We start from the raw sequence: 56,688 nt of genomic DNA, 5'->3' as shown, positions 1-56,688 counted from the left end.
TCGGTGAACGCCTGGAGCCAGCCCGGCATCGACGCGGTCGGCGCGAAGATCGAGGAGCCGAACTGCAGCGGCATCAGCACCAGGAAGCCCATCGCCTGCACCGACTGGGCGCTCTTCATGATGACGCCGAGGGTCAGGAACACCCACATCAGCGCCGAGCCGAACACCGCGGACAGCGCCACGGAGGCCAGCAGACCGCTCCAGCTGTGCACGTCGTAGCCGACGAGCAGGGCGACCACCAGCAGCACGACGGTCGCGAACAGCATCCGCAGCAGTTCCACCGAGATCTTCGCGAAGAGCACGGAGCCGCGCCCGATGGGCAGCGAGCGGAAGCGGTCCATCACACCGGAGTTGAAGTCCATGTTGAACCCGGTGCCCACGCCCTGGGCCATGTTCATGCCCATCATGGCGAGCAGGCCGGGGATCACGTACTGGACGTACCGGTCCTGGCCGCCGCCCAGCGACTGCCCGATGGAGCCGCCGAACACGTACACGAACAGCAGGGTGAAGACGACCGGGAACAGGACGGCGTCGAACATCGACTCCGGGTCCTGCCGGATCCACAGCAGGTTGCGGCGGATCAGCGCGCCGGTGTGCCGCAGGTGGGCCCGGAGCGGGATCGGCGTGTCGGCCTTCCCCGCGGACGGGGACAGGGTGGCGGAACTCATACGGCGACCTCCTGGCGGTCGTCGGCGGGCACGGCGTCCTGCGGGGCACTGGCACGGTGGCCGGTGAGGGACAGGAACACCTCGTCCAGGCTGGGCAGTTCGGTGGTGATGGAGGAGATCGTGATACCGCGCGCGGTGACCGCGCCGACCACGGCGGTCAGCTGCTCGTCGCTCAGGATCGGCACCAGCAGGGCCCCGGCCTCGGCGTCCACGGTGGTGGCCGCGAGCCCGGTGATGCCCAGCTCGTCCAGCATCCCGGCGAGCGGGCGCAGCTCCAGCGGGTCGACCGGCCGCACCCGCAGGGTGCGCCCTCCGACGCGGGCCTTCAGCTCCTCGATGCCGCCGCGGGCGATGACCTTGCCGCGGTCCACCACGGTCAGCTCGGAGGCGAGCTGCTCGGCCTCCTCCATGTACTGGGTGGTGAGCAGCACGGTGACACCGTCGCCGACCATGGCCTTCACCTCGTCCCACACCTCGTTGCGGGTGCGGGGGTCGAGGCCGGTGGTCGGCTCGTCCAGGTACAGCACGGCCGGCCGGCCGATCATGGAGGCGGCCAGGTCCAGCCGGCGCCGCATGCCGCCGGAGTAGGTGCTCGCCGGGCGCCGGGCGGCCTCCGTCAGCGAGAACCGCTCCAGCAGCTCGTCGGCGCGGGACCGGGCGTCCTTGCGGGACAGGTCCAGCAGGCGGCCGATCAGGTACAGGTTCTCCCAGCCCGGGAGCTTCTCGTCCACCGACGCGTACTGGCCGGTGAGTCCGATGACCCGGCGCAGCTGCCGGGGCTGCCGCACGACGTCGTAGCCGGCGACGGTGGCCCGGCCCGCGTCCGGGGTGATCAGGGTGGACAGGATGCGCACGAGGGTCGTCTTGCCGGCGCCGTTCGGACCGAGCACACCCATCACGGTGCCCTCGCGTACGTCCAGGTCGACACCGTCCAGCGCCTTGGTCTCGCCGTAGTGCTTGACCAGCCCCCGTACGGTCACGGCGGAGCGTCCGCCGGCGGGGATGTCGTCGATGCTTGTCATGGAGGAGACAGTGCCAGGCCCCACCGACAAACGGCCGACAGGACCCCGACATCCGCCGGCACGCCCCCGACGGCGGAGAAGCGGCGGCCCCCGACGGCGGAAAGGCGGCAGCCCCGCCGACGGGGGAAGATCAGCGGGGCTGCCGGGTGGTGCCGGGGGTGGTCTAGTGGACGGAGTGCTCCTCCAGCGGGAAGGTCCCGCCGACGACGTCCTGCGCGAACTCCCTGGCCGCGCCGCCCATGACCGCACGCAGGTCGGCGTACTTCTTGACGAACTTCGGCACCCGGCCCGACGTCAGCCCGAGCATGTCGGTCCACACCAGCACCTGCGCGTCCGTCTCCGGTCCGGCGCCGATGCCGACGGTCGGGATGTGCAGCACGCGCGTGACCTCGGCCGCCAGCTCCGCCGGCACCAGTTCCAGCACCACCGCGAAGGCGCCCGCGTCCTGCACGGCCTTGGCGTCGCGCAGCAGCTGCTGAGCGGCCTCCTCGCCACGGCCCTGCACGCGGTAGCCCATCGCGTTGACGGACTGGGGGGTCAGGCCGATGTGGGCCATGACCGGGATGCCGGACTCCACCAGCAGCCGGATCTGCTCGTGCGAGCGCTCGCCGCCCTCCAGCTTGACCGCGCCGACCCCGGCCTCCTTGACCAGGCGGGTCGCCGAGCGCAGCGCCTGCACCGGGCCTTCCTGGTAGGAGCCGAAGGGCAGGTCGCCGACTATCAGGGCGCGCTTGGTGCCGCGTACGACGGCGGCCGAGAGCATGGTCATCTCGTCGAGGGTGACGGGCACGGTGGTCTCGTACCCGAGGTGACAGTTGCCCGCCGAGTCGCCGACGAGGAGTACGGGGATCCCGGCCTCGTCGAAGACGGACGCGGTCATCGCGTCGTAGGCGGTGAGCATGGGCCACTTCTCGCCCCGCTCCTTGGCGAGGGTGATGTCGCGGACGGTGATGCGACGGGTGCCCTTCCCTCCGTACAGCGCCTTGCTGCCGTCGGAAGGCTTGTCGTGGGCAGCCGAAAGCTGCGTCATGGCAACGGCTCCTTCAGTCATCTCGAGGCGCCCTGACGGCGTCCCCGGATCGTCTCCATGGTGGCACTTCGTGCCGGGCAGGGCCAGAGGGCCCCCTGTGATCCCCGCCCCCGGCCCTGCCCGGCGCCGGGACCGCGACCGAACCGCGTAAGACCTTGGTAAAAAGAATAAGATACGAGACGGTACCGTATCGAAAAGATCGTAGGCTCGGACGCATGACAAGTCCCGTCCCTGCCTCCCGAATACCCGAAGCGGTCCACCGGCGCCGGTGGGCGATCCTCGGTGTCCTGATGCTGAGCCTGCTCATCGTGGTGCTCGACAACTCGATCCTGAACGTCGCCATCAAGACCATCGCGACCCCGGCGCCCACCGGCCTCGGCGCCACCCAGAGCCAGATCGAGTGGGCGATCAACGCCTACACCCTCGTCTTCGCCGGCCTGCTGTTCACCGCCGGACTCGTCGGCGACCGGCTCGGCCGCAAGAAGGTGCTGCTCGGCGGGATCGCGGTGTTCGGCGTCGGCTCGGCACTCGCCGCCGAGTCCGGCTCGCCGGGCCAGCTGATCGCCTTCCGCGCGCTGATGGCCCTCGGTGCCGCCTTCGTGATGCCCGCCACCCTCGCCGTCCTCATGAACGTCTTCGAGCGCGAGGAGCAGCCGAAGGCCATCGGCATCTGGGCCGGCGGCGTCGGCCTCGCCATCGCCATCGGCCCGATCACCGGCGGCGCGCTCCTCGACCACTTCTGGTGGGGCTCGGTCTTCCTCATCAACGTGCCGATCGTCGTCGTCGCGCTCGTGCTGATGGCCTGGCTGGTGCCCGACTCCCGCGACCCGCGGCCCGGCCGCCTCGACCCCGTCGGCGTGGTGCTGTCCGTCGTCGGCCTCGTCCTGCTGGTCTACGGCATCATCAAGGGCGGCGAGCTGGCCGACTTCACCGACGCCAAGGTGCTCGGGACGATCATCGCCGGTCTCGTCGTCCTGGCCGGCTTCGTCGTCTTCGAGAAGCGCAGCGACCACCCGTCGCTCGACGTCAGCTACTTCAGGAACAAGGTCTTCTCGGCCGCCATGAGCGCCATCGCGCTGGTCTTCTTCGCGCTGATGGGCGTCACGTTCTTCGGTGTCTTCTACACCCAGAGCGTGCGCGGCTACTCGCCGCTGGAGTCCGGCGTGCTGATGCTGCCGCTGGCCGCCGCCCAGCTGATCTTCGCGCCGCGCGCCCGGCTGCTGGTCGACCGGTTCGGCAACCGGGCCACCACCACCGCCGGCCTGCTGCTGATCGCCGCCACGCTGGCCGCCTTCGCCACCTTCGAGGCCGACACGCCGATCTGGCTGCTGGAAGTCGTCTTCTTCCTCATGGGCACCGGCATGGCGCACATCATGACGCCGACCTCCGTCGTGATCATGCAGGCGCTGCCGCGCGAGAAGGCGGGCTCCGCGTCCGCGCTCAGCAACACCTTCCGGCAGGTCGGCGGCGCCCTCGGCATCGCCGTCCTCGGCTCGGTCCTCGCCGCCTCCTACCGCAACGGCATCGAGGGCAGGCTCGGCATGCTGCCGCCCGGCCTGCGGGACACCGCGGCCGAGTCCATCGAGGCCACGCTCGGCGTCGCCGAGAAGCTCGGCCCGCAGGGCAAGGCCCTGATCACCCCCGCCGACGACGCCTTCCTGCACGCCATGCACGTCACCGCCCTGTGCGGTACGGGCGTCGCGCTGGTCGGCGCTCTGGTCACCGTGCTGTTCCTGCCGGGCAGGCCGCCCGCCGGCCAGGGCGGCGAGCGGGAACCGGAGTTGGTCGCCGCGGGGGAGTGAGCCGCCGGGCACGGGGCCCCCGGAGCGGTTCCGGGGGCAGGGAGGGGGTGCGGGGACTGCGGGACAATCCCCGCAGGACAGCGAGAGGACGGAACGACGTGAGCCTTGCCGACAGCCGACCGCGGCCGGACACACCCGCGCGGGGACGACCGCGCAGCGAAGCCGTGGAACGCGCCATCCTGGAGGGCGTGATGAAGCTCCTGGAGGAGGGCGTGCCCCTCGCCGAGCTGTCCATCGAGCGCATCGCCCGCACCGTCGGCGTCGGCAAGGCCACCATCTACCGCCGCTGGAGCGGCAAGGAGGAACTGTTCGTCGAGGTGGTCCGCGCGGCCGAGCCGCCCGAGCCCGAACTCCCGGGCACCTCCATGCGCGACGACCTCGTCGTGCTGCTGGAGAACCTGCGCCGGCGCGGACTGGCCAGCCGTTCCTCGGCGCTCCTGCACAACGTGTACGCCCAGATGAAGACCAACCCCAGGATCTGGAGCACGTACCACGAGAACGTCATAGTGCCCCGGCGCGTCCTCGTCCTCGACGTGCTGCGCCGCGGCCGGCTGAACGGCGAACTCCGGCCCGACGTCGACCTGGAACTGGCCAACGACCTGTTCGTCGGTCCGGTCCTCGTCCGCTCCCTGCTGCGCCCCGACGCGGACCTCCCCGAGGGGCTGGCCGAGGACATCGTCGACACCGTCCTGGCCGGTCTACGGCCCGTCAGCTCCACGGCTGCGCAGCACTAATGTGCGCGTTTCGTCACAGACACCGTCCGTCCCGGGGGTAAGCGGAACTTCCCGCCCCGCCCCGCTCGTCCTGGTCTTCCGTACGGCCGTCATGGGACGGCGGGAACGGAGCCGATCATCCCCTAGGGTCGGAAGTGAACGGGGGACGAACGGTGTGCACGGCAGGCAGTGAGGCAGACGGTATGGCGCAGCAGGCGTACACGACGGAGACGGCGGACGACGGCTCGGGGCCCGAGCGACCGGGGTCCCGGCTCCGGCGTCTCGCGCACCGCGTGTCCGCCGGCTGGCGGGGCGACCCGCGCATCTGGCGCCGCGGCCTCGTCCTGACCGTGCTGGCCCTGCTGCTCGCCCTGGTGATGCTGGTCCACTCCCACATCCCGAACCGGGTGGGCAACCTCGGTAGTCTCACCGAGACGTTTCTGCCCTGGCTGGGACTGGCCATCCCGGTGCTGCTGGTCCTCGGCCTGGTCCGGAAGTCGGCGACCGCGCTGATCGCCGTGCTGCTCCCGGCGATCGTGTGGCTGAACCTCTTCGGCGGGCTGCTGACCGACAAGTCGGGCAGCGGCGGCGACCTCATGGTGGCCACCCACAACGTCAACGCCGACAACCCGGACCCGGCCGGGACCGCCACGGACGTGGCCGGTTCGGGGGCCGACGTGCTGGCACTGGAGGAGCTGCCAGCCTCCTCCGTCCCCGTCTACGAGAAGGCGCTCGGACCGACGTACAAGTACCACGCGGTGGTCGGCACGGTCGGTCTGTGGAGCAAGTACCCGATGACCGACGTGCGCGCCGTGGACATCAAGCTGGGCTGGAAGCGGGCGATGCGCGCCACCGTGACGACCCCGCGGGGCCCGGTCGCGGTCTACGTCGCGCACATGCCCTCGGTGCGGGTGAAGATGCAGGCCGGGTTCACCGCCCGGCAGCGGGACAAGAGCGCCGACGCGCTCGGCGAGGCGATCGCCGACGAGTCCCTGGGGCGTGTCGTCCTGCTCGGCGACCTCAACGGCACGATGAACGACCGCTCGCTCAACGCCGTCACCTCGCAGCTGCGCTCCACGCAGGGCGCGGCGGGCAGCGGCTTCGGCTTCAGCTGGCCGGCGTCGTTCCCGATGGCGCGGATCGACCAGATCATGGTCAAGGGCGTCGAGCCGGAGAAGTCCTGGACGCTGCCGCGCACGGGCAGCGACCACCTCCCGGTGGCGGCCAGTGTGAAGCTCGACACGGGCTCGTAACCTGCTGGAATACCGGACCCGCGAGCATTTGTTCCGTACGGGAACTTACTGCGAGACTCGAACCCGTACGGCACTCCGCTCTGAAAGGTCCTTCATGCCCCTGGCCCTGCTCGCCCTAGCCGTGGGCGCCTTCGGCATCGGTACCACCGAGTTCGTGATGATGGGCCTGCTGCCCGACGTCGCGGACGACCTGCACATATCCATCCCCAGCGCCGGGCATCTGGTCTCGGCGTACGCGCTGGGCGTCGTCATCGGCGCCCCGCTGCTGGCCGCCGTGACCGCGCGCATGTCCCGCCGCACGGTCCTGATGGCCCTCATGGCCCTGTTCGTGGTGGGCAACGCGCTCTCCGCGTTCGCCCCCGGCAACGGCTCCCTGCTGGCCGCCCGCTTCCTCAGCGGCCTGCCGCACGGCGCCTTCTTCGGCGTGGGCGCGGTCGTGGCCACGTCGATGGTCCCGCCGCAGCGCAAGGCCCGCTCGGTGTCCCTGATGTTCCTCGGCCTGACCGTCGCCAACGTCGCCGGCGTGCCCGCCGCCACGCTCATGGGGCAGCACTTCGGCTGGCGGGCCACGTTCCTCGCCGTGAGCGCGATCGGCCTGGCCGCGATCGCCTCGCTCGCCCTGCTCATCCCGCGGGACCGGGGGCACGCGGCGTCGGCGACGGGCCTGCGCGGTGAACTGGCCGCCCTGACGTCCCTGCCGGTCTGGCTGGCCCTCGGCACCACGGTGGCCGGCTTCGGCGCGCTCTTCGCCGCGTACAGCTACGTCACGCCGATGCTCACGGACACGGCGGGCTTCGCCCAGGCCGACGTGACCCTGCTCCTCGCCCTCTTCGGCGTGGGCGCCACCGCCGGGAACCTGCTGGGCGGCCGCCTCGCGGACCGCTCCCTGCGCGGCACCCTCTTCGGCGGCCTGGCCGCCCTGGCGGTGGTGCTCGTGCTGTTCCCGCTGCTGATGCGTGCGGAGTGGGGCGCCTCGCTGGCGGTGACCCTCCTCGGCATGGCGGCGTTCGTCACCGGCTCGCCGCTCCAGCTGATGGTGATGGAGAAGGCCGCGGCGGCCCCCTCCCTCGCCTCCTCGGCCAATCAGGCGGCCTTCAACCTGGCCAACGCCGGTGGCGCCTGGATCGGCGGACTGACCCTCGCGGCGGGCTTCGGCACGACGTCCCCGGCTCTCGCGGGCGCGGCCCTGGCGGTCCTGGGCCTGGGTGTGGCGAGCGTGGCCCACGCGGTCGACCGGCGCCGGGCGGCCCCGGTGCCGGGACGGGTGATCACCGCCCACCTCCCGGAGGAGTCGGGGGCCCTGCACCGCTGAGGCGACGGGTGCCGGAGGGGCCGGCCGCCCTCGTTCCCGGGGGGGGCGGCGCCGGCCGGGGCGACGGGTGCCGACGGGACCGGTCGCCCGCGCACCGGGCGCGGCGCCGACGAGGTGACCTGGTGGAACGTCCGGGTGTGGTCCAGTGCGCCGCCGGGTGCCCTGTACAGGCACAGGGCACCCGGCGGCGCTGAATTGGTCTAGTCCCTTCTTGGTCCAGACCATTGACCCGCGCCGGTGGCGGGCGCTATTCCATTGGTCGGCAACACCCGCCCCGCGCAAGGACATTTGGCCACCCCTCCTCACACCGGGACTGACATGAGACTCGTGCGTTCCATCCGCGCGGCCCTCACCGCAGCCGCCACCACGGCGGCCGCGGTGGGCCTCGCCCTCACGGGAACCGGCACCGCTCAGGCCGCGACACCCCTGCCGAACCACGTCTTCGCCCCCTACTTCGAGGCATGGACCGGCGAGAGCCCCGCCGCCCTGTCCGCCCAGTCGGGTGCCAAGCACCTGACGATGGCGTTCCTGCAGACCGCGTCCAAGGGCTCCTGCACGCCGTACTGGAACGGCGACACCGGCATGCCGGTCGCCGCGTCGACCTTCGGCGCCGACATCAAGACGATCCAGGGCAACGGCGGTGACGTCATCCCCTCGTTCGGTGGCTACACGGCCGACACCACCGGCACCGAGATCGCCGACAGCTGCACCGACGTCCAGCAGATCGCCGCCGCGTACGAGAAGGTCATCACCACCTACGACATCTCGCGGCTCGACATGGACGTCGAGGTCGACTCGCTCGACAACACCGCCGGCATCGACCGCCGCAACAAGGCCATCAAGCTGGTCGAGGACTGGGCCGCGGCCAACGGGCGCAAGGTGGAGATCTCCTACACCCTGCCGACCACCACGCACGGCCTCGGGGACACCGGCGAGGCGCTGCTGCGCAACGCGGTGAGCAACGGCACCCGGGTCGACGTCGTGAACCTCATGACGTTCGACTACTACGACAACCAGGCCCACGACATGGCGAAGGACACCCAGACCGCCGCCCAGGGCCTGTACGACCTGCTCGCCGAGCTGTACCCGGGCAAGACCGCCGCCCAGCTGTGGAACATGGTCGGCGTCACCGAGATGCCCGGCGTCGACGACTTCGGCCCGGCGGAGACCTTCAGCCTGGCCAACGCCCGGACCGTGTACGACTGGGCCGTCTCCAAGGGCATCAACACCCTGTCCTTCTGGGCGCTCCAGCGGGACAACGGCGGCTGCCCGGGCGGTGCCGCCGCGGACAACTGCTCGGGCATCGCGCAGAACACCTGGGACTTCAGCCACATCTTCGCGCCGTTCACCGGGGGCGGCACCCCCACGCCGTCCAACGACTTCTCGGTGGCGCTCACCCCGGCCTCCGGGACCGTGACGGCCGGCCAGTCCGCCACGGCCACCGTGAAGACGGCCGTGACCAAGGGCGACGCCCAGAGTCTGAAGCTCAGCGTCAGCGGGGCCCCGGCGGGTGTCACCGCCTCCCTCAGCCCGGCGTCGGTCACCGCGGGCGGCACCTCCACGCTCACCCTGGCCACCACCCCGGCCGCGGCCTCGGGCACCTACACGGTCACCGTGACCGGTGCGGGCGCCTCCGGCAGCCACGCGGCGTCGTACTCCCTGACCGTCACCGGCGGCACCGGCAGCCAGTGCACCGCCGCGCCGTGGGCCAAGGACAAGGTCTACACCGGCGGTCAGCAGGTCTCGTACAAGTCGCACACCTGGAAGGCCAAGTGGTGGACGACGGGCGAGGAGCCCGGCACCACCGGTGAGTGGGGCGTCTGGCAGGACCTCGGCGCCTGCTGAACCGCGCCGCGACCAGGCCGGGTGACCGCCCCCACCGCCGCCCGGCCGCCGAGCGGCCCGGAACCCACCCCACGGGGTGCGGCTCCGGGCCGCTCACCTCAGCTTCTCAGCTCGCACCACACCGTCTTGCCGTCCGCCCGCTGTGTCACGCCCCACCGCTCGGCGAGGGCGTCGACCAGCGCGAGCCCCCGGCCCGACTCCTGCTCCCCGGTGACGGACAGCAGGACGGGCAGCGCGCGCGGATCGGGGTCGGTCACCTCCACCCGGGTCCGCCCGTGCCGCGAGGCGGTAGCGACGACCCGCACGGTCACCGCAGTGCCCTCGCCGACGTGGGCGATGACATTGGTCAGCAGCTCCGTCGCGCACAGCCGCACGTCGAAGCCGTGGTCGCGGAGCCGGTGGCGCAGGTCCGGTGCGGCCCCGGGCGTCGCGGACAGCCGGAACTCCAGCAGCGTCAGCACTCGGTCCCCGCCTTCCGCAGTACGGCGGCCAGGGCGCGCGCGGTGGTCACGTTGCAGTTCCCGAGCGTCACGAGCCCGGCGGGCGGCGCGTACGTCCCGGCGAACCCCGCGAGGTCCACCCGGAGGGACGGCAGGGTGATCCCGTGCAGGGCGAGCGCGGACCGGAGGTCCTCTACGCAGAGAGTGACGTCGTAGGTGGTGGGGGAGCGGTCTGGCATCGGGGAGACAGCCTTCTGTGCGGTGTGTGACGAATCCCTCACAGGCTGTCGCCCGGCTCGCTACGGTGAAAGGGGTTTCGCGTTCGCGACCGGGGCAGCGGAGGACGGTGAACAGTGGCACGGGGCAAGGACATCGACGGCTCGATGAGCGTTCCGACCTTCTACGGCAAGGAGTTGCGGTGGAAGAGGGAGGCGGCGGGGCTGTCGCTGGAGACGTTCCTGGAGGGCAGCTTCTACGGGAAGACGTACCTCAGCGACATCGAACGCGGTGAGCGGAGGATGCCACTCGACCTTGCCCGGCACGCGGACCGGGTGCTGGGGACGGACGGCTTCTTCGAGCGGTGCTGTGAGGATGTGCGCAGGGCGAGGCGGGCCGGGCATGCCGCGTACTTCGAGAAGGTGCTGGAGGCGGAGAAACACGCTTTGGCCATCGAGGAGTGGAGCCCCACGCTGCTTCCGGGGCTTCTTCAGACTCCGGAGTACGCACGGGCCGTCATTCTCGCCGGGCTTCCGCTGTCCTCGGACGCTGAGGTCCAGGAGAAGGTCGACGGCCGAATGGCGCGGGCCGGGCTCTTCGAGGCGGACCGCTGCCGGCCCGAATACTGGGTGATCCTGCATGAGTCGCTGCTCACCGAACCGCTCCTGGCGGACGACGGTATGGCGGAGCAACTGGAGCGGATCGCCCGACTCGCGGACCGGCGTCGAATCACTCCGCAAATCGTTCCGCGGACGCGGGGCGCGCACCCGTTGATGGCAGCGTCCATCATGAGTATGACTTTCGCCGAGGCCCCGCCGCTGATCTATCTGGAGGCCTCCTACAGCGGTGACACCGTCGATGATCCAGCGCTCGTGAAGGAGTACCGCAAGGCATACGATCGGCTCAGGGCTGTCGCGCTGTCACCAGACGCATCCCTCGCCATGATCAAGGCCGCAGCGAAGGACTATCGAAATGGCAAGCAAACGGATCGACTTGAGTGATGCTCACTGGTGCAAGAGCAGCCACAGCAACGAGAGCGGCGGCAACTGCGTCGAAGTAGCCGACAACATCCCCGGCCTCGTCCCCGTACGTGACTCCAAGGCCCCCCATGGCCCCGCGCTCCTCGTCTCTGCCGCCGCCTGGTCTCCCTTCGTCAGCGCGCTCAAGTCCCCCTGACGCGCGAAGGGGCGTGGGGTCGCCAGGACCCCACGCCCCCTGTCGCTCAGCGGAGCGTCAGCGCGTCAGCGCGTCAGTGCTTCTTCGGCGCGAAAGACGACACGTAGCCGCCCGCCGGGGAGCCCACGCCCGTGACGTCGTCGTAGCCCTTCACGGCCGACAGCGAGCTGTCCTTGCCGAGGCTGCGGACCGAGGTCAGCAGGCCGTCCTTGGCGTTGAGGCCGTTGGCGAAGTCCACGCGGACGACCGCCAGGCCGGAGCCGGTCGGGTTGTCCGTGACGTCGTGGTAGACGCCCGCCTTGCCGTACTTGGCGTAGATCGACGGGTTGGCGAAGCCGAGCGCCTTGCCGCCGCGCGCCTCCTGGGCCAGGGCCTGGACCGCCGCGATGACCGGAGCGGCCAGCGAGGTGCCGCCGATGCGGTACTCGCTGTACTTCTCCGAGCCGTCCGGGAAGGTCTGGGTCTGGCCGACCAGGAAGCCGGTGTTCGGGTCGGCGATGGCCGCGATGTCCGGGACGACGCGGTTGCCGGCGGCGTTGTTGGCCGTGGCCAGCGCCTTCGGGACGACGTTCTTCTGGTAGTACGGCTGCGGCACCGTCTTGCTGGTGCCGCCGCCCGCGCCCGAGGTGAAGGCGCCGGGGAAGGCGTCCCAGCTCTTGCCGTCGGCCGACAGGGTCGCCTTCTCGGTGCCCCAGCCGGTCTCCCACTGGTACTTGTCGCCCTTGCCGACGGCCAGCGAGGTGCCGCCGACCGCGGTCACCCACGCCGAGTTGGCCGGGGTGTCGACCTGCTTCACACCGGAGGCCGCGACCTGGTCGCCGTCGTCACCGGAGGAGAAGTAGAAGCCGATGCCCTGCACCGCGCCCAGCTGGAAGACCTGGTCGTAGGCGGCCGCGAGGTCCGGCGTCTGGTTGGCCTCGACGTCGCCCCAGGAGTTGGAGACGATGTCGGCCAGGTGGTTGTCGACGACCTTGCTCAGGGAGTCCAGCAGGTCGTCGTCGTAGCAGGAGGCGGCACCCACGTAGGTGACGTCCGCGGCCGGCGCGACCGCGTGCACGGCCTCGACGTCGAGGGTCTCCTCGCCGTACCAGCCGGCCGCCCCGCACTCCTCGGTCCTGGTGTACTGGGCCGGCAGCACCTGGTGCAGCTGGCTGGTCTTCCAGGCCGCGTCACCGTTCTTCTGGGCGTACTTGGCCGCGTCGAAGGCGATGGTCGGCGAGGCGTACGCGTCCGTGATCGCGATCCGGACCTTCTTGCCGGTGTACTTGCCGGCGCCGTAGGCGGCGCGCAGCTGCTTGCCGGTGTATCCCTTGACCGCGTACGGGATCTTGTGGCCGTACGCGTCCGGCAGCGTGCTCGCGACGTTCGAGCCGTAGTACGACGAGAACGGCCCCGCGTTCTTGAACACGGCGTCCGGCGGCGGCAGCTGGTCGTCGTGGTTCGCCTTGTGCGGGGCGTTGTCCAGGCCGGTGACGGTCAGGACGGCGCCCTGCAGCGCGGCCGGCACGGACGCCGTCTGCGCGGGGGCGCGGTAGGTCTTCGCGCCCTTGGCGTAGTTGTGCAGCTGGGTGCCGAACGCCTTCTCGGCGGCGGCCACGTCACCGGAGACGGCGACGTAGTGCGAGGTGACCTCGGTGACGGTCAGACCGGCCGACTTCAGCCAGGACTTGACCGCGGCCACCTGGGCCTTGGTGGCGCCGAAGCGGGCCTGCGCCTTGCCGGCGCTCAGGTACTTGCCGTACTGCGGCGAGCTCGGGTCGGACACGGCCCTGGCGTAGGCGGCGAGTCCGGCCGCGTCCTTGCCGGCCAGGTAGACGCGGGCCTTGACCTGGGCGCTGTCGGACGTCGCGCCCTTGTCGGACTTGGCCGTGGCCCAGAGCGGCTTGCTGCCCTTGAGTACGTCACGGGCGGGGCTGTCCGCGGCGTGCGCCGCGGGTATGCCCAGCGCCAGCGCGCCGGCGATCATGGGCAGTGTCGCTGCCATGCTCACACCTGCGCGTATGGTGGCGCGGTTGGATCTCATAGAACCCCCTGCGATGCGGTTCGCATGCATGTAGTGGCTGGTACGTCATGCGATCTGCGCGCAGGCCCGCGGCGGTTCGGCCGACGAATGGATCACACGACGGGGCCACTCTTTCGATGAACCGTTCATGCCAGGGGAACGTGGAAGTCAAGAGAAGCTCAAGGACCGGTCATGAGGGGGGATTTGGGTCCTTTGCGTTGACGGCGACGTCACGGACGCGGTCGCGCGCCTCGCTCCTTCAGCATCCCGGCCATCAGCTCGATCTCCGACCGCTGGGCGTCGACCATGCCCTGCGCGAGCCGCTTCTCCACGTCGACGGTGCACTTGGCGGCACAGCCCTCGGCCATGTGCACGCCCCCCTGGTGATGGGCCGTCATGAGCTGGAGGTAGAGGATCTCCGCCGGCTTGCCGCTCAGCGACCGGAGCCTGTCCAGCTCGGTGTCGGTCGCCATGCCCGGCATCAGCGCGCCGTCCCCGGCGGAGGGCATGCCGCGCATGCCCATCCAGGTCATCGGCGGATCGGCGGACACCTTCGGCAGCCCCCACAGGTCCAGCCAGCCCAGCATCATGCCGCGCTGGTTGGCCTGGGTCTGCGCGATGTCGTAGGCGAGCCGCCGCACCTCCTCGTTCTTCGTGCGGTCCCGCACGATGTACGACATCTCGACGGCCTGCTGGTGGTGGACGGACATGTCGCGCGCGAAGCCGGCGTCGGCCGACTCCGCCCCCGGCGTCCTCGTGCCCGGTCCGCCGCTGTCCTCGGCGACCGCGTAGGTGACCGCGCCGGCGGCGACGAGCACCGCCGCCGCCGCACCGGCGACCCAGCCGGCGTACCGACGGTTCACTTCATGACCCCGCCGGTGCACGAGGCGCCCGGTTCGGGCGTCTGCTGACCCTGTACGTAGGTGGCGAAGAACTTGTCCACCTCCGGGTCCTTCGCGCTCTTCACCGCCACCTGGTGGCCCCACGCCGACAGGATCAGCGGGGCCGCCTGGTTCTCGTACGGGCTCATCAGCGAGTACGGCGTCCTCTTCACCTTCGCCGCCAGCGCGTCGACGTCCGCCTTCTGCGCCTTGCCGGTGTACGTCACCCAGACCGCGCCGTGCTCCAGGGCGTGCACGGCGTTCTCGTCCTGCACCGCCTCGGTGTAGACGTCACCGTTGCAGTTCAGCCAGACCGGGTTGTGGTCGCCGCCGACCGGCGGGTGCATCGGATACGACACCTTGGTCGTCACGTGCGTCCGCGACAGCTTGCCGGACCAGGTCCTCACCCCGTCCTTGCCCGTCGTGAAGCCCCCGGAGTCCCCGGAGTCCCTGCCGCCCCCGGAGCCCTTGCCGTCGGCGCTCGCGGTGGTGTCCTTCGTGTCCGGCCGCGAGTTCACCAGGACCACGCCGCCGACGGCGAGACCGGCCACGACCACCACGCAGGCGGTGATGACCAGGATCCGGTTGCGGCGTTCCCTGGCGCGCTCGGCGCGCCGCATCTCCTCTATGCGCGCCGTGCGCGCCGCGGTGCTGGTGCTCTGGCCGGAACCCATGAGGTGTCCTTCTGGGGAAAGGGACGCGGATGTGGAAGGTGGGGCCAGCTGATCGTAATGGGGGAGGGCGGTGCTTCCGTAGGGGGCGCGGAAACCTGTGGGATTTCGCCCGGCCCGGCGCCGCGGGGGCGGCCGGCCCCGGCGGCGCGCGGAAGACCGAGGTCACCCGTATGCACGTTCGAATCGGGTGGGGCGGGGAACCCGGCCGGCCCGCCCATGACGGATGCCCGTGCGAGCAGGCAAGATGGGGCGAGAGCGCAGTACACCTGCCGTACGAGAGGCGTTCAGGACGTGGACGCTCGGGCGATCAAGGTCCGCAACGCGCGTGAAACGCTGTTGTGGTGGGATGCTCAGGTGCCCGACCGCCACCCGTGGTGCCCGGGACAGGCGGCCTGACCAGCAAGGATGGGGAAGCGGAAGATGGACAAGCAGCAGGAGTTCGTGCTCCGGACCTTGGAGGAGCGTGACATCCGGTTCGTACGGCTGTGGTTCACGGACGTGCTGGGCTTCCTCAAGTCCGTCGCCGTGGCCCCCGCCGAACTGGAGCAGGCCTTCGACGAGGGCATCGGCTTCGACGGTTCCGCCATCGAGGGCTTCGCCCGGGTCTACGAGTCCGACATGATCGCCAAGCCGGATCCGTCCACCTTCCAGGTCCTGCCGTGGCGCGCCGAGACCCCCGGCACCGCCCGCATGTTCTGCGACATCCTCATGCCGGACGGCTCCCCCTCCTTCGCCGACCCGCGCTACGTCCTCAAGCGGGCCCTGGCCCGCACCTCCGACCTGGGCTTCACCTTCTACACCCACCCGGAGATCGAGTTCTTCCTGCTGAAGGACCGCCCGCTGGACGGCACCCGCCCGACCCCCGCCGACAACTCGGGCTACTTCGACCACACCCCCACCAACGTCGGCATGGACTTCCGCCGGCAGGCGATCACCATGCTGGAGTCGATGGGCATCTCGGTGGAGTTCTCCCACCACGAGGGCGCCCCCGGCCAGCAGGAGATCGACCTCAGGTACGCCGACGCGCTCTCCACGGCCGACAACATCATGACCTTCCGCCTGGTCATGAAGCAGGTGGCGCTGGAGCAGGGGGTCCAGGCGACGTTCATGCCGAAGCCTTTCTCCGAGCACCCCGGCTCCGGCATGCACACCCACCTGTCCCTCTTCGAGGGCGACCGCAACGCGTTCTACGAGTCCGGCGCCGAGTACCAGCTCTCCAAGGTCGGCCGCTCCTTCATCGCGGGCCTGCTCAAGCACGCCGCGGAGATCTCCGCGGTCACCAACCAGTGGGTGAACTCCTACAAGCGCATCTGGGGCGGTTCCGAGCGCACGGCGGGCGCGGGCGGCGAGGCCCCCTCGTACATCTGCTGGGGCCACAACAACCGCAGCGCCCTGGTCCGCGTCCCGATGTACAAGCCCGGCAAGACGGGCTCCGCACGGGTGGAGGTCCGCTCCCTGGACTCCGGCGCCAACCCGTACCTGGCCTACGCCCTCCTGCTGGCCGCCGGCCTCAAGGGCATCGAGGAGGGGTACGAACTCCCGCCGGGCGCCGAGGACGACGTCTGGGCCCTCTCCGACGCCGAGCGCCGCGCGATGGGCATCGAGCCCCTCCCGCAGAACCTCGGCGAGGCCCTGTCCCTCATGGAACGCAGCGACCTGGTCGCCGAGACCCTCGGCGAACACGTCTTCGACTTCTTCCTGCGCAACAAGCGCTCGGAGTGGGAGGAGTACCGCAGCGAGGTCACCGCGTTCGAGCTGCGGAAGAACCTGCCGGTGCTGTAGGAGCAGGTCAGGACGGGTTTCCAGTCGATTCAGCAGGTGGGGCCGACGGTCGTGGACGGTCGGCCCCATGCCCTTTCACTGGCCCTGGGCCGTCTCGGGGCCGTCTGCCGCCGGATCGGTGCCCTCGTACAGGCCGTCCACAGCCTTCCGGGCCCGTGCGTCGCTGCTCGGCATGAGGTGCGTGTAGACCCGGAGCGTGAATCCCGGATCGTTGTGTCCAAGGTAGTGACTCAGTGCCTTGATGTTCTCGCCGGCGTCCAGCAGGACCGAGGCGTAGAAGTGCCTGAGAGCGTGCATGCCGTGTTCGCGGGCAGCTTGGTGACGCTCTCCCGGTTTCGGCGCGGGGATCACCCCAGCAGCTACGAGAGCAGGCTTCCATGCGCGGTCGTTGAAGTCGGTGCGCCGAACCGCGCCCGCGCCGTCGAGGCGGGTGAACAGCAGCTGCTTGGTGACAGGCGGACCGTCCACCCGGAGCCACGGCAGGGTGATCTCCACCGGGGGGAACGCCTCCATGTGCTGCTTGAGAACGTGCGCTACGCGGTCCGGCAGGGGAACGTCGCGGATCTTGTTGCGCTTCGGCGGGCCGAACACGAGACCGTCTTTCGTCACCTTCACCTGGTTCGCGATATGCAGCCATCCGGAGTCGAAGCCGATTGCATCGACGGGCAAACCGAAGATCTCCCCTTGCCGAAGTCCGCATCCGCCTCCGAGGTCAACCGTCGCGCGGTATCGCTTCGGGAGCGCCGCTCGTACGGCGAAGACGCGCTCTACCGCCCACGGCACAACGCGACCAGTACCCGCAGCAGGCGGACGCACCGATTGCGCGTGGCACGGGTTCTTCGACAGGTGCCCGTCGTCCACGGCCGCATTGAGGACCGTGGATACGTTGTTGTAGATCACGCGCCGGTACGACGACGCAGGGACAGCCTGTTCCAGTTCGCTGAGCCAGTCCCGGATGTGTTCCGGTTTGAACGAGCCGAGCGGTCGCGGTCCCAGGTAGGGGATTGCATGGCCCCGAATCGCGGACCCCACCGACTCTCGCGTGGTCATGTCGGTGGTCTGGGTGCTCAGCCACTTCTCGGCGTACTGCCGAAACGTCACTCGGCTCGCGGCGGGGTCCACGTACTGGCCCCGAGACATGTCCGCCTCAATGTGGGCGAGCCACTGATCGGCCAGTCGCTTCTGTCCGTCGGTGAATGACTTGCTCTTCTCGGTCCCGTCCGGGCCGATATAGCGGGCGCGGTAGCGCAACCCGGTGCCGTAGCGGTCCGTGCGTACACGGCGGGGCTTGCCGGCGGCGTCGGTTTCAGTTTTGTACCACCGGTCTTGGATGTGGCCTGCCATCAGGCAGTAGTCCTCTCTCGACACACAGCAGGGAGAGCCGCGTGGGCGGCTCTCCCTGCTGTGTGGGTGGGGTGTGTTGCTTATGCGGCGGCGTCCGCGGCCTTGCGTTGGATGACGTAGGCGCGCACGTCGGCGGGGTCGTAGCGGAGGTGCTTGCCGATGCGGAAGCCGGGCGGACCGGTGCGCTTCTTGCGCCACTGGTAGACCGTTTCCTTGGGCACCTCGAAGATCTCGGCGATGTCGTCGGGGATGAGGTAGCGATCGGGTAGACCGCCGCGGAGGATGGCGCGGGGGTCTGGCCGATCAAGTGCGGTGTCGATGAGACGCCTCCGTACGCGATGTGTCGGGAGTCCGCGTGTGTCCGAGGTGCGGATTTCTGCGTCATCGCGTCAGGCTCGTCATTTGCGGTTCTGACCTGCGGTTATGCGGTGACGCGGGCAGCTCGGGGCGTGTCACAGGGCGGGGCGGGGTTCTGTCACCCGTGACGGGGGTGACGCCGGATGACGCAGGTTTGGCCGTCTGCGTCACCGCTGTAGCCGCTGGTCAGGGACCGCTTTCGGGTGGCTAGTGACGTGGGTGACGCAGGGTCTCTTCTCTTAGGAAAAAGAGAAGGGGGTGGTGTCTGTGGTGGTGCGGCGCGGCTCAGATCGTGAAGAAGGAGCCGCTTCGCGGCGCGTCCTCTGGCGGCGGCAAGCCGCCGGAACAGCAAGAGGAGCACCGCCCCGCCGGGGGGTGCTCCTCTTGCTTGTTCAGTGTGGCTCCGTGGTGGCGCGGGTCAGAACGCCGCTTCCTGCTCGTGCGGGAGCGTGAGCGGGGTGCTGTGGGTCATTTCGATGTAGCGGGCGGAGCTGGTGCGGCCCCAGTCGATGAGGACGCCGCGTGCGGCGAGGGTCGGCTGGAGGCGCTTGAGCCGGTCGGAGAGGACTTTGCCGGTGGTGGGCCAGCCTTTGGGCAGGGGACGGCACTCTTCGCCGCTGTAGAGGCCGGTGAGGCAGTGCAGCCACTCCGATGACGTCATACGGACTTCGGCGCCCGCGTCGAGTCCGGCCGCGTGCTTGAGAACCGTCTGCGCCAGTAGGTCACCTTCGATGACGTCGTCGTTGAGGTCATCGAGGCTAGCCCGGTAAGCGGTGAGCGAGCCGAAGCCGGTGGCCGCATCGAGCTGCGCGCACAGGTGGGCGAAGTCCGCCATCCGCAGATCGGTGGGAGTCTCCGCCTGTGCCGCCCGCACCTTGACCGTCAGGTCCAGCAGGGAGCCGAGAACGACCGGCAGGATTTCCGCGTACTCCGCCCACAGCTCTGCCTCGGTCCGTCGCACCCGGGGCCGTACGAGACGCAGTGGGAGGAGGCGTTCGGCGAGGTCGGGCCGGATGACGCCGACGTCGATGCCGGTGAGGAGCATGGGGCGCCGGTAGCGGGAGCGGACGACGTCCCCGTCGGTGAACAGCGCGCGCTTGATGCTCTCGGCGCCGGTCACGATGCAGCACATGAGGTCGGACAGGTCCGGGGGCAGGTGGGAGAGGTTGTCCAGGGCGGTGACCCAGCCGGCGGCGACGGCCGTGATCATGTTCTCCTCGTCCTTCGGCGCCCGACGCAGGTCACCGCTCATGCCCTCGATGATCCGTACCAGCATCCGGCCGCCGGTGGACTTGCCCGCCCCTTGGGGGCCGGTGAGGAACGGTGCGGGGACGGGCACGGACGGTTCCAGGCAGCCGATCAGCCAGGCGATGGCCAGGCATTCGGATTCGGCGCTGGCGAAGTTGCACAGGCGCAGCAGGAGATCGATGCCCTTGCCGTTGGTGTCCTGTGCCGGGAGGGGGAGTTCGCCGGTGAGCTGGGTGCGCCGCCAGCAGACTTCCTGCGGGTCGGGGGTGAGGATGTCCCAGCCGGTGGGGTGGATGCGGACGGACTTGCCGTCGGTGCGGCCCAGGTCGAGCCAGGTCGCCCCGTCGAATCCGGGCGCCACGCGGATGTGGGTGGGCTGTACGTCCTCGGTCAGGGCGAGTGCTTCGATCAAGTCCAACGCCTCCTTGAGCGCGGTGCCGTTGAACACGCCGATGCCGTCCCTGTACAGACCGACCATAAGTTCCTGCCGGTGGCTGCCGGTCGTGCCCTGGGAGCGGATCGGGCGGGCAACAGGGTGGCCGTTGCGCTGCGCGTATACGGTGCCGTCGATGGTGCGGAAGTACCGGAAGTGCTCTTGGGCGTAGTCGGTGATGATCTGCCGGGCCGGAGTCTTCTCGTCCTCGGACATGACTCACATCCCCAAAGCGGTGCGGGCGTTGGTCCACGCGTCAGCACAGTGCCGAGCCGATTCGCCCTTGGCCTGGGCAGCGCTGAACAGTCGCGCCATGTGGGCCTCGGTGAGGCAGCTGCACCGGCCGTGCGTGGACAGCACCGCCAGGAACGTCCGGTACACGGTGGCGTGCACCGCGCTGGAGGCGTCGGTGATGCGCTGCTCCGCCATGGCGATACCGCGTTCCAGGTAGGCGGGGGTGCGGTGCCGGCAGTCCCCGCCCCCGAACCGCGCGGGCACGCTTACGCCGTGCGGCGCGGGCCGGGCGGCGGCGGGTTCCCTCATGGCCAGCGTTCGGACGACGTCCGGCAGCGCGGTCATGGTGCCGGTGCCGGGACCGAGCCATCGGGCGTAGGACATGGACGATTTGATGTCGACGCCGGGGCGGACCGCGTTGTGCGAGGGCATGGCGCCGCGGTAGATCCAGTGCTGACCGCGTGTCGTCTCTACGGTCCGGGTGGCGGGTAGGGTCTCGCGGGCCCATGTGACGGCCGCGGCGTCGTCCAGGTCCACCACGGTTAGCCCGGCGGCGCCGGGATGGTAGGCGACGCAGACGGCACGGCGCCATGCAGCCGTCCACGGCGGGGAGGTGAGGACACGTGGGTCGGTGGTGGCCGCGGCCCACGCATGGCAGACGTCGGCGCACTGGCACGGCCCGGCGGTCTTCATGTTCGGCCGGCCGCCGCACGCGTTGTCCGCGCAGGTGCGGCAGTTGCCAAAGGGCGCCTTGCCCGCACGCAGGGGCAGCACGGGCAGCCCGGTGGCGGCCAGGGCGAGGGCCACTCGCCGGAGGGGGGTCTGTTGCGTCATGCTGGAGGTCTCCAGTACGTCTTCAGCGGGCTGGATGAGGGCGGCCCCGGTTCTTGGTCGGATGGGGGTCGCCCTTTCGCCTGCCACCTGCGAGAAAGGGGCAGCAGGTTGTCAGTGGGGGCGGTTATGGTCGCCGGCATGACGACGACCTTTGATCTTTCGCCGGGTGTACTCACGAGCCGTGAGGAGATCGCCGCGATCTACGGCTGTGGCACGTTTCAGGGGATCGAGCCGGCCGATGCGGCGGGCAAGGTGTTCGTGTATTCCGACCCGTCCGCGGGCGCGGAGTTCGGCTACACCTTCGATGGCCGCGTGGACGACGACGAGTTCGGGCCGCTGTACCTGTACACCGGCGCCGGCGTGAATGGGGATCAGAAGCCGTCCGGCCGCAACGGGTCCTTGTTGACCGCGGCGAAGAAGAACCGGGAGATCCATCTGTTCGTCGCGGACGGCACCGTGCCGGGCAGTGGCGCCGTGCAGCAGCGGTACATCGGGCCGATGGTGGTGGACCTGGTCAAGCCGTATGACGTGCGCCGCGGGCCGGGGAAGAACCGTGTGATGCGGAATGCGCTGGTGTTCCGGTTCCGGCCGGCGCCGGGAACCATGCCGGCGTGGACGGACGCGGACCGTCAGCCGGCCGCCACGAAGACCGGTTACGAGATCATCGAACCGGTGGTGGAGATCCCGGAGCCGGTCACGCTGCCGGCGCAGGACGCCACGAAGGTCAAGAAGACCGAGCAGCACAAGACCGCTGAGACGGTCATGGATGTTCCCGCGGGGCAACGGAAGGTCCTGCGCCGGGAAGGCGAGTTGGTCAAGGCGTTCGTGGCCCACCTGACCGCCGCCGGGCACCACACTCACAGCTTCCAATTCACCGTTGAGGGCGAGCCGGGCACGCTGACCCCGGACCTGTACGACGCGACGGCCCACGTGCTCTACGAAGCCAAGGGATTGACGACTCGCGCCAACGTCCGCATGGCCATCGGACAGCTTGCCGACTACCGCCGTCGCGTCCCCGGACACGAGACGCTGCGCGTCGCCGTCTTGCTGCCTAGCGCGCCCACGCCCGACGTTCAGCAGCTTCTCGCGGAACAGAAGATCGAGCTTGTCTACCAGACGGAGCACGGATTCGCTGGGTGGCCCATCGCCTGATTCAGAAAGGCGGTTCGTCACTCCACGGGTCGCTGTGGGCGCGGTGGCGTGGCATGTGGGGCAGGCGTGGGAGCGGCAGCAGGACCACGCACCAGGGGGTGGAGCAGTCGCAGGGGTACCAGTGGGTGCCGGCGTACTCGCCGGTCTCGTCGCCGTAGTCGTGGTGGACGCCGCCCTCGCCGTGGCAGTCGGGGCAGTCGGGCCGGGGGGCATCGAGCAGGGCGAGTGCCCGGCGGGGGCAGCCAATCACCTGCAAGCGGAGTCGCATCACGATGGTTGGGTCTCCTTCGGTCAACCGTGGAAGTGGTTGCGCTTGATCACGGCCTTGCGGATGTTCATCGTGGTCCCGCCGCCGCGGCTGCCGGCGGTGAGCACCTGCACGACGATGAACCCGCCGAACAGCACCGCGGCGAGGGTGATGAGCTGGGTGATGAGCGCGGTGAGGGCGGCGATGAATGTGGTGAGCAGCAGCAGTCCACCGCACACCGCGAGGAACCCGACGCCACCAAGGGCGATGTTCACCGCCGCGCGGAAGACGACCGGCTTGGACGCGACCGGTTCCGGCTGGACGTGGTCGACGGCGTAGCCGGTGACGATCCGGCCGTCCGGGAGGACGACGCTCGCCACGCTCGGCACAGTGTGCGGCTGGACGGGAACGGGGGCGGCCGGCCGCATCACGAGGGGGATGGGCTGGTGGACTTCCGGCGCCGTCGCGACGGTTGCCGGGTGACGGCGGGTGGGCTCGTTCACGGGGGTGTCTCCCTACTTACTGAGGGTGGACAGGGCGTCGGCGGACGCCTGCACGAGGTTGTGAATCGGCTCGTAGGCGCCGGTTCCGGCGGCGAAGAACCCGAACAGAAACAGGACCAGGGCTGCGCCCGCGTTGGCGGAGCGGGTGCGCACGGCGAAGGCGGAGGCGGCGCCGAAGAGGAGCACGGCGGAGATGTCGAGGACCATCGGTCAGAAGCCTTCCGGGCGGGGGGTGTCGGTGCCGGCGCGGTAGATGCGGGCCCAGCGGTTGTAGAGCCAGCGGCCGGCGCGGATGCGTTTGCCGGTGGCGTGGCAGCGGCGGCAGTCTTTGCCGCGCTTGAGGCGCCCGCGGCGGTCGTGCTTGAGCTGGTGGCCCATGCCGCGGCAGCGGCGGCAGTCGCCGAACGGCGAGGCCGCACACAGCCCGCCGTAACCGAGTGTGACGGCTATCAGGCAGGCGATAGCGGCCAGGATGGGGGTCATCAGGGGCCCTCCGGGCGGGTTTCAGGGGTTTCCGCAGGTGGGGTGCTATCTGCTAGATCACAGGTGAATGGGCGAATGGGGTGCTAGCGGGGGTGCTACCGGTAGCAGGCATACCTGCTACCGGTAGCAGTGGATCGGACCTATGCCGCGCCCGGCTTTTCGTTACGCTCCGCAATCGCCTTGAGGAGATCGGCGCGGGTGATGCCGCGGCGGGTGGTGCGGGTTCCGTCGTCGGTGGTGCCGGCGACGTCGCGGGTGCGGATGCCGTGGGGCTTGAGTGCGCTGGTGACGTTCTCGCCCTTCCAGCCGCCGTAGACGTCCGGGCGGAGTTCGGCGAGGCGGGCGGCGATCCGCTCGTTCCACACCCGCTCTTCCTTCTCCGGGACCACGGCCGCCACGTCGGCAAGCAGGTCGTAGGACGGCCCGGTCACCTCGCCAGCGCTCTCGCCGAGCGCGTAGCCGGACAGAAGGCCGGCCTTCTCGCGGACGGTGCGGGCGCGGGCGGCGATGGTTTCGGCGCCGGGCGCGTCCACGAACGTGGCTGACACGATCCGGGCATCGGAGCCCTCGCCGACGAAGTAGTGCAGCCCCTTGTCACCCCACGCGAACATGGTCGCGCGTACGCCGCGCTTGTAGGACGACGTGCCGAGGACCATGTCGTTCTCGGTCTGGCCCATGACCTTCAGGCACCAACGGGCGCCCGCGTTCGCGCTGATCCCGGTGGGCAGGGACTTCGCGTCAGGCCGCTGGGTGGCCAGCAGCAGCACAATCCCGGTAGCCGGTCCGCGCTTGACCAGGTCGGTGGCGATCTCCTCGAACTCCTTGCCGTAGTCGGGGTGCTCGAACAGCACTTGGCACTCATCCACCCCGATCACGATGGGGTGCAGGCCAAGGGACCGCTTGGAGGCAAGTTCGCTGGTCACCTTCGATTCCGGGCAGATGTCCCGGGGCAGGGAGCGGATCACCTTGGTGCGGCGGCGTAGTTCCTCGCGCAGGGCCCGGAAGTCGGCCAGCGCGTACTGGAGGGTTTCGTCTTCCTCGCCGACGCCGTGCCGGTGGGAGACCTTTTCCCCGACGGGGTCCAGGTCGCCGGTGCCCTTCATGTCGTAGGAGTGGATCTCCGCCCGCGGGTCGAGCGCTGCGATGAGCAGCAGCAGACGCAGCAGGAACGTCTTGCCCATGCGGGGGATCGCGCCGATGACGCCGGCGATGAACATCAGGGTGACGTCGACCCAGCGTCCGCGCTGGTCGGTGCCGTAGGGGACGGGCTTGAACAGGTCCACGGTGCCCGACTTCAGCAGCGGCCAGAGGGGCTTGCGCGCGCTCTTGAGGTCCTGGTCACCGACCCACAGCACGAGACGGCCGGTGTGCTCGTCCGGCACGGCTTCGGGCCACACACAGCCCAGCGGGCGGCGCAGACCGGACGCGAGACGGTCACGACGCTCGATGACGTCGGTGACGGTCACCCCGTAGGGCAGGTCGCCTTCCGCGCGCCATCCGGGGCCGTCCCGGGTGATCGGCGCGGTGAACGCGAACCCGTCCCGCCCCTTGGCCTGCGCCTGGTTGATCGCGGGAATGCCCAGCGCGCCCAGCGCACGCAGGACGATGTCGCTGGTGAGCTTGGGTGCGTCGGGGAGTTCCACAGCCTTGTGGATGAGCGGCGCGTCCGCCTTCCGGCCGGCCGACCCGAGCGCCAGCACGACCATGCCGGCCGACAGGGCTTGCAGCCAGTCCGGGGCGAGCACGTAGATGGCCAGCGCCGACCCGACACCGACGAACAGGGCGAGCACGGCAACCAGGGTTCGTAGCCGCACGCGGCCGTCACGCTGCCTCGACAGTTTCAGGTATTCGGCTGCGTCCTCGCGGCGCACGGCGGCGAGGCGGACGGGTTCGCCTTCACGGTCGGCGACCCATCGCATCGTGCCGCCCACGAACCGCGCGGCGCCGGTCGGTGCCTGGAGGGCGAGCCGCGCGGCGTAGACCGGGGCGCGCAGGGCGTGGTATCCGGCGGTGTGGGCGTAGTGGCGGGCCACCCACCCGGACGCGGTCTTCAGCTCGGAGACCGATCGCAGCCATAGCGGGATGACCGCGCGGCGCTTGGCTGTGGCAAGCCGACCGAGGTAGCCGGGGCCGGCCGCCTTCAGCGTCGGCGAGTCGACCAACACCGGCGTACTCGGGTCGGCCGACTCGATGCCCGACCCGACGGGGCGGGAGTCGGCCGACCGGTCGGCGTCCGGTCGGGCGCCGGGGTCGGCCGACTCGGCACGGGCCGACCGTGCCTTGTCGAGGTCGACCACGTCCCCGCCGGAGTCGGCGGCAAGTTCGGCTTCCAGTCGGTTGAAGAGTTCGTTGTCGTCGTCGGGGTGCTTCACTGAAGTCGTCCTTCGCTCATGAGGGATGAGGGGCCCGGTCGCTGCTTTGGTCGGTCGTGACCGGGCCCCGCATGGAAGCGGTCAGGCGGCGCACTGTTCCTCGGGGTAGGCGCACAGGACGCACATCCCGAGCGACGTCGGGATGCAGTAGCCGTAGGTAATCCGGCAGTTCGGGCAGGTGCGGCGAGCCAGCATCGCCAGCGCGAGCGCACCCCACTTCCGGGACGTCATCGGACGCACCGGCTTGGCGCGGTCGACGCGATAGAGGAATGCCACCTGCACCCCCGCCTTCCGGCCGCGATGCGTGCGCATGATCTGCGCCGCCACCTCCTGCCCGCCAGGGCGCAGCCCGGACGCGCGCAGTTGACGGCGGGTGGCGTAGCCGTCCGGGGCGAAGTGCCACGGGTAGGTCGGTATCCCGAACCGTGCCCCGGCAGGGTCGTAGCACTTGGTGTAGGCGGACATCAGACCGCCACCCCCACGGGCCCGTCAGAGCGGGTCCCGGTGCGGCCGGAGCGGCGCCCGGCGATCGTGGCGAACAGCCGTCCCAGGCCCGCCCGGCGGGTGCCGGAGCGGGCTTGCTTGGCCGCGTACATCGCCTCATCCGCCCGGCGCAGCAGCTCGGACAGGTTGTCGGCGGGGAAGTCCGCGGCGCGTACCCAGCCCAGCGAGACCGTGGTGTGCACGTCGGGGTCGTGGCCGTCGACCGGGCGGGCCAGCACGCCGTGGAGCAGGGTCAGCATGTCGGCGGCGGTGCCGTGAGTGTCGATGAGCACGGCGGCGAACTCATCGCCTCCCAGACGGCCGGCGATGCCGGAGCGACCCGCGTGGTGGGCGAGGCGGTCAGCGGTAGCCTTCAGCAGCGCATCACCCGCGGCGTGCCCGTGGGTGTCGTTGATCTGCTTGAACTTGTCAACGTCGGCGAGGACAACGACCGCCCGCGGATCCTTTAACAGGGCGTTCGCGCGGCGGGTGAACCCGTCGCGAGTGACCAGACCCGTCAACGGGTCCAGGCGCGCGGTGCTCAGGCAGCGGTGCAGCCACCGCACATGAACCACCCACCCCGCCACCAGCGGCAGCACGGCTAACAGCAGCGTGGCCAGCGTGCTCATGCCGCCACCCCCTCAGCCTCAGCCGGGACGACGTCCGCCGGACGCAGGGAACGAGCCTCCGAGCGTTCGGCGAGCAGGACGTCACGCACCTGCCGCGCCGACGCCGACCCGCACCGCAGCACCTTCCGCAGCGCCTCGGCGTTGACCGCGTCATCCGTCCAGTCCGCTGTGACCTTGCGGGCTTCAGTCAGCATGTCGGCGGCGGTGCGCTGCACCGGAGCGGGCTTGGCCTTGGCCGGCCGCTTGCGCGACGGACGAGGCGTTGCGGGCTCCGGCGACTCCGGTGCCTGCACCGGCTCAGGCTCCGGGGCGGTGGCAGCCGGCATCGGGGCGGCGGGGGCGAGTTCGCCCATGCGGAGCATCACGCGCTCACGCCGCGGGGTCTTCCGGCGCCAGCTGCGGCCGTAACGCTCGTGCAGATCCGCACGGATCAGCAACCGCTCACGCTCACACGCCAGCGCTGCACTGTAGGAGGTGACTTCCCACAAGGTCATGCGCCGCCACAGAGCGAACGTCGACAGCGGCGCCAGCAGCCACCGTGAGAAACGGATCTTCTCCATACGCCGGCCGGTCGCAGCACCGATCCGCACGGCGTAGATGTGCGCGCCGATCTCGGAGAAGACCACCCACAGCAGCGGCATCGTCCCGTGTGCGACCTTCGCCCACATTCCGTTGCCGGCGGCGACGTTCAAACCGCACGTGACCAGGGTCAACGCCCAGGGCACGAACCGCACCCACGCCAACGCCATGTCCATCCGGATCAACAGCAGGTTGGCCACCGTGAACACCGGGATCGCGGTATCGATGCCGACCGGCAGCATCCACGGCTCACCGAACCCCCACCGCGCCGCGGCCAACGACACCGCGTCGAAAGAGGAAATCAGACCGAGTGCGCCCACGCCGGCCGCGGCCAGCGCGCCCACACCGGCGAGCCCCATTTCCGGGTGAGTGAGCGGCGGCACCGTCGCGCGTTCCGCGGACTGCGACATCACTGTGCACCCCCCGCCCCGGCGAACGCCGTGTCATCGGCGGGCAAGGAGGCGAAGGCGGTCAACTCGATGTCCGCACCCCCGTACACGCCGGACCCCTTCAGGACTGCGGTGCGGCCATCGCTCTGGGTGTGGAAGTCGACCGCGGCGCACTCGATGCCCAGCGCACGGCGCCAGGACTCGAACGCGGCGAAGCTGTCGCACGACGACTCGTGCAGCGACAGACGCAGCACCTCCGGGTACAGGGGCGAGACGTCCACGTTCGGCGCGGTCAGGTGCGGAAAGTCGACCGCAAGCAGGCGCAGCACCCGCAGCGGAACAGCCAGTCCATCCAGGGTCAGACCCTCGTTCATGCCGCACCGCCGGGAAGGCTCACACCGGCCGTCTGGTTGATCACGGCGACGCGGGCGGCCAGCGCACGGCGGCGGGCCCGGCGAATACGCCGTTCGTCGAACTCCGTCGGGACGCGGTCTAGGGTCATGATCTGTGCGTCCAACAGGTCGACGTCCGCCAGGATCACGGGCATTTCCCGGTCGATGGCGTCCAGCTCAGCGTTTGTCGGCTCCATGAAGTCGGCGAACGCCGTGACAGCGTCCTGAAGTGTGACAACGTGGTTCATGGGTCGTGGTTCCTTCCACGGAGGAACGGCCCGAACAGAGCCCCCGGAGTTGCACCTCCGGGGGCTCACGCCGTTGAAGTCGGGGGGTTCCGGCTCCCCACCACCCCGCCCGTACAGCCGGCGCAGACAGCGCGGCCGGACGGGCGAGGGAGGCAACCGGCGCGGTGATAGCCACCGCGATTCGGCAGAAGGTGACCGGTTGTCCGCCGCATCCGAACGGTGCGAGGGACGGGGGATGGAGCGGCGCGGCCGTGCCGGTCGATCACGGCCGCGCCCAACGCTTTCGTCTGATCACAGTCGCTCCTTCAAAACGATGAACGGGGCGTTTGCACTGCAAGGGGGACCTTGTCCCCACTCTCCGGCCGTTGCTCGCGGTCACCGGGCCACCTCGCCAGTACGGGCCGAAGCCCTGTTCCACCTGGCCTTTAGCGGGATTGCAGCGTCCCCGCCCTCTGCGTTTGTGCAGGTAAAGCACTTGTGAAGCCATCCGATGAAGCCCTTCCGGGCCTCTCGCTTCGGCGTGAGTTCAGATTGACCTAGGTCAATCTGACTGTCAAGAGGATCCGTCGGAGGATCAGAGATTGACCTAGGTCCGGTTACTCTCGATGCCATGGATCAGAGCCCCGAAGCGCCCAAGCAGACGCCCACGGCCAAGGAGATCGCGGCGCAGTTCCGTGAGAAGATCGCGGGCCCCGACCGTGAGTACGAGCCGGGCGATCAACTCCCAGCCGCTCGCAAGCTCGCCAAGGAGCTTGGCGTGCAGCTCATGACTGTTCAGAGCGCGTTCGGTCAGCTCCGTGACGAGGGGCTGGTGCTCACCCAGCAGGGTCGCGGGACGTTCGTCCGCGATCCTGCTGTGCCCCTCGGCAGCGAGCCGGGCAGTAGCCCGGCATTCACCGCCCTGGCCGCAGAACTCAGCACGATTCATGACGCCCTGCGCCTACTTGGCGAGCGCCTTGATCGCCTTGAGCAGCTTGTGGGTAGCGAGACTCCACCGTCGCCGTGAGTTCGTCCGCGCGCTTCAGCAGTCGTTCAACCTTGGCGCGCGCCTCGCTCAAACTCGCTTTGATCAAAGCGAGTTCGGCGGGAGTCATGCCTTCCAACTCGCCGCTTTGCTCATTGATCCCTGACATGCCAATGAGGATGTGGCCCGGAACGGCGGAGGACCCGGACAGACTGTCCGGGTCCTCTTTCCTTGCAGGTCAGGGCTGTTGACGAACCGTCATCGGATGGCCGCATCCACTGTGTCGAGCACTGCCGTCCAGGGCAGCGGGCGGCCCGCCGGCGCTTCCCGAGGCTCATACAGGGGCCACACATCCGGTCCGTAGACGACATGCACGCCACCCGCCCGGAGGGTGTCGATGTGGTGCTGCCATGCCGGGTGGCGAGCGTGCGCCGCGTTCACCCGAGGGAAGACGACAACCGGCAGACCGAGGGTGCCTATCGCCTCGCCCACCTGGGTCAGAGCCTGGTTGTCCATCAGGCCGGTCGCGAGCTTGGCGACCATGTTGGCCGACGCGGGAGCGACGACGTAGCAGTCAACCGGCGGGTGCGGTCGCGCCTCGCCGGGCAACCGGGGCTCATCGCGGACGGGTAGGCCGGTCAGCTTCTCCAGCCGCTCGGCCTCGCCACTGAGGCGCAGCCACTGACCTGCGGTCGGCGTGAGCGTGACGGCCACCTGCCATCCGCGATCCATCGCGGGCTCTACGAGACCGGTACGCAGCGACTCAACGCCTCCGGCCGCAGACCCGACGACCCCGAGCACTCCACGCCTGCCTGAACTCACTGCACCGCCCTGCACCGCTGAGCCATCACGAACACTTCGGATGAACGCGAGCCACCAGTGACCGGAGACTGTTTGATCAGGTCCCGCAGCGTCTCGCGCACCCTGGGATTGTTGCGTACGAGCTGCGGCGACGTGCGCTCAGCCGTACGCAGCTCCGTGAACGCATCATCACCCTGTCCGGCGAGCGAGAGGGCGCGTGCGTAGTCGATCCGATGCGAGACGCTGCGTTCCTGCGGCATGTGGTCGACGTTGATGCGCCCGTGCTCCACCACGTACGACACGTTGTCGAGGTCCAGCTCAACCGACAAACGGTGAAGCAGGACGTTCGTGGGTCCGAAGCCGGTCTGCCAGTAGTTCTCATCCGAGCCGAGGTCATCCGCGAGTTCCTCGGCTCGACTCAGCAGTCCGGTTGCGGTGGGCCGGTCCTGGTGGCGGGCTGCTGCGACAGCGGCCCGCAGGTGGATCATCCCCAGCAAACTCAGTGCCGCAGGGTCGTTGTCGGTCACCTGAGACGACAGCCATGCGGCGGCCGTATTGCCCAGCTCCAAAGCATCGTCGTACCGGCCGTTGGCCAGCAGGGCGTGAGTGCCTGACCGTGCGGCGGACGCCAACACGAGCGGGTTGTCAGACTCGTCTGCGGCACGCATCGCGCGCTCTGCGGCGAGCCATGAGATGTCCGATTCGCCGATCTTCGCGAGGGTCGTTGCTGCGAGGTGGTGAGTGCGGGCCGACACTGCCCAGCAGTCGCTACGGTCCTCGCCGCGCCGTGCGGCTCGCTCCTCCAGTTCTTGCGCAGTCTGGAGGAGGGCGGGAAGTGCAGCGATGACGCTGCCGAGCCGCCCACCCTGGTAGTCGTTCCACGCCTGCTCCACACGCACGGCCACGGGCACGGGCGTAGGAAGCTGCGCCTCAGCCTCGGGGCCGAAGAGCAGACGAGATAGCCGGCGCGGGCTCATGAGCGCATCGCGCACGGCCGGAACGTCGTCCCGCTGCTTCTCGTCCTCCATGAGCATGGTCTGACCGAGCAGGTCGCCGAGGGGCACGCGCAGGATGCGCGATAGCTCCGCGAGCATGTCGATCCGGGGAGGCTTCCGGCGTCCCGTTTCGATCTTCGCCAACCAGTCGGTGCTACGCCCGACTAGGCCGGCCAGTACCTCTTGCGTGTAGCCGCGACGCTTTCGGTAGAACGCGATGCGCTCACCGACGCTGAGATGATCTCCTAGACCACGCATTGCGTGCTGCCTCCTGCGGGCGGTAGGGGCCTGACTCACAGTACAGAGCCGTCGGTTGGGCAGGTAGTTAGCTTTGCTTGTCGAAGGCCTTAAGTAAGGGTGCGCCGCCCAGCGTGCAGGGACCCGGACAGAGTGTCCGGGTCCCTGCACGCTGGGCGGCGCTGTGCAGCCGACCTGGTACCTAGGTTCTGTTCGTCACTCCTACGAAAGGAAGACCTCCAGGGGAGCGTCGAATCTGCCCTCTGTCAGCCTAAGGAGATTTGAGTGGGCGAGAACCAAGCCCACCGAAGTAAGGCTTAGCTGCGGGAAAAGCGTCTTACTCCATTTTTCTTCCACCGACTGCATATTTGGCGCAACGGCTATAAGCTCCTTGATTAGGTCGTCGTGACTCATCGGATTTGCCTTTAGCAGACCTTTGAGAGTTTCAATCTCTGATGCGCTAGCTCCATTCTGTTCCGTCAATACCGAGAGGGCTTGCTCATCTACGCAGCCAACCTGCACCTTATTGGGATCCCTAATGCATGTTTGGAAGTAGGAGGCTGGCAAATCTCTGACGGCAGGGTTGTCGGATTCCAGGCCCATGCAAAAGAATCCTGGGTATGTACCGGAGATGGCTTCGGGGATAGACTGAGAAATGGGCAGGAGGATCGCGCACCCGGTGGCAATTAGGTGTTGTGCGTCTGCTCCGGTGATAGTGGCCTCTGCGGCCACTGGGTCCAGATTTTCGCGCAACCTCTGATGCAGGACCTTGAGGCTCGGCGCGCCGAACTTGACGTGTCGCAGCAAGAAAATCAAGGACATTGATGAGTACTGCTGCGCTGTGAGTTTTTGTGCTACATGGATAGACTCGGAAAGTGCGAGCTGTGCAACGTTCCTATCCATAATCGACGTTCTCTTGGTCAGAATGTCGACCAGAAGGGCGCCTAGGTCGTCGTCTCCGCTCTTAGCGTAGGCTGACTCTGCATCCAAAATTGCTGCCTGAACGCCTGGGTCCTTGATGTTCTCGATGGCTTCAGGGGATTCGAGCAAAATCTGGTCAACGTAGGTACGTGCGAACGTTTCGACTCGCTCCGCCATCAGCTGGAAGGCATCTCTGGAGTGGGCCGAAAAGACCTCCATGGCCATCTTTGTGGAGATGTACTCGACATCCTCGACGCCCACACCAATGTTGATCTGTCTCGCTTGAAGCAGGGCTGAGTTTTCTCCGGCCTTCTGTCTCTGCCACATTAGCGCCCGCCAAACTTATTGTTGTTTCCAATGTTGATATCGTTAGTGGACTGAATGTTGACTGAGTTGCTTCCGCTGCTTTGTGATTGCCTTGTGGGAGTCTGAGAGCTCCCAGGTGTTGAGCGGGCCTGTATAGTTGATACCCATGAAAGGCCAATTCCGATCAGTGCGAGAAATGGCCCTGAGACTCCGGCGACCTTGTTGGACTGGTCCAGGCCAACATGCAAGAAATAAGCGCCCATTGCCACCATCACGGCCCCAAGCGCTGCCCCGCCTGCCCATAGCCGCCTGCGCGTGGTCTGTGTCAGCGTCATGCGCCCATTGTGGCGGATGTGCCCTGTTCGGTGGCGGTCTTCAGGGAAGCCAGCCTTGCGACCGCAGTGCCGAGCTGGGCCGTCTGCGGGCCGTCGGAGGGCGGCCCTTGGCAACCAACAACGACCGACGATGACCGCTCGACCGCAGGTCACTGCTGCGCCGACGACGATCGCATGAGGTCGGTCCAGGTCGACGCCACTTCCTGCGCAACAAGCGCGCGGAGTGGCACGAGTACCGGTCCGAGGTGACGGCCTTCGAGCTGCGCAAGAACCTGCCGGTGCTGTAGGGGCAGGTCAGGCAGGGCTTCCGGATTCGGCGCAGGGGCCGACGGTCGCGGACCGTCGGCCCCACGCTGTGGCACCGCCCTGGGCCGCCTCCGGGCCGTCGCAGGTGCTGAGCCTCGGCCCCAAGACTTCGTTCCAGTCCGTCAGTTGGCGCGAAGGCGAGGAAGTGCTCGCGCTCATGGAGGCGGCGCAGGGGTCGGCGGCTGGGCGAGGGGAACAGGGTCCTCTCGGCGACTCAGCGGCACAGCTCTTGCGGGAATTGATGCCTTTCGGGGTGAATAGCTCTCTCCTGGCGCAGCTCCGCACGACGGCCGGCCGGGAGTTGCGCAGCTGGCGGCAACCAGCCAACCTGGTAGTTGAGGCGAAACTCTCGCGGGTGAGGATGTGCTTGAGTTCCCACATAAATCTTCCTGTGCTGGAATATGTCAAAGGGAAGGGAGCCTCGCCATGGCGCTGGTGCATCTTCGCTGCAAAGCCGACTTTCCCGGGAAGCACTATCTCGCCGGTATCCCGGAAGCTGCTGCAACAACCCTGAGGGACAAGGATGAGCCCGGTACGCGGTGGGAGATGAACGCGCTCGGCAACAACCAGTACACCTTCCTGTGCATGCAGGACCTGGACCCCACCAGCTTCTTTGACCTTCTGGACTCGTTCAGCGAAGACCGCTATCTCGACGGGAATCCGTTCACCGGTACCATTCAACTCGTACGAAACACCAACGAGCCGAACACGGGCACCAGGTGGCTGCGTTCTAACGGGCCGGAAGACTCACTCATCTTCACTTGCCTCAGTGCGGCGAATGGACCGCGGTTGCTCGATGGCAACCCAGGACCCAACACGCTTCAGCTCAAGCCGGACAACGGGTTTTTTGGAACAAGATGGACCGTTGAAACGCCCCTCTGAAGTCCTCGGTGAGCTGGAAGGGACGGCCTTCTGACGCGGACTGTCCACGGCTTTCCGGCCCCAGCCATGGGGCGGCGATCCTGCCGACGAAGCCTCAGCAAGCCCAAGCTTGAGCAGTAGGAAGCAAAGAGCGCGTTGCGGCAAGAGGTGCAGGAGTGGTGCGACCACAATCGTGCCTGGCTGCACTGTGTCGAGGGGGACGCCCGTCGGTGCGTGGTTTCGGCGGGCTGTCCCGTCCGCGGCGTGGCCCCTATCATCGTCGTCCACCTGGGGGTGGCTGATGGTGGGGAACACCCGCTCGGTCTACGAGCGGCTGGTCGGCGTGGTGTGGGAAGACCGTACCGAGGCGGAGATCTACCGCAAGGTCGTGGAGCTGTGCCTGGAGGAGCCGGACATCTCCCGGCGTCTGGGCAAGCGGCCGGGGGCCAACGCCGAGGCCATCCGCTCCGCCATGGCCGCCGAGTCCAACGCCACGCGCGCGACGGAGCCGAGCGAGGAGACACTGGAGCAGTTCCGCCGCCGTCTTTCCGCGTTGCGCCGGGTCGAAGCCGGCCAGGAGTACCGCGCACAGGAGATGGACTGGAACTGGAGGTCCGGATTTCCCATAGCCCTCCTCTTCCTGTCCTTCCTGATGTGGTCGCAGAACCGACCCGACGTCGCCGTCTACACGGCCGCCACCGTGACCGCGCTGTCGATTCTGCTGATGCTCACGAATCCGCCGAGCAGACGCACGCTGATGCTGGCAGGCGGTTTCGTCTGCCACACCCCCTTACAGACGTTCCTCGCGCTGCGGGCACGTCTCGCGGGGAACGCCTGGGAAGCGGATCTGCGCGCCAACGGGGTGCAGCCCCTGGTCAAGCGCGTGCTGGACGCGCTCCTCGGCGACGACCCGGACGAGCTCCTGTTTCCGGACAACTACGACGGCTTCCGGACGACATCGAGTCGTCAGTACGTCGTCGACAGCGCGGGAGCGGCGCAGCTCGCCCGGAAGATGGAGCAGATGGACGGTGGGACCATCGCCGTCTGCGGGCCCAGGGGCTCGGGCAAGACCACGCTGCTGGAGCACTGCGTCACCGAGAACGACTTCTCGGTGTTCGCCGCGGCGCCGGCCACGTTCACCCCGCACGACTTCCTCCTGTCGCTGTTCTCCGCCCTGTGCGAGCGCTACATCGAGAGCGAGGGGTACCGAGTCCCCGACTTCACCCGCATCACGGCGACGCAGCGGGCCGTGCGCCGGACGGTGCCGGGGCTGAAGCGTCTCGCCACCTGGCTCTCCTACGCCCTTCCGGCGCTGCTCCTCATCGGACTGGGCACCTTCGCGGCGGTCCGGTCCCTGGAGCAGCAGCACGGGAAGTCGCTCACGTCGCAGACGCACCGCCTGTCCGGTGACGCGGCGGACCTCGTGGGCGCGGTGTGGGACGGCGAGAACGTCGGAGCGGGTGTGGCCATCGCCCTGCTGGGAGTGCTGATCTGGAGGTCCCGGAAGAACCGGAACCTCCTGCGGACCCTCAGGTACGGCTGGGACCTGGGAGCGTTCCTGCTCGGCACGACCCTGGTGGTCCTGCCGGTCGTCTCCCTGTTCCGTGACCCCGGACTGGCGCGCAACTGGGGCCGGTTCCTCGGGGACGACGTCGCCACCTTCTCCGTGGTGGGCTGCTTCTTCCTGTACTGGGTCGCGGACCCCGGCGACAGCCGGGGCGAGTGGTCCGTCGGACCGTGGGAGGTGCCGAAGAAGGCGGTCCTCCGGCTGGTCCGGATCCTGTGCCTGGCCGGCGGGGTCCTCCTCTGCCGCCACTTTCCGGCCGTGCGGGCCATGGTCACCGACGAGGACAACCAGCTCCGCATCCTCTCGGCGCTGACCGGCATCGCCCTGTACAAGTTCGGAGAATGGAAGCCCAGACCGGGTGAACCCCAGCTGGTCCGGCAGTGCCGCAACCAGCTGTACCGACTCCAGACGGTGCAGAGCACGACCTCCACGCTGAATCTGGGCACGTCCCAGCTCGTCTCCGTCGGCAGTTCGCACGCGACGGCGGTGACGAGCGTCCCGCCGAACTTCCCCGAACTGGTGGCGGACTTCCGGGACGTGCTGGCGAGCATCGCCCTGTCCAGGTCCCTGCAGGACAAGCGCACGATCATCGCCATCGACGAACTCGACCGGCTGGGCAGCGACGCGCAGGCGCTCGCCTTCCTGAGCGAGATCAAGGCGATCTTCGGGGTCGCGCACGTCCACTACCTCGTCTCGGTGGCCGAGGACGTGGGGGCGGCGTTCGTGCGCAGAGGTCTTCCGTACCGGGACGCGACCGACAGTTCGCTCGACGACGTCGTGCACGTGCAGCCCGGCACGCTCGGCCAGTCCATGAGGATCCTGCAGAAGCGGGCTCCCGGCATATCGCCGCCCTACATGAAACTGGTGCACGCCCTGTCGGGCGGTGTTCCCCGGGATCTCGTCCGCTACGGCCGCCGCGTCATGGAGACCGAGAAGAACACCGGGGCGGTGGAACTGTCGGAGATCTCCCGGAAGCTGATCCTGGACGAACTGTACGAGACCCTGTCGGGTTTCCGCGTGCTGCTGAGCCGGCAGGAATGGACCGCGGAGGCCAGCCCCGTGCTGGAGTCCTTCCGGCGGCTCATGGCCCACCTCAGGTCGGGGTCCACGGACGCGTCCGCCATCCACCGGGATCTCGCGGACTTCGCGGAGGGCAGGCGGCAGTTCGACTTCTTCGGCGGCGGACTGCAGCTGGAGGCGGCGACTTCCCGGCTGCTGCTGGAGGCGTCGTCCTACGCCTATTTCTCGCTGACCCTGTTGGACATCTTCGGTACCGAAGGGTTCAGCAGGCGCAGCGCGCGGGCCGGTTCGCACCCGGACGGCGATCCGCAGCTGCTGGCGGAGGCCAGGCAGGAGCTCGCCGTGTCGCCGTACACGGCGAGATCCCTTCTGCGGTCGGTACGCCGGGCCTGGAGTCTGCCGGTGCAGGAGCCGGCCGGCCGCCGGCCGGGACCTCCCCGCCGCCCCCGCAACGGTTCGGGGCGGCCGGCTCCCTGACGCCGGCGGCACCCGCGGCGCCCGGGATCCGGGCGGGCGCAGTGCCCGTGGATCCGGGCGACCGCGGCGGTCCCGAGTCCGGCGGGCCGGCGGGCACCGGTCTGGTCAGCCGCGCAGGCACTCGATCTCGTAGTCCCCGCTGTCCTCGTCGATCGTCACGCCGTGGGTCTCGCTGCGGAAGCCGGGGAAGCGGCGGTCGAAGGTCTCCAGCGCGGTGAGGTACCGCAGGAGGGGGCCGTCCGGCGCGCCGGTGGACTCGCCCGGCATGAGGACCGGGATGCCGGGCGGGGTGACCGTGACCATCGCCGCCGCCACCCGGTCCGCCGCGTCGGCGACACGGACCCGTTCCGTGCCGCCGCGCACCAGCCGCTGATAGCAGTGCTGCGGCGGGAAGACCGGCTCCGGAAGCTGCTGGAAGGCCGTGTCCAGCAGCTCCACCAGGCGTACGGAACGCAGTTGGTCGTGCATCTGCCGGCACAGTCCGCGCAGGGTCAGGCCGGCGTAGCGGCGGGGGTGCGCGGCCACCGCCCCGGGCAGGACGCGGCCGAGCGGGGCGTCCGCGTCGTACAGGGCCTTGAAGTCCATCAGGGCGTCCAGCAGCGTCCCCCACTTGCCCTTGGTGATGCCCATGGAGAAGAGGATCAGCGTGGTGTAGGTGTCCGTCTTCTCGACCACGATGTTGCGGGTGGCGAGGTACGCCGTCAGGACGCGCGCCGGGATGCCCTCGTCCGCCATCTCCCCGGTGGCGGTGATCCCGGGGCAGGTCAGGGTGACCTTGACCGGGTCCAGCATGCAGTGGCCCTCGGTCAGCCCGGGGAAACCGTGCCAGGCGGCGTCCGGCTCCAGCAGCCAGCAGGACTGCTCCGTGCCGAGCAGCCGGGCCGGCGCCTCGTCGAAGGGCAGGCGCGCGCCCGTCGCCGGGTCGGTGACCTCCTCCGGCTGCCAGACGCCGAAGAACCACGGTGGCCGGTCCCCGGCGCTCGCCATCCGCCGTCCCAGCCGCACCATCTCCTGCCGGAAGCGGATCGCCTCGGTCACCGCCTCGTCCAGCAGCCACTCGCCCTGCGGGCCGTCCATCATCGCCGTCGCCACGTCCAGCGAGGCGATCATCGGGTACAGGGGGGACGTGGTGCCGTGCATCATCAGGGCCTCGTTGAACCGGTCGTGCTCCACCGGGGCCCGCGGAGCGGGCCGCACGTGCACCATCGCCGACTGCGACAGCGCGGCCAGCAGCTTGTGCGTGGACTGGGTCGCGAAGACCGTCGGCCGGTCCGGGCCGGGGAGGGCGGCGGCGTCCACGGACATGCCGTACCGGCCCGCGTACAGCGGATGGAAGCGGGCGTAGGCGAACCACGCCTCGTCGAAGTGCACCCGCGGCGTACTGGCAGCGAGCGCCCGCGCGGTGGGTACGGCATCGTAACTCAGGCCGTCATAGGTGGAGTTGGTGAGCACCGCGTACTGGGCGTCCTGGGAGACGGCACCCTCGGCGAGCGGGTGCGCCGCGATCCGGGCCGCGATCGACTCCGCCGCCAGCTCGGCCGCCGGGAGGGGCCCGGCGAGACCGTAGCCGTTGCGGGTGGGGATGAGGTGGACGGGCCGGGCGCCGGAGACCACGAGACCGTGCAGCACCGACTTGTGGCAGTTGCGGTCCACCAGCGCCAGCTCGTCACGGGTGACACTGAAGTGGCCCACCACGCGGTTGCAGGTGGAGTCGCCGTGCAGCACGAAGTAGGTGAGGTCCGAGCCGAAGACGCGGGCCGCGTTGCGTTCCGCCTCACCGATCGGCCCGGTGTGCTCGAAGAGCGAGCCCAGCTCCTCCACCGAGATCGACAGGTCGGAGCGCAGCAGCCGCTCACCGAAGTAGTCGTGGAAGGCGCGTCCGGCGGGCGACTTGAGGAAGGCGACGCCCCCGGAGTGGGCGGGGGTGTGCCAGGAGTACTCGTGGGCGTCGTCGAAACGGCGCAGCGCCCGGAAGAACGGCGGCAGCACGTCCTCCCGGTAGGCGCGGGCGGCACTGGTGATCCGGCCCGCGATGAACCCCGGGGTGTCCTCCAGCGGCCACACGTATCCGACCACCGTCTCCGACACCCACAGCGGCAGTTCCCGCACCCCCTCCTCGGCCATGACCAGGAACACGGGCAGGTCCCGGAAGCGCCGGCCGATCCGGCGCAGTACGGCGGCCCCGCCCGACGTCAGGCCGTCACCACCCGCCGACGGCACGAGCGCGCCCCCGCCCCCGTCACCACCCGCCGACGGCACGGGCGCGCCCCCGTCCCCGTCACCACCCGGCCGCGCCCCGCCCCCGTCACCACCGCGCCGCGTCCCGTCCCCGGGCAGGTCCCAGGCGACCAGGGCCGCCGCCAGCCCCGCCTCGGTCCGCAGGACGGCGTCGGCGTCCTCGGCGGTGACCGCCCAGCGCACGCCGAAGCCGGCCGCCTCCACCGCGTCCCGGATCTTGCGCAGCTGCTCCGCCGCGGCGCCCTCGGCGCGCGGATGCTGGGGTACCGCGACCAGGATCCTGCTGTCGGCCATCCGCCCGCCCCTCTCCCGGCAACCCCCCGGCCGCCACCCCGGAAAGTCTCGTGGGCGGCGCGCCGCCCGGCCCGGGGCGCGTGCCGCAAACCACCGGGACGACGGACACTCCCGGCCGCCGCGTTGACCCGAGCCGGCGCCCGGCCACGGCCGGACGTTCCGTGATCCCGGTGACGAGGGGCGGGGGTGACGGCAAGGGGAACGGAGGACCGGAAGCGCCGGTGTCCGCGCCGCCCCGGCCGTCACCGGCCGCCTCAGGGCAGGTACGCCGGCGACACCGCGGCCGGGCTGATGCGGTGCGGGGTGCCGGTGCCGTCCGCCGGGACCTCGTACAGGTCGGCGCCGTAGTCGCCGGGCAGCGCGTAGACGACCGTACGCGCGTCCCGCCACACCGCCTGGTCGTCCACGCTGCGCGGCTCGGCCAGCGGGGTCTCCCGCATGGTCCGCAGGTCCAGCACGTACAGGCGCCACGGAGCGTCCCGGGGGAGGCCCTCGACCCGTTTCTTGTACGCGATCCGGGTGCCGTCGGGCGACAGTGAGGGGCACTCGACGTTCTCGTGCACGGTGGTGACCGTACGCGTCGGCAGGTCGCCGCGGACCAGGTACGTGTGGCCCTCTGTCGCCAGGGTCGCGTAGAAGGTGCGGTCGTCGGCCGCGAACGTCACACCCCAGAAGTTGACGTCCGCCGCCCGGTACGGGTGGCCGTCCCTGACGATCCGGAAGGTCTCCAGGGACGGGATCAGCTGTCCGGTGCGGACGTCCACGACGGCGGCGCGCGTGGAGAAGTCCGTACCGGCGTACGAGTCGCCGCCCACGAACGCCGTCCAGGCGGCGAGGTGGCCGGTGGGCGAGACCCGCGCCCGGGAGGGGATGCCCGGTACGTCGTAGTGGTCCACGGTGCGCAGGCGCGCGTCCAGGATCAGCGCGCGGTAGGTGTCCGAGACCGGTCCGTGCACGGCCTGCAGGCACACCCCGGTGCCCGAGGCGGCGTGGAAGCGCAGGCACTTGACGCCGGAGGCGGTGCGCGGTCCGGCCGGGTCCCCGGCGGGGACGCCGGTCAGTTCGTCGCGGTGCGGTCCCCAGGCCATGTTCCGGAACACCAGGCGCCCGGAACCGGTCAGCGTCACCGCGCCCTCGGTGACTCGCGGGCCGCCGGCCTGCGGGTGGTCGCGGCGGTCCGCCCGCGCGGAGGCGTGCAGCACGGCGGCCAGCCCGACCGCCGCCAGCACGGCGACGGCCGCGGCCAGGATCAGCACACGGTTGCGTACGCTCACGCGGGCACCGTCCCCTTCGGGCGCAGGGTGAGGGAGAACGCGGCACAGGCGGCCAGCGCCAGCGCCGCCCCGGCCAGCGCCGCCCGGTCGCCCCACACCGTCCAGGCCGCGCCGAACAGCAGCGAGCAGGCGAACCGGGTGAGCGCCTGCCCGGTCTGCACGACGGCCAGCCCGGACGAGCGCAGCGCCTCCGGCACGCTGTCGGAGGCCGCCGCCATCAGCACGCCGTCGGTGGCCGCGTAGAAGGTGCCGTGCAGGGCCAGCACCAGCCAGGGCAGACCCGCGCCGTGCCAGGAGGTCAGCAGCAGGAGGTAGGCGGCGAGCAGGGCGCCGTGGCCGGCCAGGAACACCGTCCACCGGCCCGCCCGGTCCGCGAGCCGGCCGAGTGGCACCGCCAGCAGCAGGAAGGCGGCGGCCGTACCCAGGGGCAGCAGCGGGAACCAGCGGTCGGGGACGCCGAGCCGGCGCTGGAGCAGCAGGTAGACGAAGGAGTCGCTGACCGTGGCGAGGCCCAGCAGCAGCGCACAGACGGTGATCCGGCGCAGGTCGCGCCCGCGCAGCAGCCCCACGGCGGCGCGCAGGGTCGGCCGCTCCGGGACGGCCGCCGTACCGCGCCCGCCCGGCACGAAGAGCACGAGCACCAGCACGCCCAGCACGGCCACGCAGAAGCTCACCGTGAACACCGCGTCGTAGCCGTCCACGGTGGCCCGCAGGATCAGGAACGCCACCAGCGGCCCGAGCAGCGCGCCGGCCGTGTCCATCGCCCGGTGCACGCCGAAGGCGCGCCCGCGGGTCCGTGGCGTGCTGGACAGCGAGATCAGCGCGTCGCGCGGCGCCGTCCGCAGCCCCTTGCCCGTGCGGTCGGCGGCGAGCACCAACCCGATCGGGGTGAGCGAATGCGCCAGCAGCAACAGGGGTTTGCACACGGCCGAGACGCCGTACCCGAGCCCCGCGACCCACTTGTGCCGCCCGCCGCCCCGGTCGGCGAAGTGCCCGCCGACGAGGCGTACGACGGCCGAGAACCCGTTGTAGATGCCGTCCAGCAGCCCGAAGCCCAGCGGGGACAGGCCGAGGCCGGTCACCAGGTACAGCGGGAGTACCGCCGTCACCATCTCCGACGACACGTCGGTGACCAGACTCACCGTCCCCAGCGCGAGCACGGTCGGTGCGACCGCGGCACGGCGCCGCCCGGTGGGTGGCCGGGCGGCGCCGTGAGCGGACGTACTGGCACGGCTGTCCGCTACGTACACGTCAGGACGCCCAGATGCCGGTGATGTCCTTGGCGGAGGCCGCGTTGCCCGCGTGCGTGGTCAGGCCCTGGGTGTCCTCCAGGGTGCGCAGCAGGTCGTAGTGGTTGTACGTGGCCGAGGAGCTGGACCCGGCGGTGACGGGCTGGCCGTAGAGGACGGTGGGGATCTTGTTCCCGCTCAGCCGGTTGTCCTCGTCGAAGGTGACGACGAGCAGGCTGTTGTGGGTCTTGGCCCAGGTCGCGTAGGCGCCCAGGCTGTTCTTCAGCCAGGTGTCGCCGGAGGACACCGAGCAGTCGTGCATGTCGCTGCACAGGTTCGGCACGACGAACGACACCTCCGGCAGCGTCGAGTAGTCCGCCGGGAACTGGGCGAAGGTCCTGGCGCTCGACGTCGGTACGTTGCTGAACCCGAACCAGGGGTTGTGCTTGCGGGCGTACTTGCCGCTGGTGCAGGCCGTGGATCCCTGGCTGGGCAGGGTCTCGTTGTAGCTGGCCCAGCTGCGGCCCGCGGCGATCAGCTCCGAGGCGAGGTTGGGCGCCGAGGAGAAGCCCGGGGTGTAGCAGCTGTCGTCGGTGACGCCCTGCGTCGAACCGGAGAACAGCGCGAAGTAGTTGGGCTGGCTCGGGTGCGTCTCGGCGTACGACTGGGTCAGGTTGGCGCCTCCCGCCTTCAGCGAGTTGATGTACGGCGCGCTGGAGGATCCGATGACCTGGCTGTACGCGTGGTTCTCGAAGACCACGACGACCACGTGGTCCGGGCTGGGGACGGCGCCCGCGGCGTGCGCGGACTGCTGGCCGAGCCCGGTCCACAGACCGGCCGCGGCCGCGGCGAGGGCCGCCGCGGCCGCCACGACGGTACGGGCACGGCGATACACGGAACTGCCGGACACATCAACCTCCGGGACATGGATGGACGGCTGGCGGTGCGGACAGAGCATGCACACGCCAATATTCCCTGCGCCCAAGCCGGCCAACCTCACAGGTGAAGACCGGATGAACGGCGGGTACCTGCGCCCCCATGGCGGACATCCTCATCGGCACCTGCGGCTGGACCGACCCGGCGCTGCTGCGCAGCGGCTGGTACCCACCCGGCCACCGGGACGCCGAGAAACGCCTGCGCCACTACGCGACCCGGTTCCCGCTGGCGGAAGCCGACTCCCCGTACTACGCCCTGCCGGACAGCCGCACCACCGCCCTCTGGGCGGAACGCACACCCCCCGGCTTCCGCTTCGACGTCAAGGCGTTCTCCCTCCTCACCGGTCACCCCACCCGCCCGGCCGCGCTCCCCGCGGACCTCCGCGGCCACCCCCGGGACGAGGCCCTGCGTGCCGAGGTCTGGACCCGCTACGCCCGGGCACTGGCCCCGCTGCGCGACGCCGGCCGCCTGGGCACCCTGCTCTTCCAGTACCCGCCCTCCCTCACGCCCGGCCCGCAGGCCGAGTCCTTCGTCCGCGCCGCCCGGGAACGCGCCCACGACTGGCCGTTCGCCGTGGAGTTCCGCAACCCGGCCTGGTGGGAGAGCGGCCGTACGGCGTCCTTCCTCCGGGACCTGGACGCCACGGCCGTGGCCACGGACACCCGCGAGGGCCTGGGGCAGCCCCCCGTCACCACCCCCCACCTGGCCCTGGTCCGCTTCCACGGCCGCAGCCCGCACTGGCTGACGGGCACCAAGGAGGAGCGCTTCCGGCACACCTACACCGAGCGGGAACTCGCCGAGTGGCTGCCCCGCGTCCGGGCGCTGTCCGAGCAGACCAAGGAGGTCCACCTCCTTTTCAACAACTGCTGTGCGGACGCGGCCGTCAGGGCGGCGGAGTCGATGCGGGGGCTGCTGGCATAGTCCCACGGCGTACGCATGTGCAACCCCTTCGCAACAAGGGTGATCATCGACATAGTCGAACTAATTGACGAGCGCCCCGCGCCCTCTTCGCCGTAGGTTGGCGATCGACCAAGTAAGCCTGTTCTCAGGGGGATTCATGCGTAAGAGCCTGACGAGGAAGCGTAAACTCGCGGTCGTGGGGACGCTGGCCGCCATCACGATGGCGGTGCCCGCGGTGAGCGCGGTCGCGGCCGAGATCAACACCAGCAGGCTGCCGTTCTCGATCGCCACCGCCGGCAGCGCGGAGGACGGCGACCGCTGGAAGGGCAGCGGCAGCGGCCACGCCAAGCCGTGCGGTGACGTCCCGGTGAACGACACCAGGACCTTCAGTGTGTACATCTACCAGGACAAGAGCCTGCGCCCCGACCCGCAGATCGCCAGCACGTCCCGCAGCTACAAGCAGGGATACGGCTGCGGTTCGTACAAGGGCACGAGCACCGGTGGCAAGTACTACACCAAGGTCAGCTGGGCCGGCATCCCCGGCAGCCGGGCCTATGGTTACGCCAGCGCCGAAAACTGACCCGGACTCAGGAACCACGTGACCACTCACCACAGCACCGCCGCGGCCGGCTCCCAGCCGGTCGCGGCGGTCGCGGGCGTCACCGTGCGGTACGGAACGACGATCGCCCTCGACGATGTCTCCCTCACCTTCCCCCCGGGGGTCACCGGTCTGCTCGGACCCAACGGAGCGGGGAAGAGCACCCTGCTGTCGCTGCTGAGCACGGCACGCACCCCCAGGTCCGGCACCGTCACCCTGCTGGGCGAACAGGCGTCGGGACGGGCCCGCGTACAGCGGCTCAGGCGGCGCATCGGCGTGCTCCCGCAGTCCTTCGGGTTCTACCCACGCTTCACCGTCCAGGAGTTCACCGAGTACGCGGCCTGGCTGCGCAAGGTCCCGGCCGCCCAGCGACGGCGACGAGCCGCCGAGGCCCTGCGCCTGGTGCAGATGGAGCAGCACGCCGGCCGCAGGATGGGCGCGCTGTCCGGCGGCATGCTGCGCCGCGTCGGCATCGCCCAGGCCATGGTGAACGAACCCTCCCTGGTCCTCCTCGACGAACCCACGGTCGGACTCGACCCGGCCCAGCGCGTCGGCTTCCGGGGTCTGATCAAGGAACTCGGCGACCGGTGCGCCGTCGTGATGAGCACCCACCTGGCCGAGGACGTCGCCCACGTGTGCGACCGGGTCGCGGTCCTGCTGGAGGGCACGGTCCGCTTCACCGGCACGGTCGCCGACCTGTGCGCCCTGCCGGCCCGCGGGGACTCCGGCGCCGGCGAGCCGAACGTCGACGGCGCGGCCGTCGAAGCCGGTTACCTGCACCTGGCCGGCACGGAAGCGGCGGCGATCTGATGCGCGTCCTGCTGACCGAGATGCGCCGCGGGGAGGCCAAATGGGCCGCCGCCCTCATGGGAGCCGTCGGCGTCTACTACTTCACCTCCGAGAGCCCCGGCGACAGCGACTGGATCGGCTGGTGGACCCAGACCAGTCTCCAGGTCCAGCTCTTCTCGGTGATCGTCATGGGCTCGGTGATGAGTTCGGCCGCCGCCTGGGGAGCCGGCCGCGCCTTCCGCCACCGCACCCGCCCCTGGGCCGACACCGCCGCCAGGAACGGATGGTCCCAGGCGCTCCTGCTGTGGCTCGCCGCCTGGCTGTGGACCCTGCTCGCCTACGTGCTGTTCGTCGTCGTCGCGTTCACGCGCACCGCGGCGGTCAGCGACGTCACCGAACCCGCCTGGACACCGCTGCTGCTCGGCGCGAGCATGACGGGCCTGCAGACCGCCTTCGGCGCCGCCGTCGGCTCGGCGCTCCCGTCCCGGGTGATCGCACCCTTCGCGGGCATCTTCTGGTACGGCCTCTTCGTCCTCGTCGCGTTCGTGCCCGGCACCGCCCTCGACAAGCTCTTCCCGGCCATCGACGAGTTCTGGAGCTCGGAGTTCGCGCCGAACACCACCCGCATGCTCGTCGCGGTCGCCTGGTGCCTGGCCCTCGGCCTGCTGCTGCCCGCGCTGCCCGCCCTGCGGCGCCGGGCGACCCTCGCCCCCCGCCCCGCGGCCCTGGGCGCGCTCGCCCTCGTCGCCGTGGTCGCCGGCGGCACCCTCGTGGCGTTCCGCACCCCCGCACCCGACTCGTACTGGGCGGTCCGCAAGGCACAGCCCGCGCACCCGCTCTGCGCCGGCAGCGGAGGCACCAAGGTGTGCCTGTGGCCCGAGGACCGCCATCTGCTGCCCCAGGCACGGGCCGCCGCACGGACCGTGGACTCGCGGCTCGGCTCGCTGACCGGCCTCAACCGGAGCTTCTACGCCAGCGGCCTCGACCGGCCGGCGGGCGACACCGCCGAGCTGCCCGTGATGTCACCCGCCGAGAGCGAGGCCGACCTGACGGACGCCATGTTCGCCGCGGCCCTGCCCCAGCCCGCGTCCCCGGACTGCGGACCCCACATGCTCCCGGAGACCGGCGGCTACCCCGACACCTTCCTCTTCGAGGCCGTCGTGCGCAGCCGCGCCGGTGCGCCCGGCGAGTACTTCGGCGAGAAGTTCGGCCGCGCGCTCGGCCGTGTCACCGGCGCCCCGCGCGCCGTGCAGGACGCCTGGATCGGGCAGGCGGCCGAGCGGATCCGTGCCTGCGAACCCGTACCGCGGCTGCCGCGGTGACCCCCGTGCACCCCGCCCTCGCCTTCCTGCGCTGCCGGGGCCTGCCCCGGGCCGCCGGACCGGCCCTGCTCGTCGCCCTGGCGGCCACCGCGTTCGCCGGACAGCGCGTGGCGCTCCCCGAGTTCCGGTACCTGGTCGACTTCAGCGTCCCGGTGGCCGAGGTGGTACCGCTCGCCCACGCGGTGATCCTCGCCACCACCCTCTTCTCACCCATGGCCGACCTGGAGGCGACGTCCGCCCAGCCGATGCGCCGCCACCGGGCCGTGTACCTGGTGGCGCTGCTGGCCCTGGCCCTGGGCCTGAGCGCGCTTCCCCTGCTCGCCGGCGCCACGGCGGAGGTGACCGCCTCGGCCGCCCGCAACGTCGTCGGCTATCTCGGCCTCGCCATGATCAGCGCCCGCCTGTTCGGCAGCGGCCTCGCCTGGCTGCTGCCCCTCGGCGTCTTCGGCCCCACGCTGCTCCTGGGCGTCGGCAGCGACAACACGCCCGAAACCTGGGCGTGGTCCCTGCACCCGGCCACGAGCACCTCGGCCATGACCCTGGCCGCGGCACTCTGGCTGACCGGCGCGTGCCTGGCCGCGACCGGCCGGCCACGCCAGACGGAACGGGCGGAACGGAACTGAGACGCCGGCCCGCGCACCGCGGCACGGCGCCGTGCGCGGGCACGGCGACCCGCGGCGCACCCACCGTGGCCGCCGTGCCCGGGACAAGCCGCGGCGCACCCACCGTGGCCGCCGTGCCCGGGACAAGCCACGGCGCCCCCGCGGACGACGCCACACCGGCCCCTGCCGGTTAGGCTCTGGCCAGGACACCCGAGCACCCGAAGGGGAGGCCACGGACATGACGCCGGGGCGCAGGAGCAGTACCTTCACCCGTCTGCTGCGACACGGCTTCACCGACCCCTCCGCCGCCGAGCGCCTCCTGGACGGCCCCGAGCTGGGCCCCGTCCGCGACGACCCGGTCCTCCTGGAAGCCCTCGGCGCCACCGCCGACCCCGACCTCGCGCTGCACGGCCTGGCCCGCCTGCTGGAGGCCCAGGACGGCCCCACCGCCCATCGCGAACTACTGGACACCCTCATCGCGGCCAAGCCCCTGCGCGACCGCCTCCTCGGCATCCTCGGCGCCTCCACCGCCCTCGCCGACCACCTGGTCCGGCACCCCAGCGACTGGCAGGCCCTGGTCACGTACGAGCCGCACGACCTGCACCCGGGCGTCACGGAGTTCGAACGCGGCCTCGCCGAGGCCACCGACCCGGTCTCCCTCCGCGTCGCCTACCGCCGCTGCCTGCTCTCCATCGCCGCCCGCGACGTCTGCGGCACCACGGACGTCGCCGAGACCGCCGCGGAACTCGCCGACCTGGCCACCGCCACCCTCCGCGCGGCCCTGGCACTCGCCGGCCGCGCCGCCCCCGAGGACGCCGCCGCCTGCCGGCTCGCGGTGATCGCGATGGGCAAGTGCGGCGGCCACGAGCTGAACTACGTCTCCGACGTCGACGTGATCTTCGTGGCGGAACCGGCCGAGGGCACCCCCGAACCCGAGGCCCTCCGGTCCGCGACGAAACTGGCCTCGCACCTGATGCGGATCTGCTCGGAGACGACCGTCGAGGGCTCCATCTGGCCGGTGGACGCCAACCTCCGGCCCGAGGGCCGCAACGGCCCCCTCGTCCGCACCCTCAGCAGCCACCTCGCCTACTACCAACGCTGGGCCAAGACCTGGGAGTTCCAGGCCCTCCTCAAGGCCCGCCCGGTGGCCGGCGACGCGGACCTGGGCCGGGCGTACATCGACGCGCTCGAACCCCTCGTCTGGCAGGCGGCCGACCGCGAGAACTTCGTGGCCGACGTCCAGAAGATGCGCCGCCGCGTGGTGGAGAACATCCCCCCGGCCGAGATCGACCGCGAACTCAAACTCGGCCCCGGCGGCCTGCGCGACGTCGAGTTCGCCGTCCAGCTGCTGCAGCTGGTGCACGGCCGCACCGACGCCGCCCTGCGCAGCGGCAGCACCCTGGACGCCCTCCGGGCCCTCGCCGCCGGCGGCTACGTCGGCCGCGAGGACGCCGCCCGGCTGGCCGAGGCGTACCGCTTCCTGCGCTCCCTGGAACACCGCATCCAGCTGTTCCGGCTGCGCCGCACCCACCTCGTCCCCGAGGCGGAGGCGGAGCAGCGCCGCCTCGGCCGCTCGCTGGGCCTGCGCACCGACCCCGTGGACGGCCTGAACCGCGAATGGCGGCGGCACGCGGGCGTCGTACGCCGGCTGCACGAGAAGCTCTTCTACCGCCCGCTCCTCGACGCCGTGGCCCAACTCGCCCCGGGCGAGACCCGGCTCAGTCCCGAGGCGGCCCGGACCCGCCTGGTGGCGCTCGGCTACACCGATCCCGCCGCCGCCCTGCGCCACCTGGAGGCCCTGGCCTCCGGCGTGACCCGCAAGGCGGCCATCCAGCGCACCCTCCTGCCGGTCCTCCTCGGCTGGTTCGCCGACTCCGCCGACCCGGACGCCGGCCTGCTGAACTTCCGCAAGGTCTCCGACGCGCTCGGCAAGACCCCCTGGTACCTGCGCCTGCTGCGCGACGAGGGCGCGGCGGCGGAGAACCTGGCCCGCGTCCTGTCGGCGGGCCGCCTCGCCCCGGACCTGCTGATGCGCGCCCCCGAGGCGGTGGCCCTGCTGGGCGACGGCGACGGCGGCGGTCTCGCACCGCGCCCGCGCACCGCCCTGGAGCAGGAGATCGTGGCGGCCGTGGGCCGGGCGGAGAACGCCGCGCAGGGCGTCACCGCGGCCCGCGGTGTCCGCCGCCGCGAGCTGTTCCGCACCGCCGCCGCCGACATCGTCGGTTCCTACGGCACCGAGACCAACCCCGCGGAGGCCGACCAGGGCGCCCTGGTGGACCGGGTCGGCGCGGCCGTCTCCGACCTGACCAAGGCCACCCTCGCCGGCACCCTGCGCGCGGTAGTCCGGGACGGCTGGGGCGACACCCTGCCGACCCGGTTCGCGATCATCGGGATGGGCCGCTTCGGCGGGCACGAGCTGGGCTACGGCTCCGACGCCGACGTCCTCTTCGTGCACGAACCCCAAGACGGCGTGGACGAGCACGAGGCGTCCGCCGCCGCCAACAAGGTCGTCGCGGAGATGCGCCGCCTGCTCCAGCTGCCCAGCGCCGACCCGCCGCTGCTCATCGACGCCGGCCTGCGCCCGGAGGGCAAGTCGGGTCCGCTGGTGCGCACGCTGAAGTCGTACGAGGCGTACTACCGGCGCTGGTCCCTGGTCTGGGAGTCCCAGGCGCTGCTGCGGGCCGAGCAGGTCGCCGGCGACGAGGACCTGGGCCGGCGCTTCGTCGAGCTGATCGACCCCCTGCGGTATCCGGCCGCCGGACTCCCGGACGATTCGGTCCGCGAGATCCGCCGGCTGAAGGCCCGGATGGAGTCCGAGCGGCTGCCCCGCGGCGCCGACCCCAAGCTGCACACCAAGCTCGGCCCCGGCGGGCTGTCCGACGTCGAGTGGACCGTGCAGCTGCTCCAGCTGCGGCACGGCCACCACGTCAGCGGGCTGCGCACCACCCGTACCCGCCGGGCGCTGGCCGCCGCCCGCGAGGCGGGGCTGCTGTCCGCCGAGGACACGGAGACCCTGGACGAGGCGTGGGTGCTGGCCACCCGGGTGCGCAACGCCGTCATGCTGGTGCGGGGCCGGGCGGGGGACACCTTCCCCACCGAGCCGCGCGAGCTGGCCGCCGTCGGCCGCTACCTGGGCTACGGCGCCGGGCACGCCGGGGACATGCTGGACGCCTACCGCCGTACCACCCGCAGGGCCCGGACGGTGGTGGACGAGCTGTTCTACGCGGACTGAGCGTCCGGGCGGCGCGCCCCCCGGCGCACGGGCGCCGGGACCAGCCGGGGCAGCGCGTAGGGGTGGCTGCCGTACCACGCCCGGGCCGGCGCGAAGCCGAAGGCGAGGCAGAGCACTCCGCCCACCGCGTCGAGCCAGAAGTGGTTGGCCGTGGCGACGATCACCAGGAGGGTGGCCGCCGGGTACAGCAGCCCCAGCACCCGCACCCACGGCACCGTCGCCAGCGCGAAGATCGTCAGTCCGCACCACAGCGACCAGCCGATGTGCATCGACGGCATCGCCGCGTACTGGTTCGACATGTGCTTGAGGTCGCCCGAGGCCATCGAGCCCCAGGTGTGGTGGACCGTCACCGTGTCCACGAAGTCCCCGCCGCCCGTCAGGCGGGGCGGGGCGAGCGGGAAGAGGTAGTAGCCGAGCAGGGCCACACCCGTGGTCGCGAACAGCACCAGCCGGGTCGCCGCGTAGCGGCCGGGATGCCACCGGTACAGCCACACCAGCACACCGAGCGTGATGACGAAGTGCAGGGTGGCGTAGTAGTAGTTCATCCCTACGATGAGCCAATTGACCGAGTTCACGGCGTGGTTGATCGACTGTTCGACCCCGATGCCCAGCGCGTGCTCGACGCGCCGGATCCAGTCCGCGTTGCGCAGCGCCGCGGCCCGCTGTTCCGGGACGGCGTTGCGGATCAGTGAGTACGTCCAGTAACTCACCGCGATCAGAAGGATCTCGAACCACAGCCGGGGCCGGCCCGGGCGCCGCAGCCGGCTCAGCGGACCTCCTCTGCCCTCGCCCGTGACGGCTCGCGGAACGGCCACCTCCTCGCGACCTTCCGGATCTGTCACGGTCGAGTCACTCATAGGCACAGAGTCTGCCAGAAAAGGTTTCTTCGGCCGATCATCCCAAGGTTGGGTCCGCGGCGCACCTTCTACGACGTACGGAGGACGTTCGGGGCCGAAGCGGTGGAGCCGCGCACCACGAGTTCCGGCATGAAGACGAATTCACTGTGCGGCGCCGGAGTCCCGCCGATCTCCTCCAGCAGCGTGCGCACCGCCGCCTGCCCCATCGCCGGGACCGGCTTGCGGACGGTGGTCAGCGGCGGGTCGGTGAAGGCGATGAGCGGGGAGTCGTCGAACCCGACCACCGAGACGTCCCGGGGCACCTCCAGGCCCCGCTGCCGGGCCGCCCGTATCGCACCCAGCGCCATCATGTCGCTGGCGCAGACCACCGCGGTGCAGTCGCGCTCGATCAGCGCGGTCGCCGCGGCCTGGCCGCCCTCCAGCGTGTACAGGGAGTGCTGGACCAGCTCGGTCTCCACGGTGTCCGCGGCGAGCCCCAGCTGGTCCTGCACCGCCCGGACGAAACCCTCGATCTTGCGCTGTACGGGCACGAACCGCCGGGGGCCGAGCGCCAGCCCGATCCGGGTGTGTCCCAGAGAGGCCAGATGCGTCACCGCGAGCGTCATCGCCGCCCGGTCGTCGGGGGAGATGAACGGCGCCTGCACCTTGGGCGAGAACCCGTCCACCAGCACGAACGGCACCCCCTGCGCCCGCAGCCGCTCGTAGCGCTGCATGTCGGCGGTGGTGTCGGCGTGCAGTCCGGAGACGTAGATGATCCCGGCGACCCCGCGGTCCACCAGCATCTCGGTCAGCTCGTCCTCGGTCGACCCGCCCGGGGTCTGCGTGGCGAGGACCGGTGTGTAGCCCTGGCGGGTCAGCGCCTGGCCGATGACCTGGGCCAGGGCGGGGAATATGGGGTTCTCCAGCTCCGGCGTGATCAGCCCGACCAGCCCCTCGCTGCGCTGGCGCAGCCGTACCGGGCGCTCGTAGCCCAGCACGTCCAGTGCGGCGAGCACCAACTGGCGGGTGGTGGCGGCGACGCCCGGCTTCCCGTTGAGGACCCGGCTGACCGTCGCTTCGCTCACCCCCGCCTGCGCAGCGATATCGGCTAGCCGTGTGGTCACGCCACTGGACTGTACCGGTCGTATCTCGCCTTGCACACCGGCCGGTCGCCGGGCACGGGCGGGCGCGCGGCCTGCCGTGGGTTGCTGCGTCATCGCGCTCCCTCGGTTTCATGCTGGCAAGAGCTTGCAGAGTCTTGCACAAGTGTCGTCCTCGCCGCTCAGCCCCGGCATCAAAGGGTTGCGCGGCGGTCGACGGCCGGTCACGGCCGGGTAACCATCGTGTCCTCTTGCACTTTTTTTCTGCAAGGTCTTTCGCGATGCTTACATCGCTGTTACGTTCCCAGTCGCCCGGCCGCGGCAACGGCGCAGTCGGCAAGTCGCAGGGAGCGGGCGGGACCGCCCTCTGTACCACTCGGGCTCAACCCTCTAGGAGAACTCATGCGGCGTGGCATAGCGGCCTCCGCGCTGGTGGCGTCCCTCGCCCTGACGGCGACGGCGTGCGGCGGGAGCGACAGCGACAGCGGGAAGTCGGACGGCCCGGTCACCATCACCTGGTGGGACACCTCCAACGCCACCAATGAGGCGCCGACGTACAAGGCCCTGGTCCAGCGGTTCGAGGCCGCCAACAAGGACATCAAGGTCAAGTACGTCGACGTCCCCTTCGACCAGGCGCAGAACAAGTTCGACACCGCGGCCGGCGCCAAGGGCGCACCGGACGTGCTGCGCTCCGAGGTCGGCTGGACCCCGGCCTTCGCCAAGAAGGGCTTCTTCCTGCCCCTGGACGGCACCGAGGCCCTCGCCGACCAGGCCGCGTTCGAGCCGAACCTGATCAAGCAGGCCCAGTACGAGGGCAAGACCTACGGCGTCCCGCTGGTCACCGACACCCTCGCCCTCGTCTACAACAAGGCCCTGTTCAAGAAGGCCGGCATCACCGAGGCGCCCAAGACCTGGGACGAACTGAGGGCCGACGCCGCCAAGGTCAAGGCCAAGGCCGGGGTCGACGGCTACTGGGGCTCCACCCAGGCGTACTACGCGCAGTCCTTCCTGCACGGCGAGGGCACCGACACCGTCGACGTCGGCGCCAAGAAGATCACCGTCGACTCGGCCGCCGCGAAGAAGGCGTACGGCACCTGGCTGAGCCTGTTCTCCGGCAAGGGCCTGCACAAGGCCGACGCCACCGCCGACGCCTACGCCCACATCCAGGACGCGTTCGTCAACGGCAAGGTCGCCGCGATCCTCCAGGGCCCCTGGGAGATCACGAACTTCTACAAGGGCAGCGCCTTCAAGGACAGGAACAACCTCGGCATCGCCACCGTGCCGGCCGGCTCCACCGGCAAGGCGGGCGCCCCCACCGGCGGCCACAACCTCTCGGTCTACGCCGGCTCCGACCAGGCCCACCAGGAAGCGGCCCTGAAGTTCGTGAAGTTCATGACCTCGGCGCAGTCCCAGGAGACCATCGCCCTGAAGAACTCCACCCTGCCCACCCGCTCCGACGCCTACACCGCGAAGGTCAAGGCCGACCCCGGCATCGCCGGCTACCAGGGTGTCCTGTCCGCCGCCCGGCCCCGCCCGGCGCTGGCCGAGTACAGCTCCCTGTGGGGCCCGCTGGACACCGAGCTGCCCAAGGTCGCCAGCGGCAAGGAGTCGCTGGACAAGGGCCTGAGCAACGCCGAGCTGGCCATGACCAGGCTCGTGCCCGACTTCAGCAAGTGAGCCCGGGTGGCCGTCGGATCCTCCCGGTGGGACCCGGGGGGGAAGGATCCGGCGGCCACCGCCCCGTGCCCGGCCCAACCCCTTGAACCATTGAAGGTGTCGAACCATGACAGTCGCCATCGACCGCGCGACCGGCAAGCGCCGCGGTGACCGCGCGCCTCGGCCCGGGCCGGGGCAGCGCATCAGGAACGGCTTCCAGAAGTACTGGTACGCCTACGCGATGATCGCCCCCGTGGTCGTCGTGCTCGGCGTCCTCGTGGGCTACCCGCTGGCGCGGGGCTTCTACCTCACCCTCACCGACGCCAACAGCCTCAACTCGGCGCGCACGATCGGCGTCAACCACATCGACGCCACCTACAAGTTCATCGGCCTCGACAACTACCAGGACATCCTGTTCGGCCCGACGGCCTACGACCGGTTCTGGTCGCACTTCCTGTGGACGGTCGTCTGGACGGTCGCCTGCGTGGCCCTGCACTACTCCATCGGCCTCGGCCTCGCGCTCATGCTGAACCAGAAGCTGCGCGGGCGTACCGTCTACCGGCTGCTGCTCGTCCTGCCCTGGGCCGTGCCGACCTTCGTCACCGTGTTCTCCTGGCGGATCATGCTCGCCGACTCCGGCGTGTTCAACCAGGTCCTCGGCGCGCTCCACCTGCCGCAGCCCGAGTGGCTGGAGGACACCTTCTGGCAGCGCTTCGCCGCGGTCATGGTCAACACCTGGTGCGGTGTGCCGTTCATGATGCTCTCGCTGCTCGGCGGGCTGCAGTCCATCGACTCCTCGCTGTACGAGGCGGCGGAGATGGACGGCGCGAGCGCCTGGCAGCGCTTCCGGCACGTCACCCTGCCCGGACTGCGCTCGGTCAGCTCCACCGTCGTGCTGCTCGGCGTCATCTGGACCTTCAACCAGTTCGTCATCATCTTCCTGCTGTTCGGCAAGAACTCCGCCCCGGACACCCAGATCCTCGTCACCTGGGCCTACGCGCTGGGCTTCGGCCAGCAGCCACGGGACTTCGCCCAGTCCGCCGCGTACGGCGTGCTGCTGCTGTCGATCCTGGCCGTCTTCACCTCCTTCTACTTCCGCTGGCTGAAGCGCAATGACCAGCTCGCCGTCTGACGCCGCAGGAGCCGCCGCCATGAGCACCACGACCCTGGACAAGACCGACACCGCACCGGCCCCCGGCCCGGGCACCGCTCCCCGGCGCCGCGTGCGCCGGCGCGGCGAGCGCGGCCCGCTCGGCACCGCCCTGCTGCACGGCGGCCTCGTCCTGGCCGGCCTCGTCGCCCTGGCCCCGGTGGCCTGGCTGTGCTACCTGTCCCTCGGCCCCGACAAGGAGGACTACCTCCACCCGAGCGGCATCGCGGGCAAGGCGACCTTCGCCAACTACAGCTACGTGCTGCAGCACACCGGGTTCTTCGACTGGTTCAGATCGACGATGATCGTGGCCCTCGGGACCACCCTCATCGGTGTCTTCGTCGCCGCCACCACCGGTTACGCGGTCTCCCGCATGCGCTTCCCCGGCTACAAGCAGCTGATGTGGGTCCTGCTGCTCACGCAGGCGTTCCCGATCGCCATCCTGATCGTGCCGATGTACGAGATCTTCAGCGACCTCGGCCTCATCGACACCTACTGGTCGCTGATCATCATCAACTGCTCCACCGCCGTGCCGTACAGCGCCTGGCTGCTCAAGGGGTACTTCGACACCATCCCCTTCGAGATCGACGAGGCCGGACGCGTGGACGGCCTCAGCCCCTTCGGCACCTTCTTCCGGCTCATCCTGCCGCTGGCCCGGCCGGGCCTGGCCGTGGCCGCTTTCTACAACTTCATCACCGCCGTCGGCGAGGTCGCCTTCGCGACCACCTTCCTGCTGGACGACTCCAAGTACACCTTCGCCGTCGGCCTGCAGACCTTCGTCAGCGAGCACGACGCCCAGTGGAACTACATGGCCGCCACCGCGGTGCTGATCGCGATACCCGTGACGGTGTTCTTCTACCTCGTGCAGAAGAACCTCGTCACCGGCCTCACCGCCGGCGGCACCAAAGGCTGACCGCCCGCCGGAGCAGGACTCCCGCGCGCCCGTCGCGCGGGTGGGCGGGCCGCGCCGGCCATCCGACCCCGCTGCCGCCGCGGCCC

Annotated in this window: 52 protein-coding genes and 1 pseudogene (1 of these 53 only partly in view); 22 read left to right on the top strand and 31 right to left on the bottom strand. The window is 70.2% G+C overall.

All coding sequences use genetic code 11. The features are described 5' to 3' along the window. The 3 genes from GT045_RS25330 to panB all read right to left on the bottom strand — a co-directional run. Positions 1-668, bottom strand: the 5' portion of a protein-coding gene (locus GT045_RS25330; RefSeq protein ID WP_161335563.1) for an ABC transporter permease. 154 nt of this gene lie to the left of the window's left edge; the window shows 668 of its 822 coding nt (coding positions 1-668); the start codon lies at positions 666-668; the stop codon falls past the left edge of the window. Beyond that, entirely contained in the window at positions 665-1,690 is a 1,026-nt protein-coding gene (locus GT045_RS25325) for an ATP-binding cassette domain-containing protein (RefSeq protein ID WP_161287121.1), read from the bottom strand. Before GT045_RS25325 ends, GT045_RS25330 begins: the two co-directional genes overlap by 4 nt. Before the next feature lie 163 nt (positions 1,691-1,853). Next, entirely contained in the window at positions 1,854-2,720 is an 867-nt protein-coding gene (panB, locus tag GT045_RS25320; RefSeq protein WP_161287120.1) for a 3-methyl-2-oxobutanoate hydroxymethyltransferase, read from the bottom strand. A 215-nt stretch (positions 2,721-2,935) separates the two neighbouring features. Here panB and GT045_RS25315 point away from each other — a divergent pair, with 215 nt between their 5' ends. From GT045_RS25315 to GT045_RS25295, 5 genes are all read left to right on the top strand, one after another. After that, positions 2,936-4,522, top strand: a complete 1,587-nt coding sequence (locus GT045_RS25315) for an MFS transporter (protein ID WP_161287119.1) — start codon at positions 2,936-2,938, stop codon at positions 4,520-4,522. A gap of 98 nt (positions 4,523-4,620) precedes the next feature. Beyond that, positions 4,621-5,256: a TetR/AcrR family transcriptional regulator gene (locus GT045_RS25310; protein ID WP_345942749.1), complete on the top strand. Its 636-nt coding sequence runs from the start codon at positions 4,621-4,623 to the stop codon at positions 5,254-5,256. Between the two features lie 182 nt (positions 5,257-5,438). Next, on the top strand, positions 5,439-6,488 hold the full coding sequence (locus GT045_RS25305) for an endonuclease/exonuclease/phosphatase family protein (RefSeq protein WP_161287118.1): 1,050 nt from the start codon (positions 5,439-5,441) through the stop codon (positions 6,486-6,488). 94 nt (positions 6,489-6,582) lie between these two features. After that, positions 6,583-7,800 carry an MFS transporter gene (locus tag GT045_RS25300; RefSeq protein ID WP_161335562.1) on the top strand — a complete coding sequence of 406 codons (1,218 nt, stop codon included), beginning with the start codon at positions 6,583-6,585 and terminating at the stop codon, positions 7,798-7,800. Positions 7,801-8,118: 318 nt separating this feature from the next. After that, positions 8,119-9,645: a glycosyl hydrolase family 18 protein gene (locus tag GT045_RS25295; RefSeq protein WP_161287629.1), complete on the top strand. Its 1,527-nt coding sequence runs from the start codon at positions 8,119-8,121 to the stop codon at positions 9,643-9,645. A 98-nt stretch (positions 9,646-9,743) separates the two neighbouring features. Here the strand turns inward: GT045_RS25295 and GT045_RS25290 are convergent, their stop codons facing one another. Both GT045_RS25290 and GT045_RS25285 read right to left on the bottom strand, forming a co-directional pair. After that, entirely contained in the window at positions 9,744-10,106 is a 363-nt protein-coding gene (locus GT045_RS25290; protein WP_345942748.1) for an ATP-binding protein, read from the bottom strand. After that, a complete protein-coding gene (locus GT045_RS25285; protein WP_161287628.1) occupies positions 10,100-10,324 on the bottom strand; it encodes a hypothetical protein in 225 nt (74 codons plus the stop codon). The genes GT045_RS25290 and GT045_RS25285 overlap by 7 nt, the downstream gene beginning before the upstream one ends. Before the next feature lie 114 nt (positions 10,325-10,438). Between GT045_RS25285 and GT045_RS25280 the strand changes: the two genes are divergently transcribed. Then, entirely contained in the window at positions 10,439-11,302 is an 864-nt protein-coding gene (locus tag GT045_RS25280) for a helix-turn-helix transcriptional regulator (protein ID WP_345942747.1), read from the top strand. After that, entirely contained in the window at positions 11,274-11,477 is a 204-nt protein-coding gene (locus tag GT045_RS25275; RefSeq protein WP_161287627.1) for a DUF397 domain-containing protein, read from the top strand. Before GT045_RS25280 ends, GT045_RS25275 begins: the two co-directional genes overlap by 29 nt. A gap of 73 nt (positions 11,478-11,550) precedes the next feature. Here GT045_RS25275 and GT045_RS25270 read toward each other — a convergent pair whose 3' ends face one another. The 3 genes from GT045_RS25270 to GT045_RS25260 all read right to left on the bottom strand — a co-directional run bounded on the left by GT045_RS25270 (position 11,551) and on the right by GT045_RS25260 (position 15,034). Next, positions 11,551-13,461, bottom strand: coding sequence for a S53 family peptidase (locus tag GT045_RS25270; RefSeq protein ID WP_272926894.1), 1,911 nt, complete (start codon positions 13,459-13,461; stop codon positions 11,551-11,553). A 248-nt stretch (positions 13,462-13,709) separates the two neighbouring features. Then, entirely contained in the window at positions 13,710-14,342 is a 633-nt protein-coding gene (locus tag GT045_RS25265; protein ID WP_161335560.1) for a DUF305 domain-containing protein, read from the bottom strand. After that, positions 14,339-15,034 carry a DUF3105 domain-containing protein gene (locus GT045_RS25260; RefSeq protein WP_161287624.1) on the bottom strand — a complete coding sequence of 232 codons (696 nt, stop codon included), beginning with the start codon at positions 15,032-15,034 and terminating at the stop codon, positions 14,339-14,341. Before GT045_RS25260 ends, GT045_RS25265 begins: the two co-directional genes overlap by 4 nt. 420 nt (positions 15,035-15,454) lie before the next feature. Between GT045_RS25260 and GT045_RS25255 the strand changes: the two genes are divergently transcribed. After that, positions 15,455-16,816, top strand: a complete 1,362-nt coding sequence (locus GT045_RS25255; protein ID WP_161335559.1) for a glutamine synthetase family protein — start codon at positions 15,455-15,457, stop codon at positions 16,814-16,816. A gap of 75 nt (positions 16,817-16,891) precedes the next feature. On the opposite strand, the gene GT045_RS25250 is transcribed toward GT045_RS25255, so the two are convergent. From GT045_RS25250 to GT045_RS25235, 4 genes are all read right to left on the bottom strand, one after another. Then, a complete protein-coding gene (locus GT045_RS25250; RefSeq protein ID WP_161335558.1) occupies positions 16,892-18,160 on the bottom strand; it encodes a site-specific integrase in 1,269 nt (422 codons plus the stop codon). A gap of 80 nt (positions 18,161-18,240) precedes the next feature. Next, complete coding sequence (locus GT045_RS25245; RefSeq protein ID WP_161335576.1) at positions 18,241-18,480, bottom strand: helix-turn-helix domain-containing protein; 240 nt, start codon at positions 18,478-18,480, stop codon at positions 18,241-18,243. Between the two features lie 455 nt (positions 18,481-18,935). Beyond that, a complete protein-coding gene (locus tag GT045_RS25240; RefSeq protein WP_161335557.1) occupies positions 18,936-20,414 on the bottom strand; it encodes an ATP-binding protein in 1,479 nt (492 codons plus the stop codon). Positions 20,415-20,417: 3 nt separating this feature from the next. Then, positions 20,418-21,266 carry a bifunctional DNA primase/polymerase gene (locus tag GT045_RS25235; protein WP_161335556.1) on the bottom strand — a complete coding sequence of 283 codons (849 nt, stop codon included), beginning with the start codon at positions 21,264-21,266 and terminating at the stop codon, positions 20,418-20,420. A gap of 138 nt (positions 21,267-21,404) precedes the next feature. Between GT045_RS25235 and GT045_RS25230 the strand changes: the two genes are divergently transcribed. Next, positions 21,405-22,418, top strand: coding sequence for a hypothetical protein (locus tag GT045_RS25230; RefSeq protein ID WP_161335555.1), 1,014 nt, complete (start codon positions 21,405-21,407; stop codon positions 22,416-22,418). Between the two features lies 1 nt (position 22,419). Here GT045_RS25230 and GT045_RS25225 read toward each other — a convergent pair whose 3' ends face one another. From GT045_RS25225 to GT045_RS25180, 10 genes are all read right to left on the bottom strand, one after another. After that, complete coding sequence (locus tag GT045_RS25225) at positions 22,420-22,686, bottom strand: hypothetical protein (RefSeq protein WP_161335554.1); 267 nt, start codon at positions 22,684-22,686, stop codon at positions 22,420-22,422. A gap of 23 nt (positions 22,687-22,709) precedes the next feature. Further along, complete coding sequence (locus GT045_RS25220; protein ID WP_202529022.1) at positions 22,710-23,093, bottom strand: hypothetical protein; 384 nt, start codon at positions 23,091-23,093, stop codon at positions 22,710-22,712. 87 nt (positions 23,094-23,180) lie between these two features. After that, entirely contained in the window at positions 23,181-23,375 is a 195-nt protein-coding gene (locus GT045_RS25215; RefSeq protein ID WP_161335552.1) for a hypothetical protein, read from the bottom strand. A gap of 3 nt (positions 23,376-23,378) precedes the next feature. Next, positions 23,379-23,651, bottom strand: coding sequence for a hypothetical protein (locus GT045_RS25210; protein ID WP_161335551.1), 273 nt, complete (start codon positions 23,649-23,651; stop codon positions 23,379-23,381). A 140-nt stretch (positions 23,652-23,791) separates the two neighbouring features. Then, the gene (locus GT045_RS25205) at positions 23,792-26,023 is read right to left on the bottom strand and encodes a cell division protein FtsK (protein ID WP_161335550.1); all 2,232 of its coding nucleotides are present in this window, start codon (positions 26,021-26,023) and stop codon (positions 23,792-23,794) included. An 81-nt stretch (positions 26,024-26,104) separates the two neighbouring features. Further along, positions 26,105-26,488, bottom strand: a complete 384-nt coding sequence (locus tag GT045_RS25200; protein ID WP_161335549.1) for an RRQRL motif-containing zinc-binding protein — start codon at positions 26,486-26,488, stop codon at positions 26,105-26,107. Then, entirely contained in the window at positions 26,488-27,135 is a 648-nt protein-coding gene (locus tag GT045_RS25195; protein WP_161335548.1) for a GGDEF domain-containing protein, read from the bottom strand. Before GT045_RS25195 ends, GT045_RS25200 begins: the two co-directional genes overlap by 1 nt. Continuing rightward, complete coding sequence (locus GT045_RS25190) at positions 27,132-28,124, bottom strand: DUF2637 domain-containing protein (RefSeq protein WP_237538853.1); 993 nt, start codon at positions 28,122-28,124, stop codon at positions 27,132-27,134. Before GT045_RS25190 ends, GT045_RS25195 begins: the two co-directional genes overlap by 4 nt. Continuing rightward, the gene (locus tag GT045_RS25185) at positions 28,124-28,477 is read right to left on the bottom strand and encodes a hypothetical protein (protein ID WP_161335547.1); all 354 of its coding nucleotides are present in this window, start codon (positions 28,475-28,477) and stop codon (positions 28,124-28,126) included. Before GT045_RS25185 ends, GT045_RS25190 begins: the two co-directional genes overlap by 1 nt. Continuing rightward, positions 28,474-28,743 carry a DUF6284 family protein gene (locus tag GT045_RS25180; RefSeq protein WP_161335546.1) on the bottom strand — a complete coding sequence of 90 codons (270 nt, stop codon included), beginning with the start codon at positions 28,741-28,743 and terminating at the stop codon, positions 28,474-28,476. The genes GT045_RS25185 and GT045_RS25180 overlap by 4 nt, the downstream gene beginning before the upstream one ends. A 610-nt stretch (positions 28,744-29,353) precedes the next feature. Here GT045_RS25180 and GT045_RS25175 point away from each other — a divergent pair. Next, complete coding sequence (locus GT045_RS25175) at positions 29,354-29,749, top strand: GntR family transcriptional regulator (protein WP_161335545.1); 396 nt, start codon at positions 29,354-29,356, stop codon at positions 29,747-29,749. 216 nt (positions 29,750-29,965) lie between these two features. Here the strand turns inward: GT045_RS25175 and GT045_RS25170 are convergent, their stop codons facing one another. From GT045_RS25170 to GT045_RS25160, 3 genes are all read right to left on the bottom strand, one after another. Continuing rightward, positions 29,966-30,508 (bottom strand): flavoprotein, encoded by a 543-nt coding sequence (locus GT045_RS25170; protein ID WP_161335544.1) that lies wholly within the window; start codon positions 30,506-30,508, stop codon positions 29,966-29,968. A gap of 17 nt (positions 30,509-30,525) precedes the next feature. Beyond that, on the bottom strand, positions 30,526-31,761 hold the full coding sequence (locus GT045_RS25165; RefSeq protein ID WP_161335543.1) for a helix-turn-helix domain-containing protein: 1,236 nt from the start codon (positions 31,759-31,761) through the stop codon (positions 30,526-30,528). Between the two features lie 201 nt (positions 31,762-31,962). Next, positions 31,963-32,922, bottom strand: a complete 960-nt coding sequence (locus GT045_RS25160; protein WP_161335542.1) for an LPO_1073/Vpar_1526 family protein — start codon at positions 32,920-32,922, stop codon at positions 31,963-31,965. Positions 32,923-33,502: 580 nt separating this feature from the next. On the opposite strand from GT045_RS25160, the pseudogene GT045_RS25155 reads away from it, so the two are divergent. From GT045_RS25155 to GT045_RS25145, 3 genes and pseudogenes are all read left to right on the top strand, one after another. After that, positions 33,503-33,589 (top strand): annotated as a pseudogene (locus GT045_RS25155) (glutamine synthetase); the annotation flags it as partial. Between the two features lie 445 nt (positions 33,590-34,034). After that, positions 34,035-34,490 (top strand): hypothetical protein, encoded by a 456-nt coding sequence (locus tag GT045_RS25150; protein WP_161335541.1) that lies wholly within the window; start codon positions 34,035-34,037, stop codon positions 34,488-34,490. A 280-nt stretch (positions 34,491-34,770) separates the two neighbouring features. Further along, complete coding sequence (locus GT045_RS25145) at positions 34,771-37,533, top strand: hypothetical protein (RefSeq protein WP_161335540.1); 2,763 nt, start codon at positions 34,771-34,773, stop codon at positions 37,531-37,533. A 105-nt stretch (positions 37,534-37,638) separates the two neighbouring features. On the opposite strand, the gene GT045_RS25140 is transcribed toward GT045_RS25145, so the two are convergent. The 4 genes from GT045_RS25140 to GT045_RS25125 form a co-directional block, all read right to left on the bottom strand. Then, positions 37,639-40,065, bottom strand: a complete 2,427-nt coding sequence (locus tag GT045_RS25140) for an Orn/Lys/Arg decarboxylase N-terminal domain-containing protein (RefSeq protein WP_161335539.1) — start codon at positions 40,063-40,065, stop codon at positions 37,639-37,641. Between the two features lie 254 nt (positions 40,066-40,319). Further along, positions 40,320-41,339 carry a TolB-like translocation protein gene (locus tag GT045_RS25135; RefSeq protein ID WP_161335538.1) on the bottom strand — a complete coding sequence of 340 codons (1,020 nt, stop codon included), beginning with the start codon at positions 41,337-41,339 and terminating at the stop codon, positions 40,320-40,322. Continuing rightward, the gene (locus GT045_RS25130; protein WP_345942746.1) at positions 41,336-42,589 is read right to left on the bottom strand and encodes an MFS transporter; all 1,254 of its coding nucleotides are present in this window, start codon (positions 42,587-42,589) and stop codon (positions 41,336-41,338) included. Before GT045_RS25130 ends, GT045_RS25135 begins: the two co-directional genes overlap by 4 nt. A gap of 1 nt (position 42,590) precedes the next feature. Next, entirely contained in the window at positions 42,591-43,478 is an 888-nt protein-coding gene (locus GT045_RS25125; protein ID WP_161335537.1) for an alkaline phosphatase family protein, read from the bottom strand. Positions 43,479-43,606: 128 nt separating this feature from the next. On the opposite strand from GT045_RS25125, the gene GT045_RS25120 reads away from it, so the two are divergent. The 6 genes from GT045_RS25120 to GT045_RS25095 all read left to right on the top strand — a co-directional run bounded on the left by GT045_RS25120 (position 43,607) and on the right by GT045_RS25095 (position 50,947). Further along, positions 43,607-44,425: a DUF72 domain-containing protein gene (locus GT045_RS25120; RefSeq protein ID WP_161290645.1), complete on the top strand. Its 819-nt coding sequence runs from the start codon at positions 43,607-43,609 to the stop codon at positions 44,423-44,425. Positions 44,426-44,600: 175 nt separating this feature from the next. Further along, positions 44,601-44,984, top strand: a complete 384-nt coding sequence (locus GT045_RS25115; RefSeq protein ID WP_161290643.1) for a hypothetical protein — start codon at positions 44,601-44,603, stop codon at positions 44,982-44,984. 18 nt (positions 44,985-45,002) lie between these two features. Beyond that, complete coding sequence (locus GT045_RS25110; RefSeq protein ID WP_345942745.1) at positions 45,003-45,812, top strand: ATP-binding cassette domain-containing protein; 810 nt, start codon at positions 45,003-45,005, stop codon at positions 45,810-45,812. Then, a complete protein-coding gene (locus GT045_RS25105) occupies positions 45,812-47,113 on the top strand; it encodes a hypothetical protein (protein ID WP_161335536.1) in 1,302 nt (433 codons plus the stop codon). The genes GT045_RS25110 and GT045_RS25105 overlap by 1 nt, the downstream gene beginning before the upstream one ends. Then, complete coding sequence (locus GT045_RS25100; protein ID WP_161335535.1) at positions 47,110-47,736, top strand: hypothetical protein; 627 nt, start codon at positions 47,110-47,112, stop codon at positions 47,734-47,736. The genes GT045_RS25105 and GT045_RS25100 overlap by 4 nt, the downstream gene beginning before the upstream one ends. A gap of 217 nt (positions 47,737-47,953) precedes the next feature. Beyond that, positions 47,954-50,947 (top strand): bifunctional [glutamine synthetase] adenylyltransferase/[glutamine synthetase]-adenylyl-L-tyrosine phosphorylase, encoded by a 2,994-nt coding sequence (locus tag GT045_RS25095; protein ID WP_161288350.1) that lies wholly within the window; start codon positions 47,954-47,956, stop codon positions 50,945-50,947. On the opposite strand, the gene GT045_RS25090 is transcribed toward GT045_RS25095, so the two are convergent. Then, on the bottom strand, positions 50,935-51,804 hold the full coding sequence (locus tag GT045_RS25090; RefSeq protein ID WP_202515247.1) for a phosphatase PAP2 family protein: 870 nt from the start codon (positions 51,802-51,804) through the stop codon (positions 50,935-50,937). The genes GT045_RS25095 and GT045_RS25090 overlap by 13 nt on opposite strands. A 68-nt stretch (positions 51,805-51,872) precedes the next feature. Continuing rightward, positions 51,873-52,907 (bottom strand): LacI family DNA-binding transcriptional regulator, encoded by a 1,035-nt coding sequence (locus GT045_RS25085; protein WP_161288348.1) that lies wholly within the window; start codon positions 52,905-52,907, stop codon positions 51,873-51,875. A 378-nt stretch (positions 52,908-53,285) separates the two neighbouring features. Here GT045_RS25085 and GT045_RS25080 point away from each other — a divergent pair, with 378 nt between their 5' ends. The 3 genes from GT045_RS25080 (at position 53,286) to GT045_RS25070 (ending at position 56,602) form a co-directional block, all read left to right on the top strand. Then, complete coding sequence (locus GT045_RS25080) at positions 53,286-54,560, top strand: extracellular solute-binding protein (RefSeq protein WP_161288346.1); 1,275 nt, start codon at positions 53,286-53,288, stop codon at positions 54,558-54,560. A gap of 106 nt (positions 54,561-54,666) precedes the next feature. Beyond that, positions 54,667-55,671 (top strand): sugar ABC transporter permease, encoded by a 1,005-nt coding sequence (locus tag GT045_RS25075; protein ID WP_161288344.1) that lies wholly within the window; start codon positions 54,667-54,669, stop codon positions 55,669-55,671. Between the two features lie 19 nt (positions 55,672-55,690). Continuing rightward, positions 55,691-56,602, top strand: coding sequence for an ABC transporter permease subunit (locus GT045_RS25070; protein WP_161334656.1), 912 nt, complete (start codon positions 55,691-55,693; stop codon positions 56,600-56,602). Positions 56,603-56,688 lie beyond the last annotated feature (86 nt).

Source organism: Streptomyces sp. SID486 (assembly GCF_009865385.1).
In the GTDB taxonomy this organism is placed as follows: domain Bacteria; phylum Actinomycetota; class Actinomycetes; order Streptomycetales; family Streptomycetaceae; genus Streptomyces.
This window is presented reverse-complemented; position numbering and strand designations above follow the sequence as displayed.

What these genes read in the sequence shown, in the direction of transcription:
- GT045_RS25240 (WP_161335557.1), bottom strand. Translation starts at nt 20,414, where the DNA reads ATGTCCGAGGACGAGAAGACTCCGGCCCGGCAGATCATCACCGACTAC.
- GT045_RS25150 (WP_161335541.1), top strand. Translation starts at nt 34,035, where the DNA reads ATGGCGCTGGTGCATCTTCGCTGCAAAGCCGACTTTCCCGGGAAGCAC.
- GT045_RS25325 (WP_161287121.1), bottom strand. Translation starts at nt 1,690, where the DNA reads ATGACAAGCATCGACGACATCCCCGCCGGCGGACGCTCCGCCGTGACC.
- GT045_RS25225 (WP_161335554.1), bottom strand. Translation starts at nt 22,686, where the DNA reads ATGCGACTCCGCTTGCAGGTGATTGGCTGCCCCCGCCGGGCACTCGCC.
- GT045_RS25105 (WP_161335536.1), top strand. Translation starts at nt 45,812, where the DNA reads ATGCGCGTCCTGCTGACCGAGATGCGCCGCGGGGAGGCCAAATGGGCC.
- GT045_RS25220 (WP_202529022.1), bottom strand. Translation starts at nt 23,093, where the DNA reads ATGCGGCCGGCCGCCCCCGTTCCCGTCCAGCCGCACACTGTGCCGAGC.
- GT045_RS25190 (WP_237538853.1), bottom strand. Translation starts at nt 28,124, where the DNA reads ATGTCGCAGTCCGCGGAACGCGCGACGGTGCCGCCGCTCACTCACCCG.
- GT045_RS25165 (WP_161335543.1), bottom strand. Translation starts at nt 31,761, where the DNA reads ATGCGTGGTCTAGGAGATCATCTCAGCGTCGGTGAGCGCATCGCGTTC.
- GT045_RS25200 (WP_161335549.1), bottom strand. Translation starts at nt 26,488, where the DNA reads ATGTCCGCCTACACCAAGTGCTACGACCCTGCCGGGGCACGGTTCGGG.
- GT045_RS25255 (WP_161335559.1), top strand. Translation starts at nt 15,455, where the DNA reads ATGGACAAGCAGCAGGAGTTCGTGCTCCGGACCTTGGAGGAGCGTGAC.
- GT045_RS25285 (WP_161287628.1), bottom strand. Translation starts at nt 10,324, where the DNA reads ATGCCAGACCGCTCCCCCACCACCTACGACGTCACTCTCTGCGTAGAG.
- GT045_RS25305 (WP_161287118.1), top strand. Translation starts at nt 5,439, where the DNA reads ATGGCGCAGCAGGCGTACACGACGGAGACGGCGGACGACGGCTCGGGG.
- GT045_RS25070 (WP_161334656.1), top strand. Translation starts at nt 55,691, where the DNA reads ATGAGCACCACGACCCTGGACAAGACCGACACCGCACCGGCCCCCGGC.
- GT045_RS25270 (WP_272926894.1), bottom strand. Translation starts at nt 13,461, where the DNA reads ATGGCAGCGACACTGCCCATGATCGCCGGCGCGCTGGCGCTGGGCATA.
- GT045_RS25315 (WP_161287119.1), top strand. Translation starts at nt 2,936, where the DNA reads ATGACAAGTCCCGTCCCTGCCTCCCGAATACCCGAAGCGGTCCACCGG.
- GT045_RS25090 (WP_202515247.1), bottom strand. Translation starts at nt 51,804, where the DNA reads ATGAGTGACTCGACCGTGACAGATCCGGAAGGTCGCGAGGAGGTGGCC.
- GT045_RS25300 (WP_161335562.1), top strand. Translation starts at nt 6,583, where the DNA reads ATGCCCCTGGCCCTGCTCGCCCTAGCCGTGGGCGCCTTCGGCATCGGT.
- GT045_RS25080 (WP_161288346.1), top strand. Translation starts at nt 53,286, where the DNA reads ATGCGGCGTGGCATAGCGGCCTCCGCGCTGGTGGCGTCCCTCGCCCTG.
- GT045_RS25185 (WP_161335547.1), bottom strand. Translation starts at nt 28,477, where the DNA reads ATGAACGAGGGTCTGACCCTGGATGGACTGGCTGTTCCGCTGCGGGTG.
- panB (WP_161287120.1), bottom strand. Translation starts at nt 2,720, where the DNA reads ATGACGCAGCTTTCGGCTGCCCACGACAAGCCTTCCGACGGCAGCAAG.
- GT045_RS25250 (WP_161335558.1), bottom strand. Translation starts at nt 18,160, where the DNA reads ATGGCAGGCCACATCCAAGACCGGTGGTACAAAACTGAAACCGACGCC.
- GT045_RS25260 (WP_161287624.1), bottom strand. Translation starts at nt 15,034, where the DNA reads ATGGGTTCCGGCCAGAGCACCAGCACCGCGGCGCGCACGGCGCGCATA.
- GT045_RS25210 (WP_161335551.1), bottom strand. Translation starts at nt 23,651, where the DNA reads ATGACCCCCATCCTGGCCGCTATCGCCTGCCTGATAGCCGTCACACTC.
- GT045_RS25230 (WP_161335555.1), top strand. Translation starts at nt 21,405, where the DNA reads ATGACGACGACCTTTGATCTTTCGCCGGGTGTACTCACGAGCCGTGAG.
- GT045_RS25175 (WP_161335545.1), top strand. Translation starts at nt 29,354, where the DNA reads ATGGATCAGAGCCCCGAAGCGCCCAAGCAGACGCCCACGGCCAAGGAG.
- GT045_RS25140 (WP_161335539.1), bottom strand. Translation starts at nt 40,065, where the DNA reads ATGGCCGACAGCAGGATCCTGGTCGCGGTACCCCAGCATCCGCGCGCC.
- GT045_RS25075 (WP_161288344.1), top strand. Translation starts at nt 54,667, where the DNA reads ATGACAGTCGCCATCGACCGCGCGACCGGCAAGCGCCGCGGTGACCGC.
- GT045_RS25145 (WP_161335540.1), top strand. Translation starts at nt 34,771, where the DNA reads ATGGTGGGGAACACCCGCTCGGTCTACGAGCGGCTGGTCGGCGTGGTG.
- GT045_RS25095 (WP_161288350.1), top strand. Translation starts at nt 47,954, where the DNA reads ATGACGCCGGGGCGCAGGAGCAGTACCTTCACCCGTCTGCTGCGACAC.
- GT045_RS25215 (WP_161335552.1), bottom strand. Translation starts at nt 23,375, where the DNA reads ATGGTCCTCGACATCTCCGCCGTGCTCCTCTTCGGCGCCGCCTCCGCC.
- GT045_RS25235 (WP_161335556.1), bottom strand. Translation starts at nt 21,266, where the DNA reads ATGACGCAACAGACCCCCCTCCGGCGAGTGGCCCTCGCCCTGGCCGCC.
- GT045_RS25275 (WP_161287627.1), top strand. Translation starts at nt 11,274, where the DNA reads ATGGCAAGCAAACGGATCGACTTGAGTGATGCTCACTGGTGCAAGAGC.
- GT045_RS25180 (WP_161335546.1), bottom strand. Translation starts at nt 28,743, where the DNA reads ATGAACCACGTTGTCACACTTCAGGACGCTGTCACGGCGTTCGCCGAC.
- GT045_RS25195 (WP_161335548.1), bottom strand. Translation starts at nt 27,135, where the DNA reads ATGAGCACGCTGGCCACGCTGCTGTTAGCCGTGCTGCCGCTGGTGGCG.
- GT045_RS25295 (WP_161287629.1), top strand. Translation starts at nt 8,119, where the DNA reads ATGAGACTCGTGCGTTCCATCCGCGCGGCCCTCACCGCAGCCGCCACC.
- GT045_RS25120 (WP_161290645.1), top strand. Translation starts at nt 43,607, where the DNA reads ATGGCGGACATCCTCATCGGCACCTGCGGCTGGACCGACCCGGCGCTG.